The following is a 57671-nucleotide window of genomic DNA, read 5'->3' on the forward strand; positions in this document are numbered from 1 at the left end:
TCAAAATCATCACCACGCCGAAATGCACCGGGTCGATGCCGAACGCCTTGACCACCGGCAGCAGCACCGGCGTGCTGATGATGACCAGCGGCGCCATGTCCATGAAGGTGCCGAGCAAGAGCAGAATGATATTGATCAGCAACAGCACGATGATGGGATTGTCGGAAATGGCGCTGATGGCGGCGACCATGCTTTGCTGGACCTGCAGGAACGCCATCAGCCAGCCGAAGGAGGCGGCGGTGCCGATGACCAGAAGCACCATCGCCGTGGTGCGCACCGCCTGCAGCACCGCCTCGACGAAGCCGCTCCAATCGAGCTCGCGGTAAACCAGCAGGGCGACGAGCAGGGCATAGAACACGGCGATGCACGAGCTTTCCGTTGCCGTGAAGATGCCGGAACGTACGCCGCCGAAGATGATGCCGATCAGCAGCAGCCCCGGCAGAGAGGCGAGCAGATAAAAGCCAAGGCGGCGAAGACCCGGGAACGGCTCGGACGGGTATCCTTTTTTCCGCGCCACGACATAGGCCGTGACCATCAGCGCTGCGGCGAGCAGCAGGCCGGGCAGGATGCCGGCGGTGAAGAGATCGGCGACCGAGACGTTGCCGCCGGCGGCGATCGAATAGAGGATCATGTTGTGCGACGGCGGGATCATCAGCGCGATGATCGCGGCATTGACCGTGACATTGACGGCGTAACTGCGGTCGTAGCCGCGCGCGGCCATCTGCGGGATCATCAGCCCGCCAACGGCGGATGCGTCGGCAACGGCGGAGCCGGAAATGCCGCCGAACAGCGTCGAGGCGACGATGTTGACCTGGCCGAGGCCGCCGCGCAGGTGACCGACGATGCCTGCGGCAAAGCGAATGAGGCGGTCGGCGATGCCGCCGCGCACCATTAGGTCGCCGGCAAAGATGAAGAACGGGATCGCCATCATCGCGAAGACGTTCATGCCGGAATTCATCTGCTGGAAAACAACGATCGGCGGCAGGCCCATGTAGATGACGGTCGCCAGCGACGCGATGCCGAGGCAGAACGCGATCGGCATGCCGATCATCATCAGGATGGTGAAGGTGCCAAAGAGAATGCTGTAGGCCACTATGCTGCCTCCTGAAGGACGATCTCGGCCGCCGGTGCCTCGCCCAGTACGACGTCGGCAAGACGCTCCGCCGCAAACACGGCGATCAGCAGGCCACCGGCAATCATCGGAAAGAAGTCGACACCGCCCGGCCAGCCAAGCACGGGGATGGTCGCAGCCCAGGTGCCGGCGGAAAGCAGGGTCGAGTAGAAACTCATCGCGAGGCCGAAGAGTACGATCAGCGAGAGGCTGGCGATATCCATCAGTCTCTGCATGGCGGGGGATGCCGAGTGGCGCACGAAATCGAGGCCGAGATGCACGCTCTCGCGAACGCCGACGGCGGCTCCGAGTACGATGAACCATGACATCAGATGCAGTGACAATGGCTCCGACCAGCTTGGCGTATCGTTGAGCACATAGCGGGCGAAGACCTGCCAACCGACGATGCCCGTCATGGTGACGAGACCCGCACCCGATATGTAGAGCGAGAGCCGGCTGAGCCCGGCAAGCGCGGGCCTGACGGCCCGCATGAAACGCCACATTGCCATATCCTCCATAGGCTGCAGACGAGGGGAGTGCCCGCCTAACAGACCGGGCACTCCGTCGATCGGCGGATGCCGCTAATTGATGGCGCGGATCCGCTCGAGCAGGTCCTTCATCTGCGGATCGGTGACGAAGCGATCGTAGACCGGCTTCATCGCTGCGGAGAATTCGGCCTTGTCGACGGTGATGACATTGGCGCCGGCGGCGCGAACCTTCTCCTCCGAGGCCTTTTCCCGGGCGGTCCAGAGCTCACGCATCTTCACGACCGACTCTTTTGCTGCGTCCTTCAGAACCTTCTGGTCGTCGGGCGAAAGCTTGTCCCAGCTGATCTTGGAAATCACCAGGATCTCCGGATTGAGGGAGTGTTCGGTGAGCGTGTAGTTCTTCGCGACCTCGAAATGCCTCGAGGATTCGTAGGACGGCCAGTTGTTTTCGGCCGCATCGACAACACCGGTTTCAAGCGAGGAATAGACTTCGCCGAAGGGCATCGGCGTTGCGTTGGCGCCGAAGGCTTCCATCATCGCGATCCAGAGATCCGACTGCTGGACGCGAACCTTCATGCCCTTGAGGTCGGCAAGCTTCTCGATCGGCTTCTTGGTCGAATAGAACGAGCGCGCGCCGGAATCGTAGAAGGCAAGGCCGATCAGGCCGTGCGGTTCGAAAGCGGCCAGCACTTCGTCGCCGATCGGGCCGTCGACGGTCTTGTGCATGTGTTCGGTCGAGCGAAACAGGAAGGGAAGCCCGAGCACCACGGTCTGCGGCACCAGGTTGTTGAAAGGTGCTGCGTTGACGCGGTTCATGTCGATGACGCCGAAGCGGGTCTGTTCGATCGTGTCCTTTTCGCTGCCGAGAGCGGCGTTGTTGGTGACGTCGATCTTGATGCGGCCGTTGGTGCGCTTGGCGACCAGCTCGCCCATATATTTCACCGCATCGACGGTCGGATAACCGTCCGGGTGGATGTCGGCCGAGCGCAGGGTGATTTCCTGCGCCTGCAGGGTGCCGGCGCAAAGGGCTACGCCCAGGGCCAGGCAAAGCGTTTTTGCAATGTTCATCTTGTCCTCCTCCTTCTTGTGGCGCCGAAGCCTCCTCGCTCCGGACGCATGCGGGTGGCTTCAGGCACCTCCGTCCGTGAATGGCTTCAAGCCAAAGAGCCGTTCAGGATTTTCGACGAGCGCGCGGTGACGGGCCTCGGCATCGGGCAGCCAGCCCAGCACCGTGTCGGTCAGTTCGGCGTCGTCGGGATAGTCGGCGTTGGTCTTTGCAAGGTTGTGCGGCCAGTTGCTGCCCCAGACGATGCGCTCGGGCGCATGGACGGCGATCGCGCGCGACAAGGCGGCGACGTCGGCGAAATCCGGACTTCCGGCTCTCGAGGATTCGTAGACGCCGGCGAACTTGAACCAGCAGTTGCCGCCATCGATCAGCCGCTTGACGGCAGCGACTTCAGCGCCATCCGGTCCGGCGCCCGAGAAGAACTTGCCGTGATGATCGAGAACCCAGCGGGACTTGAGTTTCTTCAGTCTCGTTTCGTGCTGGAGAATGGTGCTGCCGTCGAACTGGACGGCGATCATCCAGTCGCGTGCGGCCGTGCGATCATCGACGGCTTCGAGTTCGTCGAGGCGAACGGCGCCGCCGGGCAGGTCCATGATCCTTGCGCCGATGACACCGGCGGCCGCCAGGGCGTCGAGCTCGCTCTCCGACGTTTCCGCGCCGAAGGCGGCGACGCCGTGGGCGTCGGTGCCCATGACGTTCAGGCATGCAATCAGATTGGCATTGTCGCGCTGATGGGCGTTGCCCTGGGTGATGATGACCCTGTCGATGCCGAGCCAGCGCATGAATTGTCCGTATTGGTCCGCATCGGGCAGGGCGCCGGCGGGAAGTGCGGGCCCGCCAGCAAGGGCGGGAAAGCCGGGCAGATACATGTGCATCTGCGTATCGACCGCGCCCTTCGGCAGCGGGATCTTGGGCGGGCGACCGGAGAGCGCTCTGACCAGCATCTCAATCATCCCTCATCCGGAACTCGGCAAGCGCATCGCGGTTGATCTCGATGCCAAGTCCCGGGCCGGAGGGGATTTTGACCACCCCCTGGTCGTGCTCGATCGGGGTTTTGATCACCGCCTGTCGGAACGGGTTTTCGGTGCGATCGAATTCGAGGATCGGCTCGATCGGATTGACGCGAACCGGATTGGGCACCATCGCCGCCATGAACTGAAGGGCTGCTGCAATGTGCACCGCCGTGCCCCAGACATGCGGCACGATGCGCACCCCGTGAAGCGCTGCCATATCGGTGACGCGGCGCGCCTCGGTGAAACCGCCGACACCGGCCAGATCGGGCTGGAGGATGTCGACTGCGCGGGTTTCGACCGGCTCGCGCATGCCCCAGCGGCTGTGCCAGGTTTCGCCGCCGGCGACGGGCAACGGCTGGCCGGCGCGCACCTCGCGATAGGCGCCGAGCTGCTCCGGCACGACCGGTTCCTCGAACCAGTCGATATCAAGCTCTGCGGCCTTCCGGCCGAATTCGAGCGCTTCAAGCACGTCGTAGCCGTGATTGGCATCGACCATCAGCCGCATGTCCGGCCCGACAGCCTCGCGCACGGCGCGCACGACGGCGAGGTCTTCCTTGACGCCAAAACCGATCTTGATCTTGCTGGCGTGAAAGCCCTCAGCGCGATAGCGCGCGACTTCGGCGGCGTTGTCTTCAATGCGGTCGACGCCGTCGCGCTTGAAGCTGCCGGTGGCGTAGGCCTTGACCGTTTCCCGGAAGCGACCGCCGAGCAACGTGGAGACCGGTACGGCGAAATGTTTGCCCTTGATGTCCCAAAGCGCGATGTCGATGCCCGAAAGGGCAGTCACCGCCAGGCCACGCTGGCCCTGGTCGCGCAGCGCGTTGTAGAGCCGCGCCCAGATCTTTTCGGTTTCGAGCGGGTCTTCGCCAACGAGCCATGGAGTATAGGCGCCGACCACCGCGGCATTCGGCCTCGCCGGGCCGAGGCACTCGCCCCAACCGGTGGTGCCGTCGTCGCAGACGATCTCGACCAGCACATGGGCGCGCCGGTCAAAGCGCATCGAGGCGCTTTGAAACGGCACCGCAAGCCGGTGCTCCAGGAGATGCGTGCGGACGGCTGCGATCTTCATTCTAGCGTTTCCACGGCGCAATGAGGGCTGCGAGCATGTCTTCTTCCTGCGGCGTCAGGTCGTCGAGCGGCGGTCGGACGCCACCCGCATCGAAGCCCTGAAGCCGGACGCCGGCCTTGATCGCGGCGACGGCATAGCCCTTGCGGCGGTTGCGGATCGCCATGAAGGGGTAAAAGAAATCGCGCAGGATCTCTTCGCAGCGCGCCCGGTTTCCGGCGCGCAATGCCTTGTAGAATTCGACGGCGAGCCCCGGCACGAAATTGAAGACGGCCGAGGAATAGGTGGTGAAGCCGGCGCCCAGATAGGCTTCGGCGAAAAGCTCTGCCGTCGGCATGCCACCGAGATAGGTGAGCCGGTCGCCCATCGTTGCGGTGATCTGGCGGATAAGGCCGATATCGCCGGTTCCGTCCTTGAAGCCGATCAGGTTGGGGCATTCGTCGCAAAGACGTTTCAAGGTGTCGACCGAAAGCACCGAATTGTCGCGGTTGTAAACCATGACGCCGATGCCGACCGACCGGCAGATCTCCCTCACATGAACGAACAGACCTTCCTGCGGCGCATCGATGAGGTAGTGCGGCAAAAGCAGGATGCCGTCGGCGCCGGATTTTTCGACCGCGCGCGCCAGTTCGACGCCGACCTCAGTGCCGAAGCCGCATCCCGAAACGATCGCTGTGTTGCCGGCAGCCTCTTTCGCGGCGGCGACGATGCCCGGGATTTCCTTCGGCGAAAGCGAAAAGAACTCGCCGGTCCCGCCGGCGGCAAACAGCACCGGGGCGTCGAATCCCGACAGCCACTCGACATGGCGACGGTAACTCTCGGCATGAAATTTTCGCTCGGCATCAAAATGCGTCACGGGAAATGACAACAGGCCGGCGCCAAGCGCGGCCTTGATTTCTTGCGGCGTCATGCTCGATTCCCCTGCCTGCCTCCTCTGGCAAAGTTGTCGTACATGTATGATGGGTTTATGTCAATGAATTATCGTACAGGTGCGCGCTGTTCGCGAAGCAGTGTGCGGTAACGCGCCTGGCTGCCGCGCAGATGACGCCGCATCGCCTCGCGGGCCCCTTCTTCGTCGCCGTTGGATATGGCGAAGACGATGTCGTTATGCTCGTTGTCGAGCATGGCGATGTAGGCGGATTGGTCCTGCTCGCTGTCGTCGTTGCGCAGGGCGCCGCGCGGGATGACGTTGCGCCCGATCATGGCCAGGAATTCGCGGAAGCGCGGGTTGTTGGTGGCCTCGGCTATGGCGAGATGCAGGGCGAAGTCGGCCTCGACGCTGGAGATGCCGGCATTCAGGCAGGCGCGCACCGCATAGTGCCGTTCGATGATCACCTCTTCCTGTGCCGGCGAGCGACGCAGGGCCGCAAGCCCCGCGGCTTCCACCTCGACCGCCGTGCGCAGTTCCAGGAGTTCGATCATCGAGGATACGCGCACCGGATCAACGTCCTGAAGGAAAAGCGGTGCTGCACCGGCAACGGGCGGCGTGTCGAGGACGAAGACGCCAGCGCCTTGGCGCGGCTCGACCAGGCGGTCCGCTCGAAGAGCTGCGATCGCCTCGCGCACGACCGTTCGGCTGACGCCATGGATCTCTGAGAGTTGCGCCTCGCTTGGTAACTTGCTGCCTGGTGGGAATTGCCCCCCGGTTATTGCCCGTCGCAAAGTGTCGCCAAGCCTCGAGGTCAACGTGCCTGTTCCGGTGCCCGGCTCCAGCTTCGTTTGAACACTCATCTCGTCTCCTTCTCGTGGCCATTGGCCGTCACGTCAGCTCTCTTTGCTCCACCCATATGCCAGATTATTCGGCCTATGGCATCACAGGACCGATTTATTGACGCAATTGCACCAACATGTATGATGAGTTGGGCTCAAATGCAATGTATCGATAGCCGGACCGACAGCGCGCCGGCGGCGGAGGATGTGACTTGAAGCGATTGTTGATCACCGGGGCCGCGGGGGCACTGGGCCGTGCCATGCGGCCGCGTATTGCCCATCTGGCCGAGGTCGTGCGCGTCTCGGATATTGCCGATCTCGGCAGCGCGGCGCCACACGAGGAGATCATGACCTGCGATCTCGGCGATGCGGCGGCCGTCGATCGGTTGGTCGAGGGTTGCGACGCCGTTCTTCATCTGGGCGGCATTTCGGTCGAGGACAAGTTTTCGAAGATCCTCAATGCGAACCTTTTGGGCCTCTACAATCTTTATGAAGCCGCGCGGGCGCATGGCCAGCCGCGCATTCTATTCGCCAGTTCCAACCATACGGTCGGCTTCTACCGGCAGGACGAGCCCGTGGCGGCGGATGCGCCGATGCGTCCCGATGGCCTCTATGGCGTGTCGAAATGCTTCGGCGAGGCGCTGGCTCGGATGTACTTCGAAAAGTTCGGCCAGGAGACCGCGCTGGTGCGCATCGGCAGCTGCATGGAAAAGCCGACCAACCACCGCATGCTGTCGACCTGGATGTCCTATGACGATTTCGCCGCTCTGATCGCAGCCGTGTTTCGGGCGCCGATGCTCGGCTGCCCGATCGTCTGGGGCATCTCGGACAATGACAGCCGCTGGTGGGACAATAGTCATGCCGCCTATCTCGGCTGGCGGCCGCGCGACAATGCCGAACGTTTTCGTGCCGAACTGGAATTGTCTCCCGGCCGGCCGGAGCCATCGTCTCCACTTGCCGTCTATCAGGGCGGAATGTTCACACGAGACCCGATCTTTACCGAGGAGTAGCCGGCTGGGCACGGCGGCCGACCTCCATCGCCCGACCGTGGCGCGCCGCAGGGTGCCCGAGTCCCGGCAGATTGATATCGTGTCGCAACTTTTCTGCCAAAGGGGTCGAGAAGAAAACCGGCCCTTCGATCACGTCGACGCAACGATTAAGGCAGGTGCGATGCACCTAGGCGCAGTGCGCCATCGAACCTCTCTCGGTTCTCCCCGGGGAAGGCGCCGGCTCGGCCGATTGGGCCACCAGCCCCGATGCAAACCGCGCAGCGCCGTCCTTGCCGGTGACCCAGACGGAGTTTCTCCCGGCAGCCTTTGCCGCATAGAGTGCGCGGTCGGCGGACGACAGAAGCTCGCTCGCTTCCTGCTCGTTGCCGACAAAGGCGACGCCGATGCTGACCGTTGCCGAAAGCGTGGTGTTTCCTGCCCTGACGAGCGCGTGCTCGAAGGCAACGCGGATATCTTCGGCGATCACTGCGGCCTGCGACCGGTCGACCCCCGGGAAGCAGGCAGAAAACTCTTCACCGCCCATGCGCGCGAGGAAGGCCCGGCCGCCTACGGCTAACGATATGACGGCGGCGCATTCGATGAGCACCTTGTCACCGACCGCGTGGCCATAGCGATCGTTGACGGCCTTGAAGTGGTCGATGTCCATGTACATCAACGCGCCTTCAGCGGGCTTTGTCGCAAGGTAGGTCTCGAGTTTTGCCATGAAGGCGCGCCGGTTCTGCACGCCGGTCAGGGCATCGGTTTCCGACGCCAGCTTGTACCTGTACTGCGTCCGCTCCTTGATCAGTGCGAAAAACGAGAAGCCGCCCGCCAGGCTATGAATGAACAACTCGAACGTTAGGAGCTGGTACCACAGCGGCTGCTCGGCGCCCGACGCCGTGTTGCCGAAAAGCGGCCAGACGAAGATGAGCGGGATGCGCACCAGATAAAACAGCCCATGCGTCGCGAAGAGAAACGCAACGATGTAGGAACTTGGAAGCTTCCGGAAATTGTCGGAACGAAAGATCTCGACCGCGATCATGGCCGAATAGACGAAGATCAGCGCTGAAAACAGCACGATCCTGCTGGTAACGTCATTCTGGACGTAGTCGGAAAAGCCGGTAACCAGCAGCCACAGTGCCGGTCCGGCCAAGGCGGATGCGATCTTGAGTGGCTGATTGTCGAAAGCACGCAAGCCGAGCCAGATCATCGCGATCCCCAGCACCGCAAGAGCATTGCCCAGCGAAACGGCGACGAAGGAATAGTCGGGGCCTCTGAGAGCCAGCAGGGTAAACCCCAGAGCCGCGACCAGAAACGCACAGGACCACAGCCGCAGTTCAAGGCTGTTGCGCTCCTGACGCGAAGCGAGCGCGAAGAACACAGCAAAGACCACAAGCGTGGCGAAAGAGCTCAGCATGATCGTCGGGGTATGTAGTGCTTCCACCGTCAACTCCTGGATTCCGCGGCACGTTATGCGCCGGAATCTTAAAAGTTTTGCAAAGGGCAGTTGCAAGGATTAGCGGGGGGGTACGAGTGCGGACACAGTGTTTTCGTCCGGGTTCGGACACCGGTCGCGTGCGACGCGCGGCCTGTTACGACGGCCTGTGCCCTTGCACCGTCAGGTCTGACATCAGTCGCTGCTGGCCCGCCCGGATGACGTCTTCCATCGCCTGCCGGGCGCCCTCGGAGTCACCGCGGCGAATTTCTTCGACAATGCGGATGTGGGTCACGGCGACACGGTCGATTTCGTTACGGTCAGCATTCGGGTTGGTAAGCTTGAATACGCCGATCAGCGCCGCCTCGATCAAATTGCCGACCGTCCGCATGAACGGATTGAGCGATGCATCGAGAAGATGCAGGTGGAACTCCAGGTCAGCATGGGCGAGTGTCTCTGCGCTGTGGTCGTCGTTGCCCATGGCAACGGCAAGCCGCATCATCTGGGCAATGTCGGCGTCGGAGGCGCGCTCGGCCGCAAGCGCTGCCGCCGACGGTTCGAGCGCCAGCCGGATTTCGCTCAGGTGATTGAGGAACGTCTCGTCGACACCGACGCTGAAATGCCAGGAAAGCACGTCGCTGTCGAACAGGTTCCAATGCGCCTGCGGCATCACGCGCGTGCCGATGCGCGCACGGGGGAACACGAGGCCTTTGGCTGCGAGCGTCTTCATTGCCTCGCGAAGCACTGTGCGCGACACCTTGAAGCGTGCCGCCAGCTCGACATCCCCTGGCAGAATATCGCCGGCTGCGAACTCGCCGCCGATCACCGCGCGCCCGAGTTCGTCGACCACATGGCCGTGGCTCGAGCGTTTCACGGGTTGTCTTGCGAAGCGTCCTGGCGACATGACGTGCAACGGGGTCCTTTCCTAGGCGTGCCGCTGTTCGCGGCGGGACACGTAGACGATGCCCTTCTGCATCAGGATGAAGACGAACAGCAGCAGGCCGATCAGGATCTTCGTCCACCAGCTGGAGAGGGAGCCGTCAAAGGTGATGTAGGTCTGGATCAGGCCCTGGATGAGAATGCCGATGAAGGTGCCCGCGACGAAACCGGAGCCGCCGGTCAGAAGCGTTCCACCGATGACCACCGCGGTGATTGCGTCGAGCTCGACGCCAACAGCCGCAAGCGAATATCCCGCCGACGTGTAGAGCGAGAAGACGATGCCGGAGAGACCGGCGAGCAGGCCCGACAACGCGTAGATCAGGATGGTGGTGCGCCCGACCGGGACGCCCATCAGCTTGGCGGTGGCTGTGCCGCCGCCAAGCGCATAGACGTCGGTGCCGAACCGGGTGCGATGGGCAATGAGGATGCCGATGGCGAAGACCAGCAGCATCAACCCGCCGATGAGCGTTATCCTGCCGCCGCCGGGAAGCTTGTAGTAGAGCGCTTTCATCGTGCCGTAGAACGGGTGCTTGATGGCGATGCTGTCGATCGACAGCACGAAGGCCATGCCCCGCGCCAGAAACATGCCGGCGAGCGTGACGATGAAGGCGGGCATCTCCAGGTAGTGAATGATGGCACCCATCACCGCACCGAAAAGCGTCGTGATCAAGAGCACCAAGGCGAAAGCCGCCAGTGGATGGATAGCGGTATTGTCCAGCACGACAGCCAGAAACACCCCGGTGAAGGCGATGACCGAGCCGATCGACAGGTCGATGCCGCCGGACAGGATAACAAAGGTCATGCCGACGGCGGCGATGCCGAGAAAGGCGTTGTCGGTCAGGAGGTTGCCGATCACCCGCGTCGACAGGATGTTGGGGTATTGCGCGGCGCAAAGTGCGTAGCTCACCACGAAAATGACGATGGTTGCGGTCAGCGGCAGGTATTTCGGTTTCATCGCGCTTGCCGCTCCGTCGGTTTTCTGCTGGCGCGCAGGAGCGCTACAAAGGTGAATGCGTTGCGAACCGGCGGCGACTGCAGCACGAGAATGAAGACGATGATCGCCGCCTTGATGATCAGGTTGAATTCCGGCGGGAAGCCGGAAAGCAGGATGCCGGTGTTGATCGACTGAATGATGATTGCACCGAGCACGGAGGCTGCGATGCTGAAGCGACCGCCGAGAAGCGAGGTGCCGCCGATGACCACGGCCAGGATCGCGTCGAGTTCGAGCCAGAGCCCGGCATTGTTGGCGTCGGCGCCCTTGATGTCGGCGGCAGCGATGATGCCGGCAATCGCGGCACAAAGGCCTGACAACATATAGGCAGCGATCAGCAGCACCGGGGTCAGCACGCCGGAGAGCGTGCTTGCCTGGCGGTTGATGCCGATCGCCTCGATCAGCATGCCAAGTGCCGTCTTGCGCACGATCAGCGCGACCAGAATGCCGAAGACCAGCCAGATGATCACGGGCAGGGGCAGCCATGCGAAGGAGCCGCTGCCAAGGAAGATCAGCCCCGGATCGTTGAAGGTGAGGATGGCGCCTTCGGTGACGAGCTGGGCGATGCCGCGCCCGGCGACCATCAGCACAAGCGTCGCGATGATCGGCTGGATATCAAGTATCGCGACGAGGACGCCGTTCCATAGGCCGCAGAGGATGCCGGTGCCAAGGGTGATCACGAGCGTCATCGCCAGCGAGTGGCCTGACGTGATCGACGAGGCGGCCACCGCTCCGCAGATCGCCATCACGGCGCCGACGGAAAGATCGATGCCTTTGGTGGCGATGACGACGGTCATGCCAATCGCGAGCAGCACCACGGGTGCGCCGCGGTTGAGGATGTCGATGAGGCTGCCATAAAGGCGGCCGTTCTGAATTTCGAGGCGGAAGAAGCCTGGGAACACGAACGATACCATCAGGAGGATGGCCGCCAGCGCTATGATCTGCGGCAGAAGCCGGAGCGCATAGCTCTTGAGTATTGCTGTCATGCCGCTCCCCGTTCATTCGCCGATGCGATGGCTTCGATGATCTGGTCCGCGGTGATCCTGTTGCCTTCGAGCGCGGCAACGTGCTGGCGGTCGCGAAGCACGACGATGCGCGTCGAATAGGCGACGAGTTCCTCGATCTCCGACGATATGACCAGCAGCGACATGCCTCTCTCGCGCAGGCCCTCGATCAGTCGGACGATCTCGGCATGCGCGCCGACATCGATGCCGCGCGTCGGCTCGTCGAGGATCAGGAATTCGGGCTCGGTCGCCAGCCAACGGGCGAGAATGGCCTTCTGCTGGTTGCCGCCGGACAGGAGCCGGATCGGCTTTTCGCGATCGGCCGTGCGGATGTCGAGCGCGCGGATGTAGTGGTCGGCGAGGCGGTTCTGTTCGGTGCGCGAGATCGGTCGGGTCCATCCGCGCCGCGCCTGCAACGCCAGCACGATGTTTTCACGCACCGAGAGGTCGCCGACGATGCCGGCGGTCTTGCGATCTTCCGGGCAGAAGCCGAACCGGCGCGCGATCGCCCGGCGCGGCGACGATAGCTGGACGGGTTTCCCGTCCACCTCCGCCGTGCCGCTGTCGGCGCGGTGCGCGCCGAAGAGGATCTCGGCGGTCTCCGTGCGACCGGAACCGAGAAGCCCGGCAATGCCGACGACTTCGCCCGCCTTCACGTCGAGGTCGAAAGGGGAGATGTGGCCCTTGCGGCCGTAATCCTTGAAGCGATAGCGCACCGGTCCAGTGACATCGGGCTCTTCGCGCGCTGCGCGGATCTCCGCTGCAAGCTCGCGGCCGATCATCATCGAGATCAGGTCGCGCCGCTCGAGTGTGCCCGTGTCGCGGGTGCCGACCAGCTGGCCGTTGCGCAGTACGGTGATGCGATCGGAGATTTCGTAGACCTGCTCGAGGAAATGGGTGATGAAGACGATGCCGAGCCCGCGGGCCTTCAGCCGGCGGATGATGCGAAACAGCATCTCGACCTCGTGGGCGTCGAGACTTGCCGTCGGCTCGTCCAGGATCAGCACCTTGCCGGAGAGATCGACGGCACGGGCGATCGCCACGACCTGCTGAATGGCGACGGAATAGCTGTCGAGCGCACGGGTGACGTCGAGATCGAGCTCGTAGTTTTCAAGCAGCGCGCGCGCCTGGCGGTTCATGGCGCCGACATCGACGAGCCCCAGCCGGCGCGGTTGCCGGCCGAGAAAGAGGTTCTCCGCGACCGTCAGATTGGGCAGCAGGTTGACTTCCTGATACACGGTACCGATGCCGAGCTTCTGCGCATTGAACGTGTCGCGCGGATCCACCTCGACACCCTCGAGCAGGATCGTCCCGCCATCGCGCCGATAGGCGCCGGTGAGACATTTGACAAGCGTCGACTTGCCGGCGCCGTTCTCGCCGAGAAGCGCATGAACCTCGCCACGACGCAAATGAAAGTCGACCTTGTCCAGCGCCTTTGCGCCGGGGAAAACCTTGTCGATCCGCGTCGCGGAAAGCAGGCTGTCGCCAATGGTCTGCATGATCCCTCCCTGAGTGGAACGCGGAGCGCCCGAATGGGCGCGCCGCATCGCTTCAGCGTGCCGAAGCACCGGTCCTGCTTCGCATCGATCCTCGTACTCGAGCAAAGCATGCCGGCCCGACGTCAACCCGCGGCGAGAACGAGGTGGGCGTGCCCGTTCCATCGCTCAAACCCGCGGTGCCGATCGCCCGGCTTGCGACAACAGGTGCCGACGGTTTGCGCCGGCGCCTGTCGTGTCTGGGATCAGTAACCGAGCCCCTTCTTGGCTTCGTAGATCTTCGTCGGATCATCGGCCTGGGTGTAGAGCTTCGATTCCGTCTGGATCCACTTCGGCGGCTTCGTTCCGTCCTTCTGGAACGCGGCGAGCGCGTCGAAAGCAGGACCGGCCATGTTCGGCGTCAGTTCGACGGTCGCATTGGCTTCGCCTGCCGCCATCGCCTGGAAGATATCCGGGACAGCATCGATCGAGACCACGAGGATGTCCGTGCCCGGCTTCAGGCCGGCTTCCTTGATCGCCTGGATAGCGCCGACGGCCATGTCGTCGTTATGGGCGTAAAGTGCACAGATGTTCTTGCCGCCGTCCTCGGCCTTGAGGAAGCTTTCCATGACTTCCTTGCCCTTGGTACGGGTGAAATCGCCAGTCTGGCTGCGCACGATCTTCAGGTTGTCGTGGCCGGAAAGGGCCTGCTCGAAGCCCTTCTTGCGGTCGATAGCCGGCGAAGAACCTGTCGTGCCCTGGAGTTCGACGATGTTGCACGGCTTGCCGGCAACCGTGTCGGCAAGCCACTTGCCGGCGACATTGCCTTCATGCACGAGGTCCGAGGTGACGGCGGTCATGTAGAGGTCGTCGGAAGCGTCGACGGTCCGGTCGAGCAGGATGACCGGGATTTCCGCATCCTTGGCTTCCTGAAGGACTTCGTCCCAGCCGGTGGCGACAACAGGGGCAAGCAGGATGGCATTGACGCCCTGGGCGATGAAGGAGCGCAGCGCCTTGATCTGGTTTTCCTGTTTCTGTTGGGCATCGGCGAATTTCAGGTCGATGCCGCGCTCTTGAGCCTGCTGCTTCGTCAGCGTGGTCTCCGCCGCGCGCCAGCCGGACTCCGAGCCGATCTGCGAGAAGCCGACGACGAGATCTGCGGCAGATGCGCTGCCGAACGTGCAGGCAGCAAGGATCGTTGCACTCGCGAGTGCTTTGGCGAATTTCATGGTTTCCTCCCAAAGAAAGCTGCTCTCCCAGCAGCAAACTCAAAAAATCATATAATAATACTTTTGTAAACTCACGTTTGAGGACAAGCTCGGCAGAGGCGCACCGGAAGATGCAAAAATCCGGATGCAGGTCCTCGATTGATCCGAAAGTGCGCAATGGATGATGATATGCTTATTGACTCATTATACCAGTTGCGCGTATGACTTCGGTCACAGGATCTGATTGGGAGAGACGACATGACCTCGATTGCTTTGTTCGGCGCTGGCGGCAAGATGGGTTGCCGACTGGCCAAGAACCTCAAAGGCTCGCGTTTCGATGTGCGCCACGTCGAGGTGAGCGAGCTTGGCCGCGCGCGTCTGGCAAAGGAACTCGGCCTCAGCACAGTGAATGTCGAGCAGGCGCTCGATGGCGCTGACGTCGTCATTCTCGCCGTGCCGGATACCGCGATCGGCAAGGTTGCAGCAGGCATCGTCGATCAATTGGCGCCGGGCACGATGGTCGTCGTCCTCGATGCGGCAGCACCTTTCGCCGGCCACCTGCCCGAGCGCGACGATCTCACCTATTTCGTCACGCATCCCTGCCATCCGCCGATCTTCAACGACGAGACGGAGCTTGCCGCGCGCAAGGATCATTTCGGCGGCATCGCCGCCAAGCAGCATATCGTCTCTGCGCTGATGCAGGGGCCTGAGGCCGACTATGCCAAGGGCGAAGAGATCGCCAAGCTCATATGGGCGCCGGTCATGCGCTCGCACCGCGTCACCGTCGAGCAGATGGCCCTGCTGGAGCCCGGTCTGTCGGAAACCGTATGCGCGTCGCTGCTGGTCGTCATGCGCGAGGCGATGGACGAATGCATCGCCCGCGGCGTGCCGCGCGAAGCGGCGCGGGATTTCCTGCTCGGGCATATGAACGTGCTCGGCGCGGTGATCTTCGACGAGGTCGAAGGTGTCTTTTCCGATGCCTGCAACAAGGCGATCGAGTTCGGCAAGCCGATGCTGATGCGCGACGACTGGAAGCGGGTGTTCGAGCCACAGGAAATCACCGACAGCATTCGCCGCATCACCTGATGGTGCGCACGAGACATCGGAGCCGGTGAGGCGGCTCCGATCACCATTCAACCTGGGAGGAGAAAACTGATGAAACTGACACGCAGAATGACCATCGCCGCCTTTGCGGCGTTCCTGGCAGCGGGCTCGGCCATTCCGGCCTATGCCGCTGATTTGATCGCGATCATCACGCCATCGCATGACAACCCGTTCTTCAAGGCGGAAGCCGTCGGTGCCGAGGCCAAGGCCAAGGAACTGGGCTACGAGACCCTCGTCCTCGTTCATGACGACGATGCCAACAAGCAGTCGCAGCTGATCGACACCGCCATCGGCCGCGGTGCCAAGGCGATCATCCTCGACAATGCCGGATCCGAAGCCTCGATTGCTGCGGTTCAGAAAGCCAAGGATGCGGGCGTTCCCTCCTTCCTCATCGATCGTGAGATCAACGCCACCGGTGTCGCCGTCTCCCAGATCGTCTCCAACAACTATCAGGGCGCCCAGCTCGGCGCCGAAGAGTTCGTCCGCCTGATGGGCGAGAGCGGCAACTATGTCGAGCTGCTTGGCCGCGAGGCTGATCTCAACGCCGGCATCCGCTCGAAGGGTTACCACGACGTCATCGGCGAATATCCCGAGATGAAGATGGTCGCGCAGCAGTCGGCGAACTGGAGCCAGACCGAGGGCTACAGCAAGATGGAGACCATCCTGCAGGCCAATCCCGATATCAAGGGCGTGATCTCCGGCAACGACACCATGGCGATGGGCGCAATCGCCGCGCTTCAGGCGGCCGGGCGCAAGGACGTCATCGTCGTCGGCTTCGACGGCTCCAACGACGTCCGCGACTCAATCAAGTCGGGCGGCATCAAGGCGACTGTTCTGCAGCCGGCCTTTGCCCAGGCGCAGATGGCCGTCCAACAGGCCCACGACTACATCACGACAGGCAAGGGCCCGGCGGAAGAAAAGCAGCTGATGGATTGCGTGCTGATCAACAGCGAGAACGCCGGCCAGCTCGAGACGTTCGCTCTCGCCGACTGATCCTCCAGGCGCGCGACGACGCAGACCGCCGTCGCGCGCCATCGTCCTGTCACGGAGTAGTTCTCGATGCGGAAGTTGAAGGCCGCGGCTGCGCTTGCACTTGTCTGTGCGATCGCTCTGTCGGGTTGCAAGATCATCAAGACGCCCACGGCGCAGGAGGCTGCCGAGGCCGCGTCCGGCGGCTTCAATCCCGATCGTATGGTCGCCGAAAGCTGGGACACGAAAGTGGTGCCCTACCTCGACAAGAAGGCCGGCGGCTTTCAGGAGGTGGCCGCGCTTGCTTCAGGCAATCCCGAGGCGGCGGGCGCGAAATACGGCCACAAGGAAAAGCAGGGAAGCGCGCCCTGGACATTTGCGGCTCGCCTCACCGGCACCATCGTTGCAGCCGAAACGAAATCGCGATCGGCCTATGTGGATGTCGACGCTGATGGTGACGGTAAGGCCGATGCCCGCGTGCAGATCGGGCCGGCGATCCGCGGCACGGCGATCCGCGACAGTCTCGACTTCGTCAATTTCAACGAATTCAAGAACCAGATCGAGTGGGCGCAATACGGCAAGTCGTTCAACACCCATGTCAACAGCCTCATTCTGGAAAAGCTCTCGCGCGACGGGCTCGTCGGCAAGAAGGTCGATGCGCTGGGGGCCTTTCCGCTGCCTGCCAAGACACAGTTGCCGCTGTTCGTACCGGTCCAGCTGGCGGTGAGCGAATGACAATGCACCCAGAAAAAGACGACAACTGCGTGCTGCGCCTTGAGGATGTGACCAAGGTCTATTCCGGCATCGTCGCCGTGCGCCATGCCAATCTGGCGCTGCGGCGCGGTGCCGTGAACGTGCTTGTCGGCGAGAACGGCGCCGGCAAGTCGACGTTGATGCGGATCATTGCCGGGGTGGAGAAGCCTTCGCTCGGAAGGATCCTCATCGACGGCCAGGAGGTCGAGTTTCATTCGCCGGCCGACGCCCAGCGTCATGGCATCGGCATGGTATTTCAGGAGCTCAATCTTTTCGGCAACCTGCCGGTGGCCGAGAACATCTTTGCCACGCGCGAGATCATGCGCGGCGTTCGTGGCATTGACCATCGCGCGCAGGTCGAAAAGGCCAATCATTTCCTCGACAAGCTCGACGCCGGCATCAACGCCGAGACGCTGGTGGAGGACCTTCCGATCGGCCAGCAGCAACTGGTCGAGATCGCCAAGGCGATCTCGCTCGATACCCGAATCCTTATTCTCGACGAACCGACATCGGCGTTGTCGGCGGCCGAAGTCGATGTGCTCTTCAAGGTCATCGGCGAGCTGAAGGTACAAGGGGTGGCGATCGTCTATATCTCCCACCGCCTCGAAGAACTGATGCGCATCGGCGACTATATTACCGTCCTGCGCGACGGCCAGATTACCGGGCATGCCATGGTCCGCGACATCGACACCAAGTGGATCGTCCGCTCGATGATTGGCTCCGACGCCAAGGATTTTGCCAAGTCCGTCGATCATCGCCTCGGCGAGGAAATATTCCGTGCAGAGGATATCTGCCTGCCGCGCAAGACAGGCGGTCTTGCTGTCGATCACGTCTCGATCTCTGTGCGGGCAGGTGAAGTGCTCGGCATCTATGGATTGATGGGGGCAGGGCGCAGCGAATTCTTCGAATGCGTGATGGGCCAGCATGCCCATTCCACCGGCAGCATTCGTGTCGGTGGCGTCGAGGTCGCCGGTCGCGATACGTCGCGCCGGATCCGGGAGGGCCTGGCGCTGATCCCGGAGGACCGGCAGCGCGAAGGTCTGGTGCAGGCGCTCTCGATCGCCAGCAACCTGACGCTGGCAAGCCTCGATCGTTTCGTGCGCTTCGGTTTCCACATCGCCGGCGAGCGCGAGCAGTCGGCCATCAAATCGGCGATCCGCGATCTCTCCATCAAGGCCCCGAACCCCGACTTCGAAGTGACCTCGATGTCGGGTGGCAACCAGCAGAAGGTGGTGATCGGCAAGGCGCTGATGACGGAGCCGAAGGTTCTGCTGATGGACGAGCCGAGCCGCGGCATCGATGTCGGGGCAAAAGCGGACGTGTTTCGCACGATGCGGCGCCTGGCGGGCGAGGGGCTCGCCATCCTCTTTTCCACCTCGGACCTCGAGGAGGTGATGGCGCTGTCCGACCGCATCGCGGTCATGAGCAACGGCCGGTTGGTCACCGTGATCGACCGCCGGGACGCGACCGAAGAACTGATCGTCAAGGCTTCTGCCGAAGGACACAAAACGACAAGGGAACTCGCCCAATGACGACGGCAACCACGACCACCGACGCGACGGACGTTTCCAGCGGGTCGGTCCTGTTGACCCTGATGAAGCTCAGAACCTTCATCGCCTTGTTCGCGGTGATCGCTTTCTTCTCGATCTTCGCGCCGAACTTCCTGTCGACGGCCAACATCATCCTGATGTCCAAGCACGTGGCGCTGAACGCGTTCCTGGCCATGGGCATGACTTTCGTCATCATCACTGGCGGCATCGACCTGTCGGTCGGGTCGATCGTCGGGCTCTGCGGCATGGTGGCCGGCGGTCTCATCCTCAACGGCATCGACCTGCAGTTCGGTTTCACCGTCTACTTCAACATCGTCGAGGTTTGCCTGATCACGCTTGCCGTCGGCGTCGCAATCGGCGCGATCAACGGTCTGCTGATCACCAAACTCAACGTGGCGCCGTTCATTGCCACGCTTGGCACGCTCTATGTAGCACGCGGGTTCGCGCTGCTGTCGTCGGACGGCCAGACGTTCCCCAACCTCGTCGGCAAGCCGGAGCTTGCGACCACGGGCTTTGCCTTCCTCGGGTCGGGGCGTGTGCTCGGCCTGCCGGTTTCGATCTGGATCCTCATCGTCGTGGCGCTGGCAGCCGCCTATGTCGCCAAATACACGCCGATCGGCCGCCACATCTTTGCCGTTGGCGGCAACGAGCGCGCCGCACGCATGTCGGGCATCCGGGTCGACCGGGTGAAGATGTTCGTCTACATGTTCTCGGGCTTCTGCGCGGCGATCGTCGGCCTTGTGATCTCGTCGGAACTGATGGCGTCGCATCCGGCGACCGGCAATTCGTTCGAACTGAACGCGATCGCGGCGGCTGTTCTCGGCGGCACGTCGATGTCCGGCGGGCGCGGTACCATCGGTGGCACGATCATCGGCGCCTTCGTCATCGGCATTCTGTCGGACGGGCTCGTGATGATGGGGATCTCCTCCTTCTGGCAGATGGTGATCAAGGGCATTGTGATCATCGTCGCGGTGGTTGTCGATCAGGCCCAGCGCCGCCTGCAGCAGCAGGTGACCTTGATGCAGCTTGCCAAGAAGGGTTGAAGGATGACGGAATTGAAAGGTGCGCTGATCGGTTGCGGCTTCTTCGCGGTCAACCAGATGCACGGCTGGAGCGACGCTGCGGGCGCGCGCATCGTCGCGATCTGCGACCGTGATCCGGCGCGGCTGCAGATCGTCGGCGACACCTTCGGCATTGAGCGACGCTATAGGTCCGCAGAAGCGCTGTTTGCCGATGGCGGGTTCGATTTCGTCGACATCGCGACGACGGTTGCCAGCCATCGCCCCCTGGTGGAGATGGCGGCGGCAAACGGCGTGGCGACGATCTGCCAAAAACCGTTCGCGCCGACAATGGAAGACGCTGCCGCGATGGTCGCCGCCTGTGACCGGGCTGGCGTCGCCTTCATGATCCATGAAAACTTCCGCTGGCAATCGCCGGTCCGGGCGGCGAAGGCCGCAATCGACAGCGGCGCGATTGGCGAAGTCTTCTGGGGACGTGTCAGCTTCCGCTCTGCCTATGACGTTTTCTCCGGCCAACCTTATCTTGCCACCGGCAAACGGTTCATCATCGAGGATCTCGGCATTCATGCGCTGGATATCGCCCGTTTTCTGTTTGGCAATGCGACGGCTGTGACGGCGCGCACGCGACGGGTCAATCCTGCGATTGCAGGCGAGGATGTCGCAACGATGATGCTCGATCATGCGGCCGGCATCACCTCCATCGTCGATTGCAGCTATGCGACCCGGCTGCCGGTCGAGCCTTTCCCGGAAACCTTGCTCGAAGTCGATGGCAGCAAGGGCACGCTCCGCCTGTCGCAGAGTTACCGCCTGTCCGTTCACTCGCCGGATGGAACGGAGGTGAGCGACGTGCAGCCTCGCCTTCTGCCCTGGGCCTCGCGGCCGTGGCACAACATTCAGGAAAGCGTCGGTCTCATTCAGCGCCATTGGGTCGAGTGTTTGCGCGACGGGCGCGAACCCGACACATCCGGTCGCGACAACCTGCAGACCTTTGCACTGGTCGAGGCGTCCTATCTCAGCGCAGCGGAAAAGCGCACCGTGCCGCTCTCGGAATTCCTCGGATGACGCTATCGCGCGCGTTTCTCCTGTTCGGTTCCGACGAGAGCGAGCCGCCCGTGCAACGCCTACAGGCGGGACAACTGAGCGTCGACCTGGTGGGCGGCAATCTGCGCACGATCCGGTTTGCCGGACGGGAGGTTCTGCGCGGCATTTCGTTTCTCGTTCGCGATCGTGATTGGGGCACCTGCGAAGCGGTGCTGGACGGCGTGCAGATCGAGGAAATCGCTGGTCATGCTACCGTCCGCTACACCGCCCGGTTCGCGGCGCCGGACGGGGCCATTCTTCGCTGCGATGCGAGGATCACGCTCGACCCTCGATCCGTCACCTTTGCCGCGGAGTTCACGCCCGATCGCGATTTTGAGACGGCGCGCGCCGGTTTTGTCGTGCTTCATCCGGTTGTGGGCGTCGCCGGCAGGCCCGTTGCGGTAGAGCATGGTGACGGCACGATCGAGCGGGCCATTTTTCCCGATTTCATCGAGCCTTGGCAGCCGTTCAAGAGCATTTCGGCCATCACCCATGAGGCCGCGCCCGGGGTCACGGCCGAGTGCCGGATGACCGGCGATGTCTTCGAAATGGAAGACCAGCGCAATTGGACGGATGGTTCCTACAAGACCTATGTTCGCCCACTGGCACTGCCTTGGCCCTATATGCTGAAGGCGGGCGAAATGCTTCGTCAGTCGGTTCGGCTGACAATCACACAGTCCGCTCCGCCGGCCGCTACGGATGAACGGGTGGGTGGAGCAATCGAGATTTCGCTCGCCGAGATCGGCCAGACGCTCCCCGAGATCGGCCTTGGCCTGCGTCCGGAGGATCTGACGGAGGAAATGCGCCATGCAGGTCTCGTCGCCGAGCTTGGCGCCCGGCACCTGATCTGCCATTTCGATCCGGGCGCCCGTCATGGGAGCGAGGCGCTTTCAGGCTTCCGGAGAATTGCGCATGCGAGCGGCGCCAAGGTGACCCTCGAGTGCGTCTTGTCCTGCCGACAGCCGCTCGACGAGGAACTGCGGGCGATCGCGGCTGATGTCGAAAAGACCGGGCTCACGCTTTCGAGCATTGCGGTGTCGCCTTCGGTCGATCGCCAGTCGACGCCGCCCGGAAGTGTCTGGCCGGATTGCCCGCCACTCGAAGCGGTCTATGCGGCGGCGCAGCGTGCGTTTCCCGGACTGCCGCTTGGCGGTGGCATGTTCAGCTACTTCACCGAGCTCAATCGCAAACGCGTACCGCCCGAGCCATTGTCCTATCTTACCCATTGCACCAATCCGATCGTCCATGCCGCAGACGATCTGAGTGTCATGCAGACGTTCGAAGCCTTGCGTCATGTGACGCGTTCAGTTCGCGCGATCTATGGAGAAAAGCCCTACCGCATCGGCCCATCGACGATCGCGATGCGCCAGAACCCCTATGGCAGTGCCACGAAGGAAAACCTGCTTGGCCGGCGGATTGCCATGGCGAACAGGGACCCGCGGCACAACGCCCTCTTCGGCGCCGCATGGACGCTTGCCTATGCGGCGACGGTGGCCGATGCCGGGCTGGAGGTGCTGACGCTCTCGACGCTTTGCGGCCCGTTCGGTCTGATTGCCGCCGCCGGAGAACCGGTGAAGGAAGGCGGAAAGCGTCCGCTCTTTCACGTGCTGAAGTGGCTGGCGGAATTGTCGGGCCGTGCGGGCGTGGCGGTCGAAACCAGCGCTGCGGACGCGCTTGTCGGTATCGGCGCGGTTACGGATAGCGGCAGAACGGTGCTTCTGGCGAACATCGGTCCGCAGGCTCAGATTTTGACTATCGGTCGAATCGGTAAGTCAAAACTTACCATTCTCGACGAGAACTGGATGCGAGAGAGCTCCGGTGAGCCGAGGGCCGTCGACCTTTGCGGAGAAAGCATCCGGTTGCCGGCCTATGCTGTTGCCCGCGTCGACATTCCCCGTTAGCCGTTGGCGCCTTCAGCCTTGCCCTTCAAGGCATAGAGCGCGCGCGAGCGCTCGAGGTGTTTGATCATCGCCTGTTCGGCATCGTCGGGATTGCCACGGCTGATGCAGTCGATGATCTCTTCGTGCTCGGCGAGCGTGTGGTTCTCCCGGCCTGTCCAGATCAGCATTTCCGTGTGGTACTCCTTCAGCCAACCCAGCATCGCTTCGCTGACGGCGGTGTAGATGGGGTTGCCGGAAATCTGCGCGATGCAGCTATGGAAGGCCATGTCGGCGGCGATGAAGGTTTCGGAATCGCCAAGCGCGTCGCGTTGGCGGGCGAGCGTGTCCTTCAGCGCGGCGACATCTGCCGCCGTTGCGCGGCTCGCGGCTTCGCGCACCATGCCGCGTTCGAAGAAGATGCGCGCGCTCTTCAGATGTTCGAGCGAATCCGAAGAGCCCGACAACATGATCTTCGCGGCCACGTCCATTTGGCGGAAGAGCGACTTCGGCGTAAGCTTGAGCACCTTGGCGCGTTCGCCATGCGAGATCTCCACAAGGCCCATATTCGCAAGGGCTTGCATCGCTTCGCGGATCGCCGGTCGGCCGACCTGAAACCGTTCCATCAGCATGCGTTCCGACGGCATCTCGTCGCCGGGCTGCAATTCGCCGCTTTCGATCAAGGTCTTCAAACGGGCGAAAACCTCGTCGGAGAGTTTCCTGCGAACAATGGGTTCTGGCTGGCTGATCATGTGAACTCCACCGGTGCCTGAGCGTCTGTCCTATATGCACGATTCCAGCGGATAAGGAATGGTTCGCATGGCGACGCCCGCTCAGAGATTCTTCTTGCACAACTGAGATACTCATTATACCAGTTTGATGGCAAGAGCCACTCCTTTCGAGCCGAAGAGAGAACCGCCCGTGATACGCATGACCTACCGGATAGAGAGCGCCGGCGACGTGGAGGCGCTCGCCGCGAAGATCGCCAGCGACCAGTCGACCGGGACCTTCGTAGCCGTCCCCGGAGAAACCGAGGAACTGAAAGCGCGGGTGGCCGCGCGTGTCGTCGCCATCCGGCATCTTGAGCCGACAGACCGGCCATCTCTGCCGGAGGAAGCCGGGGAGGCGAAGCGCTTCAACCGGGCGGATGTCGACGTCTGTTTTCCGCTCGATGCCGTTGGCACTGACCTTTCGGCGCTGATGACGATCGCCATTGGTGGCGTCTATTCGATCAAGGGCATGACCGGCATCCGCGTCGTCGACATGAAACTGCCGCCAGAGTTCGCGGCCGCCCACCCCGGACCGCAATTCGGCGTCGATGGCAGCCGGCGGCTGACCGGCGTTGCGGGGCGGCCGATCATCGGCACGATCGTCAAGCCGGCGCTTGGGTTGCGGCCGCAGGAGACGGCGGAACTGGTGGGCGAACTCTTGTCTTCAGGGGTGGATTTCATCAAGGACGACGAAAAGCTGATGAGCCCGGCCTACTCCCCGCTGAAGGACCGGGTTGCGGCAATCATGCCGAAAATCCTCGATCACGAGCAGAAGACCGGCAAGAAGGTTATGTATGCCTTCGGCATCTCTCACGCGGATCCCGACGAAATGATGCGCAATCACGATCTGGTTGCTGCTGCCGATGGCAACGCTGCCGTCGTCAATATCAACTCCATCGGCATGGGCGGCGTCGCCTTCCTGCGCAAACGGTCCAAGCTCATCCTGCACGCCCACCGCAATGGCTGGGATGTCCTGACCCGTCACGGCGGACTCGGAATGGAATTTTCCGTGTGGCAGCAGTTCTGGCGCCTGCTCGGTGTCGATCAGTTCCAGATCAATGGCATCCGCGTCAAGTACTGGGAGCCGGACGACAGCTTCGTGAAATCGTTCAAGGCCGTCAGCACGCCGTTGTTTGCGCCGCAGGATTGCCCGCTGCCGGTCGTCGGCTCCGGGCAATGGGGTGGTCAGGCCCCCGACACCTATATGCGGACCGGCGGATCGACGGACCTTCTTTATCTCTGCGGCGGCGGCATCGTCAGCCACCCTGGCGGTGCCGGGGCGGGCGTCCGGGCGGTTCGTCAGGCCTGGGAGGCGGCCGTTGCCGGCATATCATTGGCCGATTATGCCCGCGACCACATTGAGCTTGCCCAGTCTCTTGAAAAGTTCGCCGATGGCAAGGGCGCCTGAGCGAACGCAAATCGCAGCGAGATCCTCCATGCAGACACCTTTGCTCAGCTTTTACGGCGACGACCTGACCGGATCCACCGATGTGATGGAGGCGCTTGCGTCTCAGGGCGTCGACACGGCGCTGTTCCTGAAGATCCCGGATGCTTCACTCCTTGATCGCTTTTCGCATTGCCCTGCCTTGGGTCTTGCCGGCACGAGCCGCAGCCAGACGCCGGGTTGGATGGACGACAATCTCGCTCCCGCCTTCTCCTGGCTGAAATCTCTCGGTGCGGCGATCACACATTACAAGGTGTGCTCGACCTTCGATTCCAGCCCGCAGCTCGGCAGCATCGGCAAGGCCATCGAAATCGGTCGCGACATTTTCGGCGCGGCGGCGGTGCCGCTCGTCATCGGCGCGCCGCAGATCCGCCGCTATACCGCGTTCGGCAATCTGTTTGCCGCCTATCGCGGTGAGACCTACCGGATCGATCGCCATCCCGTCATGAGCCGGCACCCGGTAACGCCGATGAACGAGGCGGATGTTCGCCTCCACCTCGTGTCGCAGACGGCACTTCGCTGTGGCCTTGTCGACCTTGCGGCGCTTAAGGCGGCTGACGCGGATGCGGCGAGCGATCGGGTTTTTGCAGCCGGCGACGATATCGTTCTGTTCGACGTGGCGGATGAAGAGAGCCAGGCGGTCGTCGGGCGTCAGCTCTGGCGCTTGAAGGCGGCGTCTGGCCAGTTCGTCTGCGGATCGTCGGGTGTGGAGTATGCGCTGGTGAGGGAATGGCAACGGCTTGGCCTGCTGCGTGCGGCACCCACTTTCGCTGCGGTCGGGCGCGTCGATCAGATTGCGGTCGTATCCGGCAGCGTGTCGCCAACGACCGAGCGGCAGATCCGTCATGCGGTCGACAATGGTTTCGAAGGGATCGCGCTCGATGCGGTGGATTTTGCAGGCGTGGATGGAGCTGCGGCTCTCGAGGCCGCAGTCGTACGCGGTCTGCAGGGCCTCGCATCCGGTCGTAGCGTGATATTCTATACGGCCCTCGGGCCGGCGGCCGATCGTGGCGCTGCCCTGTCGCTGGAGGACGGCTCCCGCCATCGGCTTGGGGAGCGGTTGGGAGCACTGCTGCAGCAGCTTGTCACGCGTGCCGGCCTTCGTCGCGCCGTCATCGCCGGCGGCGACACGTCCAGCCACGCGCTCGGCAAGCTGTCGGTTGACGCCCTGACGCTGCGGTTGCCGCTGCCGCAATCTCCTGGCTCGCCGCTTTGCGTCGCGCATAGCCGCGATCCCGCTGTCGATGGCCTCGAAATCTCGCTCAAGGGCGGACAGATCGGCCAGGACGACTACTTCTCGATGATCCGCGATGGCCGCGTGGCTTAGACGTTCCCGTCCATCCTCGCGATTGAAGCCGGGAATGGGGCTTGTCACCAATGAACGCGTGTGCAAAGATGCTCGCGTGTGCAAAGGAGCCATGCCCGAATGAACCTGGAACGACCATTCTATCCGAACGATCTGCAGGGTCGGGCAAAGCTCTGCCGCGACGTCATCCTGTCGGCCGGTGCGCTCGTGCTGCGTGGCTTCGAGGAGAGTGCGAGCCGCGGCTTCTCGATGAAGGGTCCGCAGGACTTTCTGACCGAGACGGATGCTGCATCCGAGGCGCATATTCGCAAGGCGATTGCCGAACACTTTCCCGACGACGGCTTCTTCGGTGAGGAAGGCGGTGGCTCGATCAGCAATCGTCTCTGGGTGGTCGATCCCGTTGACGGCACGGCCAACTTCGCCCGCAGCATCCCGCATTTCTGCATTTCGATCGCCTATATCGAAAACGGCCGGGCGGAGATCGGCGCCATCTACAATCCTGCGCTGGACGAGCTTTATTTTGCCGAGCGTGGCGTCGGTGCGACCCGCAACGGCCAGCCGATTACAGTCTCGGCGACTACAGCGTTCGAGACTGCGTCGGTGGAGATGGGCTGGTCCGGCCGTGTGTCCAACGAGATCTACCTTGAAACCATCCGCGACCTCTTGGCGCTCGGCACCAATGTCCGCAGGGCTGGCTCAGGCGCGCTGGCGCTCGCCTATGTCGCTGACGGTCGTTCCGATGCCTATATCGAGCTGCACATGAACTCCTGGGATTGCGTTGCCGGCTTGCTGCTGGTTGCCGAGGCCGGCGGCGACGTCTGCCCCTTCATGGAAATCGGCAGTCTTCGCCATGGCGGGCCGGTTCTCGCTTCCGCCCCCGGTATTGCACCGGGGATCAGCCAGGCGTCGCGGATACCGATCGCGTCGGCGGACGCGCCAGTGGCTGAACTCCGGCTCGCATGAGCGACCGCGTCAAAGAATAAAGACTGAGAATTATGGGTGGCATGTCTCTCGGCGCCGCCCGACCTCGAAAGGAAACGGCATGGATGCACCTGTTTACGCGCGACCGGCAATCAGCCTGATCGCCAAGGGCCTGGGTCCGCACAAATCAGACCTCTATATCGGCGGCAGCGATGGCGCACGCGATCTTGATCTGCTCAAGCGGCACGGCATCTCTGTGGTCGTCAACTGCGCGATTAATCTCGATATCAATTGGGTGCGTGAGGCCGACGTTGACGGTGGCGGCGATCTGCGGCCCAGCGGCTATGCCGACATTCGCTACTACAAGCTTGGCCTGATCGACGGAGAAGGCAGCCCTGATACCATGATGCTCGGCGCCTACTACATCCTGGATGGCGCCTTGCGTCAGGCGATGCCGAAGCGTGAAACCTATCCCTTTGCGGATGGCGGCAATGTGCTGGTCAATTGCCGCGGCGGACGCAGTCGGTCGGTCTCGCTCGTGGCGCTGTTCCTGCACAAGCAGCAGCCGGAACTGTTCCCGACGCTCGACGCCGCCGTCGCCCATATCCGCGAACATCGCGAATTGCGTCCCGACGAATGGTTCGAGACCCCCAAGCCGATGCTCTACAACGCGGCACGCCGTGCGTCTGAATGGATCGACATGATCGCCGGCAAGACATCCGGGCAGGACTGATGTTGAAACGCAGCCAGCCGAGCATCGCCGTTATCGCCGACGCGCATTTCCACGACCTTGAAGGCGACTTCGATTTCCCCGGCATAACCGTCGACGGCCAGCGGATGATGGTTCGCAGCTGGGCGGAAACGCGGCAGTCGACCCGTGTTTTCAACGAGAGCGCCAGGGCGCTTTCGGTGGCGCTGGACGCGGTGCGCGAGCGTGGCATCCGACATGTCGTGCTGCTCGGGGACTACACCGACGACGGCCAGCGGCAGACGACTGCGAGCCTGCGCCGCATCCTCGATCGGCATGCGAGCGAGCATGGCACCGTCTTCTATGCCCTTCCGGGCAACCACGACATTTTCGGCCCGGCGGGGCGCAACCACACCAAGGAGTTCCTGGATCAGGCCGGCCGCGGCGTCTGGGTGACGAGTGATCTGGCATCGACGGCCGAGGGCGCGGTCGTGACTCAGCGCATGTATTGCGAGGGCTACCCGTCCGGGCTCGGTCCGATGGCTGCCTACGGCTATTTTCGCAAGCCGGACTACCTGCATTGGGAAACGCCGTTCGGGCTTTCCGACGATGCCGAAAGCCGCCGTTACGAGGTGGCTTCGCCGGATGGAAGCAACCGCCATGCGTTGATGGACGCCTCCTATCTGGTCGAGCCGGAGCCGGGCATCTGGTTGTTGATGATTGACGCCAATGTGTTCGAGCCACGGGATGGCACGTTTGAAGGCGGCCAGGAGGCCGCTTTCGTCGACAGCACCGCTGCCGGCTGGAACGCCATGCTGCGCCTGAAACCCTTCATCGTCTCGTGGATAGCCGATGTCTGTGCGCGGGCAGAGGTGCTGGGCAAGACCGTGCTCGCCTTTTCGCACTATCCGGCGCTCGATCCGTTCGATGGCGCGACCGGGGCCGAGCGGGTTCTTTTCGGGGAAACCAATGTCGCCCGGCGCACGCCGCGCGAGGCTGTCGCCGATGCCCTGCTTGGCGCCGGGCTCGCCGTACATTTCAGCGGTCATCTTCATGTCGAGGGCGTAACGCGGCGCGGGCCTGCCGAGCGTCAGATCACCAATGTGGCGGTGCCTTCGCTGGTCGCCTATCCGCCGGCCTTCAAGATCATTCAGCCGGTGAACGACGGCATCGTTGTTGATACCGTCGAGCTGCAGGCAGCGGCTCTGGATCCGCGTCTGGCGCCGGCCTATCGCCGCGAGACGGAGCAGCTCGCGGAAGCGGACGACCTCGCTTTCGGCGCTGAGGATTATGGTGCCTTCCTGCGGGCTCATAAGGTGGCATTGGTTCACCACCGCTATTTCCCCAAGGAGTGGCCGCAGGATGTGGTGAACCGCGTCTCGAAAGCCACGCTTGCAGGTATCTGCGCGGAGCTTGTCGATGCCAACGCGGCGGTCCATGCTTTGCACACGCTTGCAAAAACATGCGGAATGTCGAGCGAACAAGTCGCGGCCTGCCGCATGATTGATGTCATCGCCGACTGGTACTGCCTGCGCCAGGCGGCTCACCTGGCGCTGCCTGCGATACCGCAGGCGCAGCTGCGACTTTACCGCGCCCTTTCCATAAACTTCGGCCGCGCGCCGGAAACAGGGTGGGACGGTTCTGTCGCCGGCTTCCTGTCGATCTTCCTGGGTGCGTTTGCTGCCTTTCTCGACCGGGCGGAAAACGGTGCGCGGCAGATCGAGATCACCTTTCAGCGAGACGCGAAGGAGGTTGTTTGCCCATGAACGAGCAGTCGCTTGAATTGCCCGGCTGGAGGCTGAAGCCGCCGGCAAGCGTCCCGGAGTTGAAGGAGGCATTTCGCCTTGGCGCCCGCCGGCTCAAGGGCGGGCGGCTCGAAGTCGCCAAGTTTGCCCTGTCCCATCCCTATGACATCGCCTTTGCCAGCGCACGGGAAGTGGCTGAGCGGGCCGGCGTCTCGACCACGACGGTCATGCGGCTGATCAGCGATCTGGGCTTCGAGAAGTATGCCGCGTTTCAGCAGTTGTTCCGCGAGGAGTTGCGGCGCGGCAGGCAGTGAAACGACGCCCGGCGCGGCGACGGGCAGAAAAGATCGTTCGACTGGAGTGCGTTCATGGAATCGACCATCGTCAGCATCAATCTCTTCGGCGCCGTGGCGTTGCTGCTGTTCGGGCTGTCTGAGGTCAAGAATGGCGTGCAGCGCGCCTTCGGCGCCAGGCTGAAGTCCGGACTGGCCGCCGGGACGCGCGACGGCGTGCGCTCCTTTCTCTCCGGTCTTTTCGCAACGGTCGCGCTGCAGAGTTCGACCGCGACGGCGCTGATGATCGCGTCTTTCGCCGAACGCAATCTCGTGGCGCCGCGTATGGCGCAGATCGTGCTTCTGGGCGCCAATGTCGGCACTGCGATGACGGCGTGGATCGTGTCGCTCGGGATCGGCTGGCTCTCGCCACTTCTCATTCTGGTCGGCGTTATCCTGTCGCGCGGAACCTCGAATGCGCGAAAGGGTGGTGGTGCTGCCCTGGTCGGCATTGGGCTGATGCTGTTGTCGCTGCATCTGATCGGTCTTGCAACGGAACCATTGCGCGCATCTGCGGCGCTTTCGGCCTTCCTCGCGATGCTCGACAATGCCTGGCCTGTCGCGCTCGTCTTCTCGGCCATGCTGGCGGTCTTGGCATCCTCGAGCCTTGCCGTCGTCGTCCTCATCCTGTCGCTTGCGGCAACGGGCGGCATTTCCACGGGGCTCATTATCGTCCTGGTACTTGGTGCCAATCTCGGCGGCGCCGTGCCGCCGGTTCTGGCGACGTTGCGCTCACCGATCAGCGCCCGGCGCGTGACGATCGGCAATCTCATCGTGCGCGCCATCGGCTGCCTCGTCGCCTTGCCGCTTGCCGGCTACTCCGCGCAATTTCTCGACATCCTGCCGCTGTCGCATGACAAGCTGCCCGTCGATGCCCACCTCATCTTCAATCTGGCGCTAGCGATGCTGGCCTGGCCGCTGTCGCGACCGCTCGCAGCACTGACAGCGCGGTTGTTGCCGGACGCGGCGCGGATGTCGGACGTGCCGAGCTATCTCGACGAGGAAAAGCTCTCGACGCCGGTCGCAGCCCTTGCCGGCGCCAGCCGCGAGGTCCTGGCCGTCGGCGATCTGATCGAGAGCATGCTGGTCCAGGCCAGCGACGCGCTCCAACATGCGGACCCCTCGAAACTGGCCGGCATCAGCACGCTCGAGGGCCGGGTGGACCGGCTGCAGCATCAGATCAAGGTCTATGTCTCGCGCCTCGGCCAGGCGGAGATCGGAGAAGACAACCGGCGGCGGGCAATGGATGTCGTCGACTACGCCATCAATCTCGAGCATATCGGCGACATCATCGAAAAGGGTCTGCTGGCCGAACTGGCAAAGAAGATTTCGCGCGGCTTGGCGTTTTCGCGGGATGGTCATGAGGAACTGACGCGGCTCTTTGCGATTACGCTCGACAATCTGCGCATGGCACAGACGGTGTTTGCAACGCGCGATGCAGGTCTGGCGCGGCGGCTGGTGGAAGTGAAGGAAGATGTGCGCCGGCTCGAGCGGCAATCGGCCGATCGGCACCTGCAGCGCCTGCGCGACGGCCGGGCGGAAAGCATCGAGACCAGTTCGCTGCACCTCGACATGTTGCGCGACCTCAAGCGCATCAACGCCCACATCGCATCGGTTGCGCACCCAATCCTCGACGACAGCGGCCTGCTGATTGAAAGCCGCATCCGCCGGGCCGGATAGGTTCGTCCCGAGCGTTCCGACTTCAGCGGAAGCGCGGAAATGCTTTATCGTCTTTTACGCATGTGCAGACGGAAAACCGCTTTGCACTTTTCCTGGAAATGCTTCTAGCGCACCGTCTTGCGCTCGATCATCGAGACGGGCACCACCTGTAGCCGGGTCGCGGGTTCGTCCGTTTCAAGCGCCGTCAGCACATTGTCGGTCAAGGTCGACAGGGACTGGACAATTGTCGTCAGCTCATAACTCTTCCAGCCTGCTTGCGGAATATCGTCGAAGCCGATGACCGAGACATCCTCGGGCACGCGTCGATGCATATCGATCCGGGCGGCATCTAGGAAGCCGAGCGCCAGGAGGTCGGTAACGCAGAATGCCCCGTCGATCTTCTTGTCGCGCAAGATTTCGCAACCGGCCTGATAGCCGCTTTCGTAGCCGGTCGGACCGTCCGACCAGGCGACCACTTCGACGCCGGCCGTCTGCATCCTTTGTGTAAATGCCGTTGCCCGGCGGACCTGGGCGGGCGTCTGGCTGGCGCTGGAGACGACCGCAACCTTCTGGCATTTGGCGGCAATCAGCCGAAGCGCGGCAAGATCCGCGCCGTGCGAATCGTCGCTCAGCACCATGTTGGTGTCGGTTCGGTCAAGCCGCTGATTGACCAGGATCAGCCGCACACCATTGGCGATGCACTCGTCGACGATCGAGGACGGAGGCTCGCCGGACAGCACGACGATCGCCTGGGCACGGAATTCGAACAGCAGTTCGATCAGCGGTGCGATATCCTTGCGGGCATCGGCGGCATTCAAAAGCAGGCACTGAAGTCCGCGCCGGAGCAGGCCGATGCTCAAGAGATCGAGTTGCTTGGAAATGAAGGGCGCGCTGAGATTGGTGCCGACGACGCCGATCAGGTTGGAGCGGTCGTTGTTCAATCCTTGAGCCAGCCGGTTGACTCGATAGCCGAGCTCGCGCGCAGCCTTCAGCACCTTGCGCCGGACAGCCTGGGAAACGCTGGCACCGGGTGTAAAGGTTCGCGAGACCGCCGAGCGCGATACGCCCGCACGCTTTGCGACTTCCTCTGCCGTAACGAACCCTCGTGCCATGGTTTTCCTCAAGAATCAGTTCGGGGTCATCTGGGCCACAAAAGCCGTTTCATTCCAACGAAAAAGTGTCGTTGGCCTTGGTTGGTGCTGGCTGCCGAACGCCTCGCGCGCGCTGCAAACCCGGCTGTTTGCCTCGACGTTCCGCATGCCGCTGGTGCCGTCTCGCCTGATGGTCGCGGCGCAGTGATCACGTGTTCGAAGAAAGTCGTGCAATGGCAAAAATATAATCAATAAAAACAATGGTATAGATCATTGCTCACGTGTGCATTTTTTTGTTGACAAGCGAAGCCTCTCAATGGATCATGCATTCCATAGGCGGCTCCGAAATGGAATTTTCGTTCCGCCTATGTTCGTGGTGTTGGCGACAGCTTCTGAGGAGTGGCTGGAGGCCATAGGACCCGATCCGGACAGGATCGTTTGAACGGGGTCGGTCGCGAACAGGGAGGATTGGATCGATGACGACGCATCGCGTTTTCGCGGCAGATTGCCTAGCCCGACATGGGGCGGGGGTGGGTGCCCGTGCGACTTTGCCTGATCTCCCCGTTCGCATGTTGGCTCGGCCGCGAGGCGCCCGGCGCACAGCCGGATCGTGTTGCGAGGCGGGATCTCAAGGGGACAGAGCATGGCTTTTCTAAGTGATTCAGCGAAGGCGTCGCCGACAGCGGGCGGCGAGGCGTCCGCGCCTTCGGCCTGGCAGGTCTGGCGATACCGGTTGAAGGTCGCCTCGCGGGAGCCGACGACATTGATCGGCGTGCTGACGGCGCTGCTCTTCACCTATCTGATCGTCGTGCCGATCATCTCCATCGTGCTCGATGCGGTGCGAGTGCAATTCGGGCATGAGCGCCGGCTCGGCAAGGATTTCGGCGACCTGACGCTCTATTATCTCGACCGGACATTCACGTCCCCGGTCTCCGTCGATCTCTTCTGGCGACCTCTGTTTAACACGCTGTCGGTTGCCGTCGGCGCGATCCTGCTGTCGCTGTTGATCGGGACAATTCTTGCCTGGCTGATCAGCCGCACCGACATGTTCGGACGGCGCTGGTTCGCGACCGCGCTGATCGTGCCCTACATGCTTCCCGCCTGGACCTTCGCGCTCGCCTGGACGACCCTGTTCAAGAACCGCACGGTCGGTGGCCAGCCGGGCTGGTTCGAGGCGCTCGGATGGACGCCGCCGGACTGGGTTGCCTATGGCCGCTTCCCGATCACCATCATCCTTGCCCTGCATTACACCCCCTTCGTCATCCTGCTGTTCGGCTCGGCGCTGCGGCGCTTCGATTCCCAGCTCGAAGATTCTGCCCGCATCCTCGGTGCCAAGCGCTACCAGGTGGCAATGCAGATCATCCTGCCGCTGATGCGGCCGGCGCTGATGTCGTCGATGATCCTGATTTTTGCAAAGTGCCTGGGCGAGTTCGGCGTGCCCTATGTGCTCGGCTTGCCGGTCAAGTTCGAGGTGCTCTCCACCTCGCTCTTCCGCAGCATCGCCTCACGCCAGACAGGTGTCGCCGGTGTCGTTGCCGCCTCCATCATGCTGATCGGCATCATCACCCTGATGATCGATGCCCGACTGGTGCGCGAAGCGCGCCGCTTCGTCACCATCGGCTCCAAGGGCTCGATGAACCGGCAGAGCCGGCTCGGCAAACTGAGGCTGCCCGCAACGGGTTTTGCCGCAACAATCTTCATGCTGAGCGTCGGATTGCCGCTGCTCACCCTGTTCCTGTCGACGGTCATGAAGCTGCCGGCACAGTTCACGCTCGACAACTTCACGCTCGACTACTGGATTGGCCAGGACCTGCACACGGTGGCGCTGCAGACCGGCGTGCTGCTGAGCCCGGATCTCTGGGCGGCCGCCAAGAACACGCTGATGATCGTCGGCCTCGCCTCTATCGCGTCCGGCATCCTCGGCCTGCTTGTCGGTTATGTCGTCATCCGCACCCCGGTTCGCGCGCTGTCGGTCTATCTGCGCCAGGTGACATTCCTGCCCTATCTGGTGCCCGGCATTGCCTTTGCTGCCGCCTACCTATCGCTCTTTGCGGTTCCAAGAGGCCCGATGCCGGCGCTTTATGGCACGGTCACCATCCTGGTGCTGGCGCTGATGGCCGACCAGATGCCCTACGCCTCGCGGGCCGGGATCTCGGCGATGACCCAGCTTGGCAAGGACCCGGAAGAGGCAGCCCAGATCGCCGGCGCCGGCTGGTTCCGGCGGATGATGTCGATCGTCATCCCGATCCAGAAGGGCTCGCTCGTCACCGGTGTGCTGCTGCCGTTCATCTCCGGCATCAAGGGCCTCAGCCTGTTCGTCATCCTCGCCGTGCCCAGCACCGACGTCTTGACGACCTATTCGCTGCGGCTTGTCGATTACCACTACACCCAGGCGGCAAACGCGGTCGTGCTGATCATCGCGGCCATCGCCTATCTCGGAACTCTGGCAGCCCAGAAGCTGACCAAGACCAATCTTGCAGAAGGACTCGGAAGCTGATGCCCACTATCAATCTGCGCGGCGCCCAGAAGAATTATGGCGTCAACTCCGCCAATGCCGTCTCCAACCTCGATCTGGAAATCCGCGACGGAGAATTCATGTGCCTGCTCGGCCCATCGGGCTGCGGCAAGACGACGACCTTGCGCATGATCGCCGGTCTTGAAAACCTGTCGGGCGGCGAGATCCGCATTGGCGACCGGGTGGTTGATTCCATCTTCGAAGGCGTCTTCGTGCCGCCTGAGAAGCGGGAAATGGGCCTGGTCTTCCAGAGCTACGCTCTTTGGCCGCACCTGACCATCGAGCGCAACACCGACTTCGGCCTGCGGCTGCGCAAGCTGCCGAAGGCCGAGCGCGAGGCCCGGGTCGAAAAGGTCATGCAGGCGCTCGACATCGCCAAGTACCGCGACCGCTACCCGTCGCAGCTTTCGGGCGGCCAGCAGCAGCGTGTGGCCCTTGCCCGCATGCTTGCCGTCAATCCGGGCGTGCTGCTTCTCGACGAACCATTGTCGAACCTCGACGCGCGGCTGCGGCTCGAGATGCGCGCCGAACTGAAGCGCCTGCACAAGGAATTCAAGACGACGATCGTCTTCGTCACCCACGACCAGTGGGAGGCGATGACGCTGGCGACGACGATCGCCGTCATGAACGAAGGCACGCTGCAGCAGATGGGCACGCCGAACGACATCTATGATCGCCCCGCCAACCGCTTCGTTGCCGAATTCGTCGGCAGCCCGCCGATCAACATCCTGTCCTTCGACAAGAAGGGCACGTCGGATGTTGCCAAAGAGGTCGAGGCTTACCTCTCCGCCCGCTACCCCAGCCTGCGCGGCATCGGCTCCGTCGGTATTCGCCCGGAAGCGCTGAGCTACGCGACAAGGAAGGAAGACGTTCCGCAGGGCAGCTTCAGCGGCAAGATGGTCGTGACCGGCATCCTGCCGACCGGCGGCAGCTGGATCCTGGAGCTGAAGAGCGACAGCCACACGCTGTTCCTGACGACGCATGCGCTGCCGCGGCTCGAACTCGGGGAAAAGGTCCGCTTCTTCGCGCCACCGGAGGCGCTGCACGTCTTCGACAAGGACGGCCAGCGCATTGCCGAGGCAGACAAGCTGCTGCGCAGCGCGAAGCTCAACTGACGACATTAATGATCGCATCAACCGAAAGACGAACACCGCTTACTGAGGAGGAGCAGTCGATGCATTTTCGGAAGAATGGAAAAACAGACAATACCAGGCGCTGCCTGTTGTGGACGACGGCCTTTGCCGGCCTCATGGCCGGGCAGGCGATGGCTGAGGAGGCCTTCGATCTGAATGCCCTGATCGAAGCGGCCAAGAAGGAAGCGCCGATCACCGTCTATGACAGCACCGGCAAGATCGTCGAAATGGCCAAGGCCTTTTCGGCCAAGTACGGCGTCGCAGCCGAAGGCTCCAAGGTCAAGGCGACGGCGCAGCTGGAAATGATCATCCGCGAGGCGCGCGCCAACAACATCCAGGGCGACGTGTCGATCATCAGCGATGCGCCGGCAGCGATGGCGCAGCTGATCCCGCAGGGCTTTGCCGAGAGCTGGCTGCCGCCGGACATGGCCTCGAAGATCCCGCAGCAGTACCAGAGCCCGCTGACGGTCGTGACCAGCGCCAACGTCTGGGCCTACAACACCGAGCTTTACGACAAGTGCCCGGTCACCAACATCTGGCAGCTGACCGGCCCTGAGTGGAAGGGCAAGGTCGCCATGCAGGACCCGCTCGGCAAGGCGTCCTATGTCGACTGGTTCAACCAGATGGCAAAACATGGCGATGACAAGGTCGCAGCCGCCTACAAAGACCTCTACGGCAAGGAACTGGAACTCGACGACGGCAGCGCGACCGCAGCCTGGGTGAAGGCGCTTGCCGCCAATGCGCCGCTTCTGACGGATGCGGATGCCGCGGCTGCCGATGCCGTCGGTGCACCGGGCCAGTCGCAGCCGTTCATGGGGCTGATGAGCTCGGCGAAATTCCGCGACAATGCCGAGAAGGGCATGAAGCTCGGGCTCTGCACCGACCTGAAGCCCTGGCTCGGCTGGATGTATCCGGGCGTCGGCCTGATCACCAAGGGTACCAACAGCCCGAACGCGGCGAAACTCTTCATCCACTACGTCATGACCGAGGAAGGCATCGCGCCGCAGGCGGCCGACGGCAAGATGTCGACAAACACCGACGTCGCACTTCCGGCTGACGAGCCCTCGGGCATCGGCAAGGTTCTCGACCAGGTTCTGCCCTACCAGATGGACACGAGCCTCGACGACTGGGATGCGCGCGAAACCTGGCAGGATTTCTGGCGGGTTAACTACCAGAAGTGATGGCTCAGCCGGGAGAGTGACGACATGACAGAAATGAAACGCAGCGCGTTGCGCGACCGCCCATTAGCCTGGGCGGTCGCAGGTAGCCTTGCTGCCATGACACTGACCTGTGGGCCGGCGAAGGCTGAAGAAGCCTTCAACCTCGACGCCCTGATCGAGGCGGCAAAGAAGGAGCCGCCGATCACCGTCTATGCCGTCACCGGCAAGATCGTCGACACGGCCAAGGAGTTCTCGGAAAAATACGGCGTTGAGGCGACAGGCAAGAAGGTCAACGAAGCCACGCAGGTGGAGTTGATGATCCGCGAACACCAGGCCGGCAACATCCTCGGCGACGTCAGCGTGGCAACCGACGTGGCATCGGCAATCGGACAGTTGCTGCCGGAAGGCATTGCCACCAGCTGGACGCCTCCGGATCTCGCCAAGGATATTCCTGAAAAGCAACGCAATCCTCTTGTTGTTGTCTCGGACCCTCACGTCTTCACCTACAACACCGAGAAATACGACAAGTGCCCTGTGACCAACATCTGGCAGCTGACCGAGCCGCAATGGCGCGGAAAGCTGGCGATGCTCGATCTGTTCGACAAGCCGCTCTATGCCGACTGGTTCAATCAGATAGAGACGCACCGCGACGCCGATGTCGCCCGCGCCTACCAAAGCCTTTACGGCAAGAAGCTGGAGACGAACGGCGAAAGCGCGACGGCTGCCTGGGTCAAGGCCTTTGCCGAAAATGGCCCGCTGCTGGCGGATTCCACGACGGTCGCCAATGCCGCCGGCGCGCCGGGGCAGGCCGAGCCGTTCTTCGTCATCACCTCGACGGCGAAGTATCGCGACAACCTGACGAAGGGCCTGAAGCTCGGCATCTGCGCCGGTGTCGAGCCGTTTTCCGGATTCCTCTATCCGGGCTTCGGCCTGATCGCGGGCCAGACCAAGAGCCCCAATGCCGCCAAGCTATTTGTCCGTTACCTGATGACGGAAGAGGGCATCGCGCCTCAGACCGAAGACGGGAAGATTTCGGGCAACTCGACGATCGGCCTGCCGGCCGATGAACCCTCGGGCGTTGCGAAGTATCTCGATCAATTGATGGCCTTCGATGCCGCAACGGCCGGCGACGACCTCGACAAGCGCGAGGCCTGGCAGGACCTCTGGAGAATAAACCACCGAAAATGACGTGACGGGCGGTGCCGATCACCGAGCGCTGTTTCCTTGGGAGGGGAAGCGATGACAACGGAAAAGAACAGAGTGCGTGGCATGACGATGACGGCGGCGGCGTTGGCAGCCGGCCTGCTTTCGGCACAGGCCCATGCGGCTGACGGCCTCGATCTGGATGCGCTGATTGCCGCGGCAAAGACGGAAAAGCCGATCAACGTCTATGACAGCACCGGCAAGATCGTCGAAATGGCCGAGGGCTTTACCGCCAAGTACGGTGTCAAGGCGACCGGCGTCAAAGTGTCGGCCAACAGCCAGTTGGAAATGATCATCCGGGAGAGCCAGGCGGGCAATGTGCAGGGCGATGTCGCGCTGATCACCGATGCGCCGGCAGCACTCGCGCAGCTCCTGCCGCAGGAATTCGTCGAGAGCTACCTGCCGGCCGACATGGTCGCGAAAATCCCGGCGGAGTTCCAGAACCCGCTGGCGATTTCGACCAACGCCAACGTCTGGGCCTACAACACCGAAGCCTACGACAAATGCCCGGTGGCCAATATCTGGGAGCTGACGGAGCCGAAGTGGAAGGGCAAGGTTGCGCTCGTCGACCCCTTGACCAAGGGCACCTATACCGACTGGTTCAACCAGATGGAAAAGCACGCCGACGACAAGGTCGCCGGCGCCTACAAGACCTATTTCGGCAAGGACCTGGCAACCGAGGAGAAGAGTGCGTCGGCTGCCTGGATCAAGGCACTGGCGCAGAACGCCCCTCTGGTCACGGACGGTGACGACCCGGTGGCGGAAGCGGTCGGGGCGGCTGGACAGAAGGAGCCCTTCTTCGGCCTGCTCTCGTCGGCAAAATTCCGCGACAACGAAGGCAAGGGCTACAAGCTCGGTATCTGCAAGGATCTCAATCCCTGGGTCGGCTGGACCTACGTCAAGCTCGGCCTGATCGCGACGAAGACGCAGAGCCCGAATGCGGCAAAGCTCTTCATCCACTACATCCTGACGGAAGAAGGCATCGCACCGCAGATGAAGGACGGCAAGCTGCCGACCAACACAGACATCAAGATGCCGGCTGACGAGCCCTCGGGACTGATGACGGTCGCCGATCGCCTGTTCGGCTACAATTCTTCGACCGGTCTTGAGGACTTCGACCGGCGCGAGGAGTGGCAGGATTTCTGGCGTGTGAACTACAGCAAGTGAAACAATGCCGGCGCGCCATCGGGTGGCGCGCCGGCCTTTCTCGATAACGAATGGATCAGAACGACATGGAAAAGCGTCTCCCCGCAGCGACCTTGCCGACGGCAGGCCCCGAACAACGGCTGGAGCGGTCGAGGCGTCTTGTCGCGATTGCCCGCGGGGCCGCGGACGAAGTGCGCAATCCACTGCTGAAAGCCTTCCGCTCCGATATGGTGGTCGACTACAAGCGCGACCTGCATGATGTCGTCACCATTCATGACAAGCGCGCCGAAGCCACCATTCGCGATTTCATTTTTGCGCAGGAGCCGAATTCGGCCATGCTTGGCGAAGAGGGCGGACAAGTGGGCGACGGCGATATCCAGTGGTATGTCGACCCCATCGACGGCACCTCGAACTTCGCCAGCGGACTGGCGTTCTGGTGCGTGTCGATCGCCGCCGTCGAACAGGGGGAGGTCGTTGCCGGCGTCGTTTATGATCCGGTCGCCGACTTGATGTTTTCCGCCGATCTCGAGCACGCCTATCTCAATGGAGCGGTTATCTCCTCGCAAGCGGTCGATGACGAGAACCGGGCAACGCTGATTACCGGCTATCCCGTGTCGCGCGATTTCCGCCTCGATGGCCGTGAGGCCGCGCTCACCAATCTCGGGGAGTTCGTGGAGACATTTTCAACACTTCGGCGGCCGGGCAGTGCCGCCCTCAGCATCGCCCATGTGGCGGCGGGCTGGGCGGATGCGGCGACCGGCTTCGGGGTCAATTCCTGGGATGTGGCGGCGGCGACGTTGATCTTGAAGAATGCCGGCGGCCGTTACGAGCCGCTGACGCTCGGCAAGGTGCCGGCGGATGCGCCCGACTTCATGTGTCCCGGCTATATCGCCACAGGCGCCGGCGCAAATTATCCGACATTGCAGCGCGTCGCGCGGGCGATCTCGGACAAACGCATTGCCGCGGCGGCAAGCTGAAAAGGCACGAGGAGAAGATGTTGGACATTATCCGGGAGACCGAGACGAAGCCACAGGCGTCGGCCGAACTTGCCAAGCTCAGCCTCGTCTATGAACAGCACCCGCTTTATGGCGTCGATATCTATATTGCCGGCAAAGAAGGGACGAGCGACCTCGATCTCCTAAGGCAGAACGGCATCACCACCGTCGTCAACTGCGCCGTCAACCTCGATTTCAATTTCGTCCGCCAGGCGCAGTTGGTGTCGGACCATGAGGGCAGCGTCTACGGCCCGGGCGAGATCCGTTACTACAAGATCGGACTGATCGACGGCGGCGGCAATCCCGACACGCAGATGCTGGCAGCCCACTACATCCTGCGCGCCGCGCTGGAGCAGGTTCTGCCGGAAAAACCGTCCTATCCGCGCCGCGAGATGGGCAACATTCTGATCAACTGCCGCGGAGGGCGGTCGCGTTCGGTCATCGTCGTATCGCTGTTTCTGCACCTGACCCTGCCGGCCGAGTTCCCGACGCTGGATGCGGCGATCGCCTTCGTGCGCAACCGTCGCGGCCTGCCGGAGAACGAATGGTACAAGGCGCCGAAGGCAGTGCTGATCGAATCAGCCGAGCGCGCAGCAGGCTGGGCGAAGATGATCGACGCAAAGTAGGACCGCTGCCGCTTCGGCGTCGGGCTGCTCCCGATCTGAGCGTGGTGACGCAGATCTGCCGGCCAGTTTGGTCTGATGCCTGTTGGTGATTGCCTTTGAGCGCAGGAATCGGGTTGAATTCGCCGGCCGTCCGCACGATTTTCATTGGGTATGAAACGTGAGGACGGTGCGATGGCGCAGACTGTTCACAGCTACCTTATCTTCGAAACCGACGCCGGATTCTGCGGCATCGCCTGGAACGCCGTCGGCATCACCCGTTTCCAGCTGCCGACCAAAAAGACTGAAGAGACCGAACGGCTGCTGCTGCGCCGGCTCGTTGCCGGCGAGCCGGGTACGCCGACGCGCGACGTCGCCGACGCAGTTGCCGCGGTTCGACGCTACTTCAGCGGCGAAGAGGTCGATTTCACCGACATCAAGCTCGACCTCGAAGGCCAGGATCCGTTCTTCAAGCGGATCTATGCCGCCGCACGCAGGCTCGGTTGGGGGCAGACCACCACCTATGGCGCCCTGGCAAAGGAGCTTGGCGTCGGTCCCGAAGCTGCCCGCGACGTCGGCCAGGCGATGGCGAAGAACCCGGTGGCGCTGATCATTCCCTGCCACCGGGTGTTGGCCGCCGGCGGCAAGGTCGGCGGCTTTTCGGCTCCGGGCGGTTCGACATCGAAGATCCGCATGCTCGAACTCGAAGGCGTGCATCTCGGCCCGCCTGAGCCCGCGCAGCAATCGCTTTTCTGATCACGGTCGCCTGCGAGGGGAGAACACCGCGCCGATGGCATCGCCCAAACAACTGGTCGACGTCGCCGCGGTCAATGCAGGCCTTCTAAGCACGGCGCGATAAAGATGGGGGATGAGCCACACATGCGCTGAGGCGGCGGCATGTCTGTTTCAGAAACCCGATCAATCGCCTATACAGAGGATTGAAAAGCGACCTCGGGAGACATCAGGCATTGGCGCATGATTTTCAAGCAGACCTGGATGCCGTTGCCAGCATCTCGGTCGTCCCGACGATTCTCGACGTGATTCAGCAATCGACGGGGATGGGGTTTGTCGCTATTGCCCGGGTCACGCAGGAGCGTTGGGTCGCCTGCCAGACGCTTGATCTCATCGATTTCGGGCTCGGTACCGGCGGCGAATTGCAGGTCGAGACCACCATCTGTCACGAAATCCGCCAGAGTGGCGAGCTTGTGGTCATCGACGACGTCGATGCCAGCGAAGCCTATGCGAACCACCACACGCCGCTGCAATATGGCTTCAAGAGCTACATCTCGGTGCCGATCTATCTGCGCGGCAATGTGTTCTTCGGCACGCTCTGCGCCATCGACCCAAACCCGGCCAAGCTCAGCGGCTCTGTGACGGTGGGCATGTTCCGGCTGTTCGCCGACCTGATCGCCCGGCATCTGGATGCTCGGGCCGATATCGCTGATGCAAAACTGAAGCTCGATCGCGAAATCGAGACCTCGGAACTCAGGGATCAATTCATTGCAATCCTTGGTCACGATCTGCGCAATCCGCTTGCATCGATCTCGGCCGGCACGCGCATCCTGGCACGTGAGGAGCATGCGCCGAAGTCCAGCGCTGTGATCTCGCTGATGCAGCAGAGTGTCGATCGAATGGCAAACCTCATCGACAATGTGATGGATTTCGCCCGCGGCAGGCTTGGCGGCGGCATAGGGCTCAACCGATCCAGTCGGCCGCTCACCCCCGTGCTCATGCAGATCGTGGCCGAGCACCGGAGCATCTATCCGGACAGGCAGATCGAAGCCGATCTTGCGCTTGATGAACCGATCACGCTGGATCACCAGCGCATTGGTCAGCTCTTTTCCAATCTGCTCGGCAACGCCTTGACGCATGGCGCCGCGGACAAACCGATCCGCATCGGTGCCGCGCGACGCGGCGGCACGCTCGAGCTTTGGATCGCCAATACGGGGGAACCGATAGCAGAGGCAGATCTGCCTCGGCTCTTCCAGCCGTTCAAGCGGCGCGAAGGAAAGGGCAAGTTGCAAGGCCTCGGCCTGGGGCTCTACATCGCAGCCGAGATTGCTCAAGCTCATGGCGGCGGGATCAGCGTTTCCTCAACGTCGGAAGAAACCAAGTTTACACTGAACGTGCCAGTGTGTTGAGCGGGTTGCCACGTCTCTTGACGTGAGCCGCTGACGTTCAGCACTGCCTCGGCCAACACTGCTTCGGCTGGGCCGGGCGATGCAGGAGACGTGAACGGTCCGTGGGTTTCGTTCGCCAAGGCTGACGCGTCCAGACGTTTCGGAAATATACGTCGCAAAGATGTGCGGCATTCAAAAAAGCAGCGAACGAATCTGAAAAATGGTGGCCGTCTGCAGGATCCCGCTTTCACGTGAGATCATCGAAGGCGGATATGAGCCTCTAGGCTGGCCTGACGAGGCCGGCCGGGCGCTGCTCGAGATCAGCTGTCAGGCGATAGCTTTCCGCGGGCACAGGCCGGCCGACGTGGAAGCCCTGGACATGGTCGATGCGGAATTCCCGCATCAGCGCCATTTGCTCCTCGGTTTCGACACCTTCCACCAGGATCTTGTGGCCGCGATTCCTGACCAACCCGATGATATCCTTCAGCATCGCCTTGCCCTTTGGCGTGCTGCAATCGTGCAGGAACGAACGGTCGATCTTGACGGTATCGAAATCGATCAGCCGGAGCCAGGACAGACCGGCAAAGCCGGTACCGAAATCGTCGAGCCAGATGCGGATGCCGAGCGTCTCGAGGTCGCTGATGCAGCGCAGCACGTCCGAGTGCATCTCCATCTCGAGACCTTCGGTGATTTCGAAGGCGAGCCGGCCGCCGGCAACGCCCGTTTCACCAAGGATGGCGGCAACGGATGTTGCGAAACCCGGCGTTTTCAGCTGGATCGGCGAGACATTGACACTGACGACAGGCACGTGGTCGTGCGCCAGAAGCTCGCGGCAAACGGTGCGGATCGCCCAGCGCCCGAGATCGATGATGGCACCGGTGCGTTCTGCAATGGGGATGAAAAGGCTTGGGGGAACCGCAGCCCCATCCAGCATCCTCAGCCGCATTAGCGCTTCGACAGCCTCGATGCGGCCGGTCGCGACATTCTTGATCGGCTGGTAGACGAGGGAGACCAGATCTTCATTGGTTGCGATCTTCAAGAGCGCGGCAATGTTCTCGCTCTCGTCGCTGGTTTGAGGGTCGTTCGGGTCAAAGACCTTGGCGCAGTTGCGGCCGCTTGCCTTGGCGGCGTAAAGCGCCCTGTCGGCCTCGTGGATGATCCGTTCGAGCTTTGAGCCCGTCTGATGCCTGGTGAATGCGGCGCCGACGCTCACCGTGACTATGGACGTGCCGTCCCGGCGTTGTCCATGCACCAACGCCAGGCTCTGCACCGTGCGGCAGATGGCATCGGCGAGATCGGCGGCCTCTTCGCGGGTCTCGACGCGCGCAAGGATGATGAATTCCTCGCCGCCGTAACGACCGATGGATGCGTCGAACTGCCCGATCGAGTCTTTCAGCGTGTTGGCCACGAGAATGAGGCAGCGGTCGCCTTCCTGATGGCCGTAGCAGTCATTGTATTTTTTGAAGAAATCGACGTCGATCAGGATCGCGGCGAAACTGTCACCGAACTTCTGCCAGTCGCTCCAGTATTCGCGCAGCTTCTGATCGACCGCCCGGCGATTGTCGAGCCCGGTCAGCGAGTCGGTGTTGGAGAGCCTGAGCAGTGCCTTCCCGCGCTCGGTCGCCTCCCGCTGCTGGACCTTTGCCTCGAACGCGTTGAGGAAGACCTTGTAGCGTTCGCGGTTGAGCTTCCAGTTGACGTAGGAGGTGAACACGAAACAGGAGACATAGAAGGTGCCGAACGCGAGCTGGTAATAGGGGTTCTGGGGCGAGAAGTAGATGAGGTCGAGAAAGAACGCGCCCAGAATAATGCCCGACGAGATTACCGACAGACGGAACTGGAAGATGAAGAACAGGTTCGCGCCCATCATGAAGATTGCGCCGAAGATCATGTAGTAGGACATGTTCTGCGTGTGCGCCGTCATCATTGCCGGTATCAGCCAGCCGAGATAGCCGAACACAAGCGCGCCCGAGCACGTCCTGTCCAACCAGTCCGTCTTGACGCTGAAGTGGATCTGGATCTCCAGAACGGCAAGAGCGACCGCGCCGACCACGAAGCGCGAGGCGATCGTGTAGTGAGCGACGTCGGAGATGAGCAGAAAGTCGGTAATCGAAAACAGGAGATAGACCGCGACGGCGATCCACAGGCCTTTTCTCGTCGCTTCCCGGCGCGCCGTTTCGCCTTCCTGGCGATAAAGTGAGCGTAGCTCCGCCGGCAGCGGCCTGTGCGGCTGCTTATGCAAATCTATCTCAACGACGTCGGCCAAGGTTTGCTTCATGCACCGGTCCAGAGAGTTACGTCGCGCTCAACGGAAACATGCTCTCGCTTTTCCATCCCTGGGCGTTGCTTTGTACACTCCATGCTTGCCATCCGATTGGCACCACAACAAGGACGAGCAAGCCTCAACGACATCGTAGAAGACGCCCATTAAATTTTGATAAATTAGCCGAGACTGACGGCCGGCACATGGGTGTATCCGAATGGATACGGATCCGCCAGAATTTACCATATACTCTACAAAAACTTGCAATTCGAGAAGCAGTTCGCGCATTGTTACCCATAACGTTAACAGATCATTAAACGGATGGGTTTTGCGTGAGCCAGCTTCAAATCGTATTCGATGGCGAAAGTCTTATTACTCCCCAGTCAATCGCAACCGAGTTCACTTCGTCAAGAAGTGAGTTTTATGATGAGCAGTTTGCAACAGGAAAAGCCGAACTCGCCCTGATTCTCCAAATTGCACAGCAGCAATTTGCCCAAGAACTGGACCCCAAGAAGATAATACATCGATTGGCGGGAGCACTTCACGAGACGCGTGCAAAGTTTCATCCCAGTGTTTGGCAGGAACTGATTCCGATCGCGCAGAATCATCCAGTGTCGGATTTCTTCCTCCAGGACCCTTTTACCCGGTGGTCCTTCGAAAAGCCGCGGGGCTACTCCGGCGACGCGCAATTGCTCGATTTCATCTACGGTCACCCGAGCGTCGCCGGCGAGATCGCCAAGGCATCGCCGGTGGGCAAGGCGCTCTATGACTACACCAAGGACGCTTCGTCGTCGGTTGCGGTGCGGGAACGGCGGGACCTGCTGACGCAGCACGTCGATCAGATCGCGGCCGAGCGCGGCGGAGAGGCTGAAGTCCTGACGATTGCCGCGGGTCATCTGCGCGAGGCGAACCGTTCCGTTGCCCTGAAGGAAGGGCGCATCAAGCGTTGGGTCGCGCTCGATCAGGATCCGTTCAGCGTTGGATCGATCACCAGGGACTTCCGGGGAACGAGCGTCGAGGCAATCGACGGCTCCGTTCGCGGGATCCTCACACGTGCGCACAAGCTCGGCAAATTCGACTTCGTCTATGCGGCCGGACTTTATGATTACCTCCCACACAACGTCGCGGTGAAGCTCACGCGCCGCTGCCTGCAGATGCTGAAGCCCAACGGCGTCTTTCTCTTCGCCAATTTCGCAACCGATATCGGCGTCGACGGCTACATGGAGACATTCATGAACTGGGCGCTGCTGCTTCGCTCGCAATCCGACATGTGGCGCATTGTCAACGAAAGCGTCGATGGCTCGAACTTCGAAACGCATGTGACGTTCGGGGAAAACCGCAACGTGGTCTATGCAACGGTGCAAAAGCGCGCCTGATTGCGACTGACGAAGAAACAACGGCGCGCGTCATTCTTGGCGCGCGCCGTTTTCGTGCGGTATTGGCGCTGGTTTCGCTGTCGCTGACCATGTCGCATCCGGGTCGGCTCCGGTCGCCGGCAGCGCTGTTTGCGTGCAACGTGCCACGCTCGAACTCTCCATGGGAACGTGCTTCACCACACGGTGCAGCCTCGGGATGGTCAACAGATCGGCCCAGAGCCGTTATGCAATTATTTCATAGCGCCTGAAATTCTATGCATTGGCGGGCCGCTTTCCTTTTCTCTAGCATCCCCAACTGCACAACTTGTGGCCGATCAGGGCGCGCACCGTAACGGATATCGATCCAGTTTCGGCGCGCAACTGATGCGGGCGGGAGACACGGTTTGTGCCAAGAGCCCGGTTTGTGACCAAGCCTGGCTTTGCATTGCAGTGACGGCCGAAGGAGAGGAGCCTTAGATGCCAGCGGGACAGTGTTTTCATGCCGACAGGATCGTGCACAACGGCGTGATTTGGTGCGGGCTGGCGGAGGGCGTCGTAGAGGCTCTGGCGATCTGGCAGGGCAAGATCCTGGCAACCGGCACCAGGCAGGAGATGGAAGCCTATCGCGGCGAGCGGACCGAGCTTCTCGACCTTCAGGGGCAATTCGCGACCCCCGGTCTCAACGACGCACATCTGCACCTGATTTCCGTCGGTCTGACGTTGAACTGGGTCGATGCGACGCCGCAGGCGGCCCCCACCCTCGAAAGCCTTTTGGCGGCAATCAGGCAGCAGGCCGAAAGCACGCCGCCCGGCACCTGGATCCGGGCGCGCGGCTATGATCAGACCAAGCTCGACACCGGCCGCCATCCGCTTCGCGCCGAACTCGATGCGGTTGCGCCGAACCACCCGGTCATGGTGGTGCGCGCCTGCGGCCATGTGTCGATCTTCAATTCGGAAGCCTTCCGTCTTGCCGGCGTCGACGAAAACACCGCCGTGCCGGAAGGCGGACTGATCGAACAGGCCTCCGGCGCATTGACCGGCCTTGTCGCGGAAAACGCACAAGGGCTGGTTCGTGCCGCGATCCCAAAGGCCTCGACCGACGAGATGATCGACGCGATCGAAAGCGGCGGCAATCTGCTTTTGTCCTACGGCATCACCAGCGTCATGGACGCGGCCGTCGGCCAGGTCGCAGGGTTCGACGAGATCAAGGCCTACAATCTGGCCAAGCTTCAAAACAGATTACCGGTGCGCACCTGGCTGGTGCTGCTGGGCGATCCCAAGGTCTCGATCGTGCCGCAGAGCTACGAGGCCGGGCTCGTTTCCGGCGTCGGCGACGACATGTTGAAAGTCGGCGCCGTCAAGATCTTCCTCGATGGCTCGGCCGGTGGCCGCACCGCCTGGATGACGAGCCCCTACCTCGGAAACGACAACAACACCGGCGTGCAGATCCTTTCCGATGCGGAACTCGAGGCGATGGTGCTCGACGCCCACACCAAGGGCTATCAACTAGCTTGCCATGCCATCGGCGACGCGGCAATCGATCAGTTGATCACGGCCTACGAAAAAGCGCTTGAGGCGATGCCGGATGCGGACCGCCGCCACCGGATCGAGCATTGCGGCTTTTCGAGCGACGCACAACACCAGCGGATGGTGAAGGCGGGCATCTATCCGTGTCCGCAACAGGTGTTCATCTATGATTTCGGCGACGCCTATGTCTCGGTGCTCGGCGAAGAACGGGCGCTGTCGAGCTATCCCTTGAAGACCTGGAAGGAACTGGGATTCAAGCCTGCAACCGGCAGCGATGCGCCGGTATGCCACCCCAATCCCTTCCCCAATATCTACAGCATGCTGACGCGCAAGACTGCCAAAGGCACGGTGATGGATGCTGGCGAGCGGGTTTCGATCGAAGAGGCGCTGCAGGTCTACACCGAATACGGCGCATTCTCGCAGAAGCTCGAAACGGTCAAGGGACGGCTCGTTCCCGGACAGCTTGCCGATATCGCGGTGTTCTCCAGGAACATGCTGGCGGCGAGCCCCGACGACATCCTCAACGACACGCGCTGCACCCTGGCGATCAGGGGCGGCGAGGTGGTCTTCGAGCGACTGAACGCCTGACAATGGCGGACCGGGCCGCTGCTGCGGCTCCATGCATCTCAGCCGATCCGGGAGGTCGGGTGAGATCGCGATCTTGTTCATCCATGAGCAAAACAACACGTGGGGAGGAATACGGGAATGATGAAGAAAATTGCATTGCTTTCGACATTGACGGCAGCATTGCTGGCCGGCGTGGCGTCCGCGCATGCGGCCGATGCGCCGCGGGCCGGCGGAACGGTCAACTTCGTGGCGCCTTATGGAGACAGTTTCTCGACGCTCGACATCCAGGCGTCGCCGCAGACGCAGGACGAGTTCTACGCCAAGGCGATCCACCGCACGCTTTACGATTGGGATGCGGACAAGAACGTTCCCGTGCTGGCGCTTGCGACCGACGTGGACATCTCGGCCGACAAGCTCGTCTATACCTACAAGCTGCGCCAGGACGCCTACTTCCACAACGACAAGCAGATGACGGCCGATGACATCATCGCCAGCTTCACCCGCATGGCCGACCCGGCCAAGGCCTACCCGCCTTCGCGCTATATCGCCAACATCAAGGGCGGCGCCGACTATATGGCCGGCAAGGCGCAGGCGATTTCCGGCCTGAAGAAGGTCGACGACTTTACCCTTGAAGTGACGCTGACGGACCCGGTCGATCCGGCGTTCCTGTTCATGCGCAACAACACGGCGATCTATCCGGCCGGCGAGGCCGACAAGGAAGGTTTCGCCAGCCATCCGATCGGCCTTGGGCCCTACAAGTTCGCCGAATATGTGCCCGGCTCGCGGCTGACGGTCGAAAGGTGGGAGAAGTACTACGAAAAGGACAAGCCCTACGCCGACAAGATCAACATCCTGATCATGGGCGACGCCTCGGCGCGCGACGTTGCCTTCCGCAACAAGGAAATCGACGTCTCCGTCCTCGGGCCGTCGCAATATGTCGCCTATCAGGCCGATCCGGAACTGGCGAAGGGCCTGCTCGAAGTCGCCGAAGTCTACACGCGTTATGTCGGCTTCAACCTCGACTTTGAACCGTTCAAGGACAAGCGTGTCCGCCAGGCCTTCAACTACGCGATCAATGCCGACCTGATCATCAAGCGGCTGGCGAAGGACAAGGCCTACCGGGCAAGCGGCTGGTTGCCGACCTCGTCGCCCGCCTATGACAAGGACGCCCAGCCCTACGCCTATGATCCGGAAAAGGCCAAGGCGCTGCTCGCCGAAGCGGGCTATGCCGATGGCTTCGATGTCGAGTTGACGGCAACCCAGAACGAAAGCTGGGGCCTGACGATCGTCGAGGCAATCATCCCGATGCTGGAAAAGGTCGGCATCCGAGTGAAGGCAAAGCCGGTCGAGGCTTCGGTGCTTTCCGAAGTCGTGCCGGCTGGCGATTTCCAGTCGTTCATGTGGTCGTCGGAAAGCGGTCCTGATGCCTTGACGGCGATGCAGTGCTTCTACTCCAAGACCTCGCAGGCGGCGTGCAACTACCAGAAGTTCGCAAATGCCGACTTCGACAAGCTGTTCGAGGCCGCCAAGGTCGCCAAGACGGATGAGGAAAAGAACGACCTGCTGCGCAAGGCCAACAACCTCGTTCAGGAAGAAGCTCCGGTCTGGTTCTTCAACTACAACAAGGCTGTCATGGCCTACCAGCCCTGGCTGCACGGCCTGCAGCCGAACTCGGCCGAACTGGCGATCCAGTCCTATGAAAAGCTCTGGGTAGACGAAACCGTTCCAGCTGGCCGTTGATCGCCGAGCCCCGATATCGCCTCGGCGATATCGGGGTTCCTTTCGCCGATATCAGGTTCGCGTCACGGTCGATAACGTAAGCGTTTTCTTACGGTTTGACGTTTGCGGGATGATCCGGCGGCGGGACCGCCATCGGTTGGCATTGCGCCTGAGAACGATCGCCCGCGCATCTCTGGATGGGCGCGGCGAGGGGGGAAATGAATGCTTCAGTTCGTCGTGCGCCGCATATTGCAGGTGATCCCGACAGTCATAGCGATATCACTGCTGATCTTCGTGATCTTCAGCGTCGTGCCGGGCAGCATCGCCACCAGCCTGACGGCCAATGGCAAGGGCGGCGGCGATCCGAAGATCGTCGAGAAGATGACGCGTGAGTTCGGTCTCGACCAGCCGCTGTATGTGCGGTTCGGATCCTACCTGTCCGACCTCGCACGCTTCGATCTCGGGACGTCGTTCCGCAGCCGCCAGCCGGTGGCCCATCTGATCGGCGAGCGCATGTGGCCGACATTGAAGCTCGCCTTCGCGGCCATGGCGATCGCCATGTGCGTTGGCGTGCCGCTCGGCTTCATTGCCGCTTTGAAACCGGGCAGCATCATTGATACGCTGACGATGATCGGCGCGATCTCGGGTCTGTCTCTGCCGCAGTTCTGGCTGGGCTTGCTCGGCATGTATCTGTTTGCGCTGACGCTCGGCTGGTTGCCTAGTTTCGGTTACGGTGACGGCGGGCCGATGAACCTGATCCTGCCGGCCCTGACGCTTGGCGTCGCGCCGATGGCGCTTCTGGCGCGCACGACGCGCGCAGCCGTCCTCGACGTGATGAACGCTGATTTCATCCGTACCGCCCGTGCCAAGGGCATGAACGGCTTTCGCCTCGTCACCTGGCACGTCGTTCGCAACGTTCTGGTGCTGATCATCACCACCATCGGCCTGCAGTTCGGCTCGATGATGGGTCAGGCTGTCGTGGTCGAGAAGCTGTTCTCCTGGCCGGGCCTCGGGTCCCTGCTCGTCGATAGTGTCAGCCTGCGCGACATCCCGGTGGTCCAGGGCGCGATCCTCGTCATCGTTCTCTGGTTCCTGCTCATCAACACCATCGTCGATATTCTTTACGCGGTCATCGATCCGCGCATCAGCCACGGATAGACCCATGAGACTAAGGCTCAATCTCCTCATCGGTGGCGTCCTCTGTATCGTCATCATCTCGGCGGCACTGCTGGCGCCTTGGCTCGCACCGACCGATCCCGTGCTCGACGCCGACCTGATGAATGCGGAGCTTCCGCCGGATGCGCAGTTCTGGTTCGGCACCGACGCGCAAGGCCGTGACGTTCTCAGCCGCATTCTCTATGGCGCCCGCATATCGCTTGCCGTCGGCATCGGCTCGCAGGTCATCAACACACTGATCGGCCTGGCGCTTGGCATTTCGGCCGGCTACTTTGGCGGCTGGTGGGACGATTTCGTCACCGGGCTCACCAACCTGATGCTGGCGATCCCCAGCCTGATCTTCGCGCTTGCGATCATGGCGATCCTCGGTCCCGGCCTCGTCAGCCTGCTGATCGCGCTTGGCCTCACCAACTGGTCATGGACCTGTCGCATCGCGCGAAGCTCGGCGCTGTCCCTGAAGAAGCAGGGCTATGTCCAGGCGGCAAAGACGCTCGGCTACGGCGATATCCGCATCATGATCACGCAGATCCTGCCCAACATGATCGGTCCGATCCTGGTGATCGGAACGCTCGGCATGGGCGACGCAATCCTTGCGGAAGCAGCACTCTCCTATCTCGGCCTTGGCATCAAGCCGCCGTTCCCGAGCTGGGGCAACATGCTGACGGACGCGCGCGAACTCATCGTCATCGCGCCCTGGGCGGCGATCTTCCCAGGGCTGGCGATCTTCGTCACCGTTCTCGGGCTCAATCTCTTCGGCGACGGCCTGCGCGACTGGCTGGACCCGCATATGAAGGCGCGCCAGCTATGACGGACAATTTGCTTGAAGTCAGGGATCTGCGCCTGGACATCGTGTCGGGCGGAGTAAGCCACAACGTCGTCGACAACGTGTCGTTCTCGATCGGCCGTGGCGAAGCCTATGGGCTCGTCGGTGAATCGGGCTGCGGCAAGAGCATCACCGCGCTTTCTATCATCGGCCTCTTGCGCAAACCGCTCGCCGTGACCGGCGGCACGTTGAATTTCAACGGCCGGGATCTGAGGGGGCTTTCGAAGGGTGAGCTGCGGCGGCTTCGCGGCGAGAAGATCGCCATGATCTTCCAAGAGCCGATGACGGCGCTCAACCCCTTGTCTCCGGTCGGGCGCCAGATCGCCGAAATGTTTGTGCTTCACAAGGGCGCAACCTGGAAGGAAGCCGAAAAGCTGGCAATCGAGGCGCTTGGCAACGTCCAGGTTCCGGCGCCGGAGGAGCGGGTGAAGGCCTATCCGCACCAGATGTCCGGCGGCATGCGGCAACGAGTGATGATCGCCATTGCGCTTGCCTGCAACCCGGATCTGTTGATCGCCGATGAGCCGACGACGGCACTCGACGTCACGGTGCAGGCCGAGATCCTGAAGCTGGTCAAGGAACTGTGCGCCGCGCGCGGCACGTCCGTCCTGATGATCAGCCACGACCTGGGCGTGATCGCCAACATGTGCAACAGGGTTGGCATCATGTATGCCGGACGCCTGGTGGAAGAGAGGCCGGTCGCCGATCTGTTCCTCCATCCGGCCCACCCTTACACCGATGGTCTGCTCAAATCGCTGCCACAGCTCGGTTCGCGCCGACTGGAAGGGCGCAAGCGCTTGCAGGAGATCGAAGGCACGGTTCCGTCCATTGCCAACTTTCCACCCGGCTGTCGGTTCCAGCCGCGTTGCCACAGGGCGACGTCTGTCTGTTCCGCCGAAATTCCACCGCCATCTGCCCTCAGCCATGATGGCTTCGTGAAGTGTTTCAATCATGAGCGATAACAACGAACCTCTGGTCCGGGTCGATGGCCTGAGCGTGCACTTCCCAGTGCGCAACGGCCTCTTCGGTCGCACCAAGCGCACACTCCGTGCGGTCAACGAGCTGAGCCTGACGCTGAACAAGGGCGAGTGCCTGTCTGTTGTCGGCGAGTCCGGTTGCGGCAAGTCGACGCTCGCACTCTCGATCCTCGGGCTGCAGGAGCCGACCGCGGGAGAGATCTTCTTCGAGGGACGATCGATTACCGGCAAGGCGCAGCCTACCCGGCTCGAGCGCGCCGGCATGGCGCAGATGGTGTTTCAGGACCCTTACGCGTCGCTCAATCCGCGCCAGACGATCTACACCTCGCTGGCAGCACCGCTGAAATTGCATGGGGTCAAGGATCGCGCGGAGATCAATCGGCGTATCGAGAGCATGATGCAGCTCGTCGGATTGAAACCGGAACAGGCCAGGCGTTTTCCGCATGAGTTTTCCGGCGGCCAGCGCCAGCGCATCGGTATTGCCCGGGCGCTGATCCTGAACCCGAAGGTCGTCGTGCTGGACGAGCCGGTATCGGCGCTCGATGTCTCCATCCGCGCCCAGATCATCAATCTGCTGCTCGAGCTCAAGGAGCGGCTGGACCTCTCCTACATCATGATCAGCCATGACCTGAGCGTGGTCGAACATATGAGCGACCGCGTGGCGGTCATGTATTTCGGCCAGATCGTCGAGACCGGCAGCTGGGACCGGGTTTTCACCGAGCCGCAGCATCCCTATACGCGCCGCCTGATCGGCGCCATTCTCGATCCTGTCACCGAACTGACGGGCCAAAGCCCGGTGGATACGCGCGAGACGCCGGAGCCACCGGCGGGCTATGACTATTATCCCAGAGAGTTCGGGAAGCACGACGTCTACAGCCCGCCGCCTGCCTCGCAACTGGTAGCGCTGCACGAGGATCACAGCGTTCGGCTGATCGCGCGCGGCTGAACCGGTTTTCGCCCAAGGGCTGCAACACCGGGGGTGAAAGCGGCCCACACCCATGCCTGCGCGGCAGGCCGCAAATGCACGCGCTTGGGGCGGTCACTCGATCAGTCGCAGCCGAAGGCTGGTGTTGAGATCCCCGTCTATGGGGCACTTTCTGCCCGGCACCATCTGCATGCCGGCGGCCGGGGTGGCCGTGCGTTCCCCCATATGCAGGAAACGGGTGGTGCATTTCCTGGTTCTCGCTCAAGCTGACCTGATGCTGCCACTCGTGAGAGCGGCGGTCGTCACGGCGATCGTGTCGCGCTCTGCGTGATCCGGCCGCACCATGGTCTCGCTTTCGGACGCAGACGCGATCCGGGGAACACTTCCGGCATGCAAACCAATCATCGCCCGCTTCAGAACCGTGTGACGCCATTCGGCGACATTGTCGCCATAGGCCAGCGCGGTCTGTTCACCGGCAACCGCGGCATCATCCACGATCCCGCGACGAAGACCCTTCTGAGACGACGGTGGTCGTCCAAGGCATGGCTGATCTGCGTCTGCGACTACGGGGATCGGCGGCGGGACGTCATGGCCCGTCGAAGCTGGACCGAACTTTTCTTTCTCGACGAGGCCGTCGCGCTGGCGGCCGGCCACCGTCCCTGCTTCTTCTGCAGGCGGGAGGCTGCGTCCGGTTTCAGGGCCACCTGGGCCGGCGGCTCGAACACGCCGCCGTCGGCGGGCGAACTCGATGCGGTGCTCCATCGTGAGAGGCAGTCTCTTGGACGCAAGCGCATCCATCCGCTGCCGTCGCCCGCCGCCGATCTGCCGGATGGTACGATGGTGGTCGCATCCGGTTTTGCGTTCACGGTCGTGTCCGGACGCTGTTTCCGCTGGACCGAAAGCGGTTATCGCGGGCCGGAACCAGAGATTGTCGCTGAAGGCTTATTGACGCCACCATCGACCGTCGAAGCGCTTCGGGCTGGTTATCGCCCGGTCCTGCATCCCGATATCACCAAATTCCTCTCCGGATCGCCATCATGACCGATCTTTTCGCCAAGTTCGCTATCGACCCATTGCGTGAAACCATGGCTGAAGGGGCGATCCTGCTTCGCGGTTTCGCGCTGCCGTTCGAAGACCGGGTTCTGCCCGCACTGCGTGAGGTTATCGCGCAAGCGCCGTTCCGGCATATGGTGACGCCGGGCGGCTACACGATGTCCGTTGCGATGAGCAATTGTGGTGCGGCGGGCTGGGTCACCGACCGAAGCGGCTATCGCTACGACAGGCTCGACCCGGAAACCGGCAGGCCGTGGCCGGCACTGCCGTCGGCCTTCCTTGCTCTTGCCCTCGCCGCGGCGACGGAGGCGGGCTACCCGGATTTCAGACCTGATGCATGTCTGATCAATCGGTACGAGCCGGGCGCAAAACTTTCTCTCCATCAGGACAAGGATGAGCGCGATCATTCCCACCCGATCGTCTCTGTGTCGCTCGGCCTTCCCGCCACGTTCCAGTTTGGCGGGCTGAACCGCAATGACCCTGTTCGCAAATACGCGCTGCGCCACGGCGATGTTGTGGTCTGGGGCGGGCCGTCGCGCCTGTTCTATCACGGGGTCACCGAGTTGAAGGATGGCGATCACGAGAGCCTTGGTCGAGTGCGCATCAACCTGACTTTTCGCGGCGCTCTCTGAGTATCCGCCGGGCCGCCCGACGGTGCAGCTGCTGAAGAAAGGCGTCGTCGAATTCAATGCAGGAACGAGAGTCCGGTCAGGGCGCGCGATCGCCCGCCGCCTTGGGCCGGCTAGGAACGGAATTAGCTCAATGAGCTTGATCAATGCACTGCGTCGGGGCATGGAACGCCTCGCCGCGCCAATCGCCAAGGAGGCAATCCGATGAACCCGCATGCCACGATGGCCCTTTCAGAGCCGCTTGACCAATCCGCGGAAGCATGCGTCGCAGCCTATGATTGGCAGGCGATTTCGAGTGAGTTGAACGGCTTTGGCTGCGGGGTCCTGGAAAAGCTTCTTTCTGCGGAAGAATGCCGGCGGATCTCGGCCCTTTATACCCAAGAACAGCATTTCCGCAGTCGCATCCATATGGCCAGGCACGGCTTTGGCAAGGGCGAATATCGCTACTTCAAGTATCCACTGCCGCATCTACTGGGCGGTCTGCGCACCGCGCTCTACCCCCACCTCGCAGACGTTGCCAACCAGTGGAACGGCCGAATGGGAATTGACGAACGATACCCCGCCGAGCACACGCAGTTCCTCCGCCAGTGCCATGACGCTGGGCAGACCCGGCCGACGCCGTTGCTGCTGCAATATGTTCCCGGAGATTTCAATTGCCTGCATCAGGATCTCTATGGCGATCTGGCCTTTCCGATCCAGGTGGCGATCCTGCTGTCCGAACCGGGTGAGGATTTCACCGGCGGCGAATTCGTGCTGACGGAGCAGCGACCGCGCATGCAGAGCCGGGTCGAGGTCGTTCCGCTTCGTCAAGGTGATGCTGTTGCCTTTGCCGTTCACAACCGGCCGGTGCAGGGCACGAAAGGCAACTATCGCGTCAACCTCCGGCACGGTGTCAGCCGTGTTCGATCCGGTCTGCGGCACACCGTCGGCATCATCTTTCACGACGCAAGATAGCGCCGGTCGCACTGCCCGCGTTCATG

General features: G+C 62.3%; 50 protein-coding genes (1 of these 50 only partly in view). 34 read left to right on the plus strand and 16 right to left on the minus strand.

Annotated features, from left to right (window positions below):
- The 7 genes from AC1Q80_RS28380 to AC1Q80_RS28410 form a co-directional block, all read right to left on the minus strand.
- Positions 1-1093, minus strand: partial view of a TRAP transporter large permease gene (locus AC1Q80_RS28380; protein WP_492362609.1) — the 5' portion only. The gene continues 188 nt to the left of window position 1, outside the view; only the first 1093 of its 1281 coding nucleotides appear in the window; its start codon is at positions 1091-1093; its stop codon lies off the left edge, out of view.
- Positions 1093-1614 carry a TRAP transporter small permease gene (locus tag AC1Q80_RS28385; RefSeq protein WP_492362610.1) on the minus strand — a complete coding sequence of 174 codons (522 nt, stop codon included), beginning with the start codon at positions 1612-1614 and terminating at the stop codon, positions 1093-1095. Before AC1Q80_RS28385 ends, AC1Q80_RS28380 begins: the two co-directional genes overlap by 1 nt.
- A gap of 78 nt (positions 1615-1692) precedes the next feature.
- A complete protein-coding gene (locus AC1Q80_RS28390; RefSeq protein WP_492362611.1) occupies positions 1693-2667 on the minus strand; it encodes a TRAP transporter substrate-binding protein in 975 nt (324 codons plus the stop codon).
- A 60-nt stretch (positions 2668-2727) separates the two neighbouring features.
- Positions 2728-3609, minus strand: a complete 882-nt coding sequence (locus tag AC1Q80_RS28395) for an amidohydrolase family protein (protein WP_492362612.1) — start codon at positions 3607-3609, stop codon at positions 2728-2730.
- Between the two features lies 1 nt (position 3610).
- Entirely contained in the window at positions 3611-4747 is a 1137-nt protein-coding gene (locus AC1Q80_RS28400) for a mandelate racemase/muconate lactonizing enzyme family protein (RefSeq protein ID WP_492362613.1), read from the minus strand.
- A gap of 1 nt (position 4748) precedes the next feature.
- The gene (gene kdgD, locus AC1Q80_RS28405; RefSeq protein ID WP_492362614.1) at positions 4749-5654 is read right to left on the minus strand and encodes a 5-dehydro-4-deoxyglucarate dehydratase; all 906 of its coding nucleotides are present in this window, start codon (positions 5652-5654) and stop codon (positions 4749-4751) included.
- Positions 5655-5722: 68 nt separating this feature from the next.
- On the minus strand, positions 5723-6475 hold the full coding sequence (locus tag AC1Q80_RS28410) for a FadR/GntR family transcriptional regulator (RefSeq protein WP_173421118.1): 753 nt from the start codon (positions 6473-6475) through the stop codon (positions 5723-5725).
- Positions 6476-6666: 191 nt separating this feature from the next.
- Between AC1Q80_RS28410 and AC1Q80_RS28415 the strand changes: the two genes are divergently transcribed.
- Entirely contained in the window at positions 6667-7464 is a 798-nt protein-coding gene (locus AC1Q80_RS28415; protein ID WP_173421117.1) for an NAD-dependent epimerase/dehydratase family protein, read from the plus strand.
- 166 nt (positions 7465-7630) lie between these two features.
- On the opposite strand, the gene AC1Q80_RS28420 is transcribed toward AC1Q80_RS28415, so the two are convergent.
- The 6 genes from AC1Q80_RS28420 to ytfQ all read right to left on the minus strand — a co-directional run bounded on the left by AC1Q80_RS28420 (position 7631) and on the right by ytfQ (position 14516).
- Positions 7631-8887 carry a GGDEF domain-containing protein gene (locus AC1Q80_RS28420; RefSeq protein ID WP_492362615.1) on the minus strand — a complete coding sequence of 419 codons (1257 nt, stop codon included), beginning with the start codon at positions 8885-8887 and terminating at the stop codon, positions 7631-7633.
- 148 nt (positions 8888-9035) lie between these two features.
- Positions 9036-9782 carry a FadR/GntR family transcriptional regulator gene (locus AC1Q80_RS28425; protein ID WP_492362616.1) on the minus strand — a complete coding sequence of 249 codons (747 nt, stop codon included), beginning with the start codon at positions 9780-9782 and terminating at the stop codon, positions 9036-9038.
- Positions 9783-9803: 21 nt separating this feature from the next.
- Positions 9804-10772 carry a galactofuranose ABC transporter, permease protein YjfF gene (gene yjfF / locus AC1Q80_RS28430; protein ID WP_492362617.1) on the minus strand — a complete coding sequence of 323 codons (969 nt, stop codon included), beginning with the start codon at positions 10770-10772 and terminating at the stop codon, positions 9804-9806.
- Positions 10769-11794 carry an ABC transporter permease gene (locus tag AC1Q80_RS28435; RefSeq protein ID WP_173421113.1) on the minus strand — a complete coding sequence of 342 codons (1026 nt, stop codon included), beginning with the start codon at positions 11792-11794 and terminating at the stop codon, positions 10769-10771. Before AC1Q80_RS28435 ends, yjfF begins: the two co-directional genes overlap by 4 nt.
- Positions 11791-13311 (minus strand): galactofuranose ABC transporter, ATP-binding protein YtfR, encoded by a 1521-nt coding sequence (gene ytfR, locus AC1Q80_RS28440; protein WP_492362618.1) that lies wholly within the window; start codon positions 13309-13311, stop codon positions 11791-11793. Before ytfR ends, AC1Q80_RS28435 begins: the two co-directional genes overlap by 4 nt.
- A gap of 242 nt (positions 13312-13553) precedes the next feature.
- On the minus strand, positions 13554-14516 hold the full coding sequence (gene ytfQ / locus AC1Q80_RS28445; protein WP_173421111.1) for a galactofuranose ABC transporter, galactofuranose-binding protein YtfQ: 963 nt from the start codon (positions 14514-14516) through the stop codon (positions 13554-13556).
- A gap of 237 nt (positions 14517-14753) precedes the next feature.
- On the opposite strand from ytfQ, the gene AC1Q80_RS28450 reads away from it, so the two are divergent.
- The 7 genes from AC1Q80_RS28450 to apnL all read left to right on the plus strand — a co-directional run bounded on the left by AC1Q80_RS28450 (position 14754) and on the right by apnL (position 22871).
- The gene (locus AC1Q80_RS28450; protein WP_173421110.1) at positions 14754-15581 is read left to right on the plus strand and encodes a phosphogluconate dehydrogenase C-terminal domain-containing protein; all 828 of its coding nucleotides are present in this window, start codon (positions 14754-14756) and stop codon (positions 15579-15581) included.
- A gap of 69 nt (positions 15582-15650) precedes the next feature.
- Positions 15651-16592, plus strand: a complete 942-nt coding sequence (locus tag AC1Q80_RS28455; protein WP_209793020.1) for a D-ribose ABC transporter substrate-binding protein — start codon at positions 15651-15653, stop codon at positions 16590-16592.
- Between the two features lie 66 nt (positions 16593-16658).
- On the plus strand, positions 16659-17303 hold the full coding sequence (locus AC1Q80_RS28460) for a DUF2291 family protein (protein ID WP_492362619.1): 645 nt from the start codon (positions 16659-16661) through the stop codon (positions 17301-17303).
- Positions 17300-18853, plus strand: a complete 1554-nt coding sequence (locus AC1Q80_RS28465) for a sugar ABC transporter ATP-binding protein (RefSeq protein WP_492362620.1) — start codon at positions 17300-17302, stop codon at positions 18851-18853. The genes AC1Q80_RS28460 and AC1Q80_RS28465 overlap by 4 nt, the downstream gene beginning before the upstream one ends.
- Complete coding sequence (locus AC1Q80_RS28470) at positions 18850-19914, plus strand: ABC transporter permease (RefSeq protein WP_173421106.1); 1065 nt, start codon at positions 18850-18852, stop codon at positions 19912-19914. Before AC1Q80_RS28465 ends, AC1Q80_RS28470 begins: the two co-directional genes overlap by 4 nt.
- A 3-nt stretch (positions 19915-19917) precedes the next feature.
- Positions 19918-20952, plus strand: coding sequence for a Gfo/Idh/MocA family protein (locus tag AC1Q80_RS28475; RefSeq protein WP_492362621.1), 1035 nt, complete (start codon positions 19918-19920; stop codon positions 20950-20952).
- Positions 20949-22871 carry a D-apionate lactonase gene (apnL, locus tag AC1Q80_RS28480; RefSeq protein WP_492362622.1) on the plus strand — a complete coding sequence of 641 codons (1923 nt, stop codon included), beginning with the start codon at positions 20949-20951 and terminating at the stop codon, positions 22869-22871. The genes AC1Q80_RS28475 and apnL overlap by 4 nt, the downstream gene beginning before the upstream one ends.
- Here apnL and AC1Q80_RS28485 read toward each other — a convergent pair.
- Positions 22868-23599, minus strand: coding sequence for a transcriptional regulator NanR (locus AC1Q80_RS28485; RefSeq protein WP_173421103.1), 732 nt, complete (start codon positions 23597-23599; stop codon positions 22868-22870). The two genes, apnL and AC1Q80_RS28485, sit on opposite strands and share 4 nt — an antisense overlap.
- A 169-nt stretch (positions 23600-23768) precedes the next feature.
- Between AC1Q80_RS28485 and oiaX the strand changes: the two genes are divergently transcribed.
- From oiaX to AC1Q80_RS28520, 7 genes are all read left to right on the plus strand, one after another.
- Positions 23769-25025: a 3-oxo-isoapionate-4-phosphate decarboxylase OiaX gene (gene oiaX / locus AC1Q80_RS28490; protein ID WP_492362623.1), complete on the plus strand. Its 1257-nt coding sequence runs from the start codon at positions 23769-23771 to the stop codon at positions 25023-25025.
- Positions 25026-25053: 28 nt separating this feature from the next.
- On the plus strand, positions 25054-26388 hold the full coding sequence (locus AC1Q80_RS28495; RefSeq protein WP_492362624.1) for a four-carbon acid sugar kinase family protein: 1335 nt from the start codon (positions 25054-25056) through the stop codon (positions 26386-26388).
- A 99-nt stretch (positions 26389-26487) separates the two neighbouring features.
- Positions 26488-27330 (plus strand): inositol monophosphatase family protein, encoded by an 843-nt coding sequence (locus AC1Q80_RS28500; RefSeq protein ID WP_427858271.1) that lies wholly within the window; start codon positions 26488-26490, stop codon positions 27328-27330.
- A 79-nt stretch (positions 27331-27409) separates the two neighbouring features.
- Positions 27410-28021 (plus strand): dual specificity protein phosphatase family protein, encoded by a 612-nt coding sequence (locus tag AC1Q80_RS28505; RefSeq protein WP_173421100.1) that lies wholly within the window; start codon positions 27410-27412, stop codon positions 28019-28021.
- Positions 28021-29742, plus strand: coding sequence for a metallophosphoesterase family protein (locus tag AC1Q80_RS28510; RefSeq protein WP_492362625.1), 1722 nt, complete (start codon positions 28021-28023; stop codon positions 29740-29742). The genes AC1Q80_RS28505 and AC1Q80_RS28510 overlap by 1 nt, the downstream gene beginning before the upstream one ends.
- Complete coding sequence (locus AC1Q80_RS28515; protein WP_173421098.1) at positions 29739-30035, plus strand: MurR/RpiR family transcriptional regulator; 297 nt, start codon at positions 29739-29741, stop codon at positions 30033-30035. Before AC1Q80_RS28510 ends, AC1Q80_RS28515 begins: the two co-directional genes overlap by 4 nt.
- Before the next feature lie 54 nt (positions 30036-30089).
- Positions 30090-31733, plus strand: a complete 1644-nt coding sequence (locus tag AC1Q80_RS28520; protein WP_492362626.1) for a Na/Pi cotransporter family protein — start codon at positions 30090-30092, stop codon at positions 31731-31733.
- A gap of 104 nt (positions 31734-31837) precedes the next feature.
- Here the strand turns inward: AC1Q80_RS28520 and AC1Q80_RS28525 are convergent, their stop codons facing one another.
- Positions 31838-32824: a LacI family DNA-binding transcriptional regulator gene (locus AC1Q80_RS28525; RefSeq protein WP_492362627.1), complete on the minus strand. Its 987-nt coding sequence runs from the start codon at positions 32822-32824 to the stop codon at positions 31838-31840.
- Between the two features lie 622 nt (positions 32825-33446).
- Here AC1Q80_RS28525 and AC1Q80_RS28530 point away from each other — a divergent pair.
- From AC1Q80_RS28530 to AC1Q80_RS28570, 9 genes are all read left to right on the plus strand, one after another.
- Entirely contained in the window at positions 33447-35300 is a 1854-nt protein-coding gene (locus AC1Q80_RS28530; RefSeq protein WP_173421094.1) for an ABC transporter permease, read from the plus strand.
- On the plus strand, positions 35300-36433 hold the full coding sequence (locus tag AC1Q80_RS28535) for an ABC transporter ATP-binding protein (protein ID WP_492362628.1): 1134 nt from the start codon (positions 35300-35302) through the stop codon (positions 36431-36433). Before AC1Q80_RS28530 ends, AC1Q80_RS28535 begins: the two co-directional genes overlap by 1 nt.
- A gap of 134 nt (positions 36434-36567) precedes the next feature.
- A complete protein-coding gene (locus AC1Q80_RS28540) occupies positions 36568-37632 on the plus strand; it encodes an ABC transporter substrate-binding protein (protein ID WP_209793088.1) in 1065 nt (354 codons plus the stop codon).
- A gap of 33 nt (positions 37633-37665) precedes the next feature.
- Entirely contained in the window at positions 37666-38799 is a 1134-nt protein-coding gene (locus tag AC1Q80_RS28545) for an ABC transporter substrate-binding protein (protein ID WP_492362648.1), read from the plus strand.
- Between the two features lie 87 nt (positions 38800-38886).
- Positions 38887-39981 (plus strand): ABC transporter substrate-binding protein, encoded by a 1095-nt coding sequence (locus AC1Q80_RS28550; RefSeq protein WP_492362649.1) that lies wholly within the window; start codon positions 38887-38889, stop codon positions 39979-39981.
- A gap of 65 nt (positions 39982-40046) precedes the next feature.
- Positions 40047-40937 carry an inositol monophosphatase family protein gene (locus AC1Q80_RS28555; RefSeq protein WP_492362629.1) on the plus strand — a complete coding sequence of 297 codons (891 nt, stop codon included), beginning with the start codon at positions 40047-40049 and terminating at the stop codon, positions 40935-40937.
- A gap of 17 nt (positions 40938-40954) precedes the next feature.
- On the plus strand, positions 40955-41581 hold the full coding sequence (locus AC1Q80_RS28560) for a dual specificity protein phosphatase family protein (RefSeq protein WP_492362630.1): 627 nt from the start codon (positions 40955-40957) through the stop codon (positions 41579-41581).
- 171 nt (positions 41582-41752) lie between these two features.
- On the plus strand, positions 41753-42313 hold the full coding sequence (locus tag AC1Q80_RS28565; RefSeq protein WP_492362631.1) for a methylated-DNA--[protein]-cysteine S-methyltransferase: 561 nt from the start codon (positions 41753-41755) through the stop codon (positions 42311-42313).
- Between the two features lie 212 nt (positions 42314-42525).
- A complete protein-coding gene (locus AC1Q80_RS28570; protein ID WP_492362632.1) occupies positions 42526-43698 on the plus strand; it encodes a GAF domain-containing sensor histidine kinase in 1173 nt (390 codons plus the stop codon).
- Between the two features lie 259 nt (positions 43699-43957).
- On the opposite strand, the gene AC1Q80_RS28575 is transcribed toward AC1Q80_RS28570, so the two are convergent.
- Positions 43958-45955, minus strand: a complete 1998-nt coding sequence (locus AC1Q80_RS28575) for a putative bifunctional diguanylate cyclase/phosphodiesterase (protein ID WP_492362633.1) — start codon at positions 45953-45955, stop codon at positions 43958-43960.
- Positions 45956-46272: 317 nt separating this feature from the next.
- Between AC1Q80_RS28575 and AC1Q80_RS28580 the strand changes: the two genes are divergently transcribed.
- The 10 genes from AC1Q80_RS28580 to AC1Q80_RS28625 all read left to right on the plus strand — a co-directional run bounded on the left by AC1Q80_RS28580 (position 46273) and on the right by AC1Q80_RS28625 (position 57645).
- Positions 46273-47316 (plus strand): class I SAM-dependent methyltransferase, encoded by a 1044-nt coding sequence (locus tag AC1Q80_RS28580; RefSeq protein ID WP_173421087.1) that lies wholly within the window; start codon positions 46273-46275, stop codon positions 47314-47316.
- Between the two features lie 456 nt (positions 47317-47772).
- Positions 47773-49410, plus strand: a complete 1638-nt coding sequence (locus tag AC1Q80_RS28585) for an amidohydrolase (RefSeq protein WP_492362634.1) — start codon at positions 47773-47775, stop codon at positions 49408-49410.
- A gap of 120 nt (positions 49411-49530) precedes the next feature.
- Positions 49531-51129, plus strand: coding sequence for an ABC transporter substrate-binding protein (locus tag AC1Q80_RS28590; protein ID WP_492362650.1), 1599 nt, complete (start codon positions 49531-49533; stop codon positions 51127-51129).
- Positions 51130-51330: 201 nt separating this feature from the next.
- Positions 51331-52266 (plus strand): ABC transporter permease, encoded by a 936-nt coding sequence (locus AC1Q80_RS28595; RefSeq protein WP_173421085.1) that lies wholly within the window; start codon positions 51331-51333, stop codon positions 52264-52266.
- A gap of 4 nt (positions 52267-52270) precedes the next feature.
- Positions 52271-53092 carry an ABC transporter permease gene (locus AC1Q80_RS28600; RefSeq protein WP_173421084.1) on the plus strand — a complete coding sequence of 274 codons (822 nt, stop codon included), beginning with the start codon at positions 52271-52273 and terminating at the stop codon, positions 53090-53092.
- Positions 53089-54069, plus strand: a complete 981-nt coding sequence (locus tag AC1Q80_RS28605) for an ABC transporter ATP-binding protein (RefSeq protein WP_492362635.1) — start codon at positions 53089-53091, stop codon at positions 54067-54069. The genes AC1Q80_RS28600 and AC1Q80_RS28605 overlap by 4 nt, the downstream gene beginning before the upstream one ends.
- Positions 54059-55030, plus strand: a complete 972-nt coding sequence (locus AC1Q80_RS28610; protein WP_492362636.1) for an ABC transporter ATP-binding protein — start codon at positions 54059-54061, stop codon at positions 55028-55030. The genes AC1Q80_RS28605 and AC1Q80_RS28610 overlap by 11 nt, the downstream gene beginning before the upstream one ends.
- A gap of 369 nt (positions 55031-55399) precedes the next feature.
- Complete coding sequence (locus tag AC1Q80_RS28615) at positions 55400-56050, plus strand: hypothetical protein (protein WP_492362637.1); 651 nt, start codon at positions 55400-55402, stop codon at positions 56048-56050.
- Complete coding sequence (alkB, locus tag AC1Q80_RS28620) at positions 56047-56694, plus strand: DNA oxidative demethylase AlkB (RefSeq protein WP_492362638.1); 648 nt, start codon at positions 56047-56049, stop codon at positions 56692-56694. Before AC1Q80_RS28615 ends, alkB begins: the two co-directional genes overlap by 4 nt.
- 201 nt (positions 56695-56895) lie before the next feature.
- The gene (locus AC1Q80_RS28625; RefSeq protein ID WP_492362639.1) at positions 56896-57645 is read left to right on the plus strand and encodes a 2OG-Fe(II) oxygenase; all 750 of its coding nucleotides are present in this window, start codon (positions 56896-56898) and stop codon (positions 57643-57645) included.
- Positions 57646-57671: the final 26 nt, after the last annotated feature.

Source organism: Ensifer sp. GW823-FHT05D09, assembly GCF_058795755.1.

What these genes read in the sequence shown, in the direction of transcription:
- AC1Q80_RS28545 (WP_492362648.1), top strand. Translation starts at nt 37,666, where the DNA reads ATGAAACGCAGCGCGTTGCGCGACCGCCCATTAGCCTGGGCGGTCGCA.
- AC1Q80_RS28515 (WP_173421098.1), top strand. Translation starts at nt 29,739, where the DNA reads ATGAACGAGCAGTCGCTTGAATTGCCCGGCTGGAGGCTGAAGCCGCCG.
- AC1Q80_RS28625 (WP_492362639.1), top strand. Translation starts at nt 56,896, where the DNA reads ATGAACCCGCATGCCACGATGGCCCTTTCAGAGCCGCTTGACCAATCC.
- AC1Q80_RS28435 (WP_173421113.1), bottom strand. Translation starts at nt 11,794, where the DNA reads ATGACAGCAATACTCAAGAGCTATGCGCTCCGGCTTCTGCCGCAGATC.
- AC1Q80_RS28450 (WP_173421110.1), top strand. Translation starts at nt 14,754, where the DNA reads ATGACCTCGATTGCTTTGTTCGGCGCTGGCGGCAAGATGGGTTGCCGA.
- AC1Q80_RS28560 (WP_492362630.1), top strand. Translation starts at nt 40,955, where the DNA reads ATGTTGGACATTATCCGGGAGACCGAGACGAAGCCACAGGCGTCGGCC.
- AC1Q80_RS28550 (WP_492362649.1), top strand. Translation starts at nt 38,887, where the DNA reads ATGACGGCGGCGGCGTTGGCAGCCGGCCTGCTTTCGGCACAGGCCCAT.
- AC1Q80_RS28400 (WP_492362613.1), bottom strand. Translation starts at nt 4,747, where the DNA reads ATGAAGATCGCAGCCGTCCGCACGCATCTCCTGGAGCACCGGCTTGCG.
- AC1Q80_RS28610 (WP_492362636.1), top strand. Translation starts at nt 54,059, where the DNA reads ATGAGCGATAACAACGAACCTCTGGTCCGGGTCGATGGCCTGAGCGTG.
- AC1Q80_RS28540 (WP_209793088.1), top strand. Translation starts at nt 36,568, where the DNA reads ATGGCCGGGCAGGCGATGGCTGAGGAGGCCTTCGATCTGAATGCCCTG.
- AC1Q80_RS28425 (WP_492362616.1), bottom strand. Translation starts at nt 9,782, where the DNA reads ATGTCGCCAGGACGCTTCGCAAGACAACCCGTGAAACGCTCGAGCCAC.
- AC1Q80_RS28390 (WP_492362611.1), bottom strand. Translation starts at nt 2,667, where the DNA reads ATGAACATTGCAAAAACGCTTTGCCTGGCCCTGGGCGTAGCCCTTTGC.
- apnL (WP_492362622.1), top strand. Translation starts at nt 20,949, where the DNA reads ATGACGCTATCGCGCGCGTTTCTCCTGTTCGGTTCCGACGAGAGCGAG.
- AC1Q80_RS28520 (WP_492362626.1), top strand. Translation starts at nt 30,090, where the DNA reads ATGGAATCGACCATCGTCAGCATCAATCTCTTCGGCGCCGTGGCGTTG.
- kdgD (WP_492362614.1), bottom strand. Translation starts at nt 5,654, where the DNA reads ATGACGCCGCAAGAAATCAAGGCCGCGCTTGGCGCCGGCCTGTTGTCA.
- AC1Q80_RS28460 (WP_492362619.1), top strand. Translation starts at nt 16,659, where the DNA reads ATGCGGAAGTTGAAGGCCGCGGCTGCGCTTGCACTTGTCTGTGCGATC.
- AC1Q80_RS28595 (WP_173421085.1), top strand. Translation starts at nt 51,331, where the DNA reads ATGCTTCAGTTCGTCGTGCGCCGCATATTGCAGGTGATCCCGACAGTC.
- AC1Q80_RS28575 (WP_492362633.1), bottom strand. Translation starts at nt 45,955, where the DNA reads ATGAAGCAAACCTTGGCCGACGTCGTTGAGATAGATTTGCATAAGCAG.
- AC1Q80_RS28585 (WP_492362634.1), top strand. Translation starts at nt 47,773, where the DNA reads ATGCCAGCGGGACAGTGTTTTCATGCCGACAGGATCGTGCACAACGGC.
- AC1Q80_RS28525 (WP_492362627.1), bottom strand. Translation starts at nt 32,824, where the DNA reads ATGGCACGAGGGTTCGTTACGGCAGAGGAAGTCGCAAAGCGTGCGGGC.
- AC1Q80_RS28605 (WP_492362635.1), top strand. Translation starts at nt 53,089, where the DNA reads ATGACGGACAATTTGCTTGAAGTCAGGGATCTGCGCCTGGACATCGTG.
- ytfQ (WP_173421111.1), bottom strand. Translation starts at nt 14,516, where the DNA reads ATGAAATTCGCCAAAGCACTCGCGAGTGCAACGATCCTTGCTGCCTGC.
- AC1Q80_RS28500 (WP_427858271.1), top strand. Translation starts at nt 26,488, where the DNA reads ATGAACCTGGAACGACCATTCTATCCGAACGATCTGCAGGGTCGGGCA.
- AC1Q80_RS28455 (WP_209793020.1), top strand. Translation starts at nt 15,651, where the DNA reads ATGAAACTGACACGCAGAATGACCATCGCCGCCTTTGCGGCGTTCCTG.
- AC1Q80_RS28485 (WP_173421103.1), bottom strand. Translation starts at nt 23,599, where the DNA reads ATGATCAGCCAGCCAGAACCCATTGTTCGCAGGAAACTCTCCGACGAG.
- ytfR (WP_492362618.1), bottom strand. Translation starts at nt 13,311, where the DNA reads ATGCAGACCATTGGCGACAGCCTGCTTTCCGCGACGCGGATCGACAAG.
- AC1Q80_RS28475 (WP_492362621.1), top strand. Translation starts at nt 19,918, where the DNA reads ATGACGGAATTGAAAGGTGCGCTGATCGGTTGCGGCTTCTTCGCGGTC.
- AC1Q80_RS28535 (WP_492362628.1), top strand. Translation starts at nt 35,300, where the DNA reads ATGCCCACTATCAATCTGCGCGGCGCCCAGAAGAATTATGGCGTCAAC.
- AC1Q80_RS28565 (WP_492362631.1), top strand. Translation starts at nt 41,753, where the DNA reads ATGGCGCAGACTGTTCACAGCTACCTTATCTTCGAAACCGACGCCGGA.
- AC1Q80_RS28395 (WP_492362612.1), bottom strand. Translation starts at nt 3,609, where the DNA reads ATGCTGGTCAGAGCGCTCTCCGGTCGCCCGCCCAAGATCCCGCTGCCG.
- AC1Q80_RS28465 (WP_492362620.1), top strand. Translation starts at nt 17,300, where the DNA reads ATGACAATGCACCCAGAAAAAGACGACAACTGCGTGCTGCGCCTTGAG.
- AC1Q80_RS28615 (WP_492362637.1), top strand. Translation starts at nt 55,400, where the DNA reads ATGCAAACCAATCATCGCCCGCTTCAGAACCGTGTGACGCCATTCGGC.
- AC1Q80_RS28510 (WP_492362625.1), top strand. Translation starts at nt 28,021, where the DNA reads ATGTTGAAACGCAGCCAGCCGAGCATCGCCGTTATCGCCGACGCGCAT.
- AC1Q80_RS28505 (WP_173421100.1), top strand. Translation starts at nt 27,410, where the DNA reads ATGGATGCACCTGTTTACGCGCGACCGGCAATCAGCCTGATCGCCAAG.
- AC1Q80_RS28590 (WP_492362650.1), top strand. Translation starts at nt 49,531, where the DNA reads ATGAAGAAAATTGCATTGCTTTCGACATTGACGGCAGCATTGCTGGCC.
- AC1Q80_RS28470 (WP_173421106.1), top strand. Translation starts at nt 18,850, where the DNA reads ATGACGACGGCAACCACGACCACCGACGCGACGGACGTTTCCAGCGGG.
- AC1Q80_RS28385 (WP_492362610.1), bottom strand. Translation starts at nt 1,614, where the DNA reads ATGTGGCGTTTCATGCGGGCCGTCAGGCCCGCGCTTGCCGGGCTCAGC.
- AC1Q80_RS28495 (WP_492362624.1), top strand. Translation starts at nt 25,054, where the DNA reads ATGCAGACACCTTTGCTCAGCTTTTACGGCGACGACCTGACCGGATCC.
- AC1Q80_RS28555 (WP_492362629.1), top strand. Translation starts at nt 40,047, where the DNA reads ATGGAAAAGCGTCTCCCCGCAGCGACCTTGCCGACGGCAGGCCCCGAA.
- AC1Q80_RS28410 (WP_173421118.1), bottom strand. Translation starts at nt 6,475, where the DNA reads ATGAGTGTTCAAACGAAGCTGGAGCCGGGCACCGGAACAGGCACGTTG.
- AC1Q80_RS28600 (WP_173421084.1), top strand. Translation starts at nt 52,271, where the DNA reads ATGAGACTAAGGCTCAATCTCCTCATCGGTGGCGTCCTCTGTATCGTC.
- AC1Q80_RS28530 (WP_173421094.1), top strand. Translation starts at nt 33,447, where the DNA reads ATGGCTTTTCTAAGTGATTCAGCGAAGGCGTCGCCGACAGCGGGCGGC.
- yjfF (WP_492362617.1), bottom strand. Translation starts at nt 10,772, where the DNA reads ATGAAACCGAAATACCTGCCGCTGACCGCAACCATCGTCATTTTCGTG.
- alkB (WP_492362638.1), top strand. Translation starts at nt 56,047, where the DNA reads ATGACCGATCTTTTCGCCAAGTTCGCTATCGACCCATTGCGTGAAACC.